47 protein-coding genes and 8 pseudogenes (2 of these 55 running past the window's edge) are annotated in these 57,671 nt (G+C 45.3%); 22 read left to right on the top strand and 33 right to left on the bottom strand.

Features of this window, described 5'->3' with window-relative positions; translation table 11 throughout:
* Positions 1 to 464, bottom strand: a pseudogene (locus tag DXE31_RS02310) (glutathione S-transferase N-terminal domain-containing protein) (it extends 81 nt beyond the left edge of the window).
* A 94-nt stretch (positions 465 to 558) separates the two neighbouring features.
* On the opposite strand from DXE31_RS02310, the gene purB reads away from it, so the two are divergent.
* Both purB and DXE31_RS02300 read left to right on the top strand, forming a co-directional pair.
* On the top strand, positions 559 to 1,938 hold the full coding sequence (gene purB, locus DXE31_RS02305; RefSeq protein WP_114697674.1) for an adenylosuccinate lyase: 1,380 nt from the start codon (positions 559 to 561) through the stop codon (positions 1,936 to 1,938).
* Positions 1,935 to 3,296 carry a 3-deoxy-D-manno-octulosonic acid transferase gene (locus DXE31_RS02300; protein ID WP_114697673.1) on the top strand — a complete coding sequence of 454 codons (1,362 nt, stop codon included), beginning with the start codon at positions 1,935 to 1,937 and terminating at the stop codon, positions 3,294 to 3,296. Before purB ends, DXE31_RS02300 begins: the two co-directional genes overlap by 4 nt.
* On the opposite strand, the gene secF is transcribed toward DXE31_RS02300, so the two are convergent.
* From secF to queA, 5 genes are all read right to left on the bottom strand, one after another.
* Entirely contained in the window at positions 3,293 to 4,267 is a 975-nt protein-coding gene (secF, locus tag DXE31_RS02295) for a protein translocase subunit SecF (RefSeq protein ID WP_114697672.1), read from the bottom strand. The two genes, DXE31_RS02300 and secF, sit on opposite strands and share 4 nt — an antisense overlap.
* Positions 4,268 to 4,270: 3 nt before the next feature.
* The gene (gene secD / locus DXE31_RS02290; protein WP_114697671.1) at positions 4,271 to 6,130 is read right to left on the bottom strand and encodes a protein translocase subunit SecD; all 1,860 of its coding nucleotides are present in this window, start codon (positions 6,128 to 6,130) and stop codon (positions 4,271 to 4,273) included.
* Between the two features lie 25 nt (positions 6,131 to 6,155).
* Positions 6,156 to 6,482 carry a preprotein translocase subunit YajC gene (gene yajC / locus DXE31_RS02285; protein ID WP_114697670.1) on the bottom strand — a complete coding sequence of 109 codons (327 nt, stop codon included), beginning with the start codon at positions 6,480 to 6,482 and terminating at the stop codon, positions 6,156 to 6,158.
* 135 nt (positions 6,483 to 6,617) lie between these two features.
* Complete coding sequence (gene tgt, locus DXE31_RS02280; protein WP_114697669.1) at positions 6,618 to 7,775, bottom strand: tRNA guanosine(34) transglycosylase Tgt; 1,158 nt, start codon at positions 7,773 to 7,775, stop codon at positions 6,618 to 6,620.
* Positions 7,772 to 8,818 carry a tRNA preQ1(34) S-adenosylmethionine ribosyltransferase-isomerase QueA gene (gene queA / locus DXE31_RS02275; protein ID WP_114698624.1) on the bottom strand — a complete coding sequence of 349 codons (1,047 nt, stop codon included), beginning with the start codon at positions 8,816 to 8,818 and terminating at the stop codon, positions 7,772 to 7,774. The genes tgt and queA overlap by 4 nt, the downstream gene beginning before the upstream one ends.
* Positions 8,819 to 8,848: 30 nt before the next feature.
* Here queA and recG point away from each other — a divergent pair, with 30 nt between their 5' ends.
* Both recG and ubiA read left to right on the top strand, forming a co-directional pair.
* Positions 8,849 to 10,939 carry an ATP-dependent DNA helicase RecG gene (recG, locus tag DXE31_RS02270; RefSeq protein WP_114697668.1) on the top strand — a complete coding sequence of 697 codons (2,091 nt, stop codon included), beginning with the start codon at positions 8,849 to 8,851 and terminating at the stop codon, positions 10,937 to 10,939.
* Positions 10,940 to 10,949: 10 nt separating this feature from the next.
* Positions 10,950 to 11,813, top strand: a complete 864-nt coding sequence (ubiA, locus tag DXE31_RS02265) for a 4-hydroxybenzoate octaprenyltransferase (RefSeq protein WP_114697667.1) — start codon at positions 10,950 to 10,952, stop codon at positions 11,811 to 11,813.
* Here ubiA and proC read toward each other — a convergent pair.
* The 4 genes and pseudogenes from proC to DXE31_RS02245 all read right to left on the bottom strand — a co-directional run bounded on the left by proC (position 11,810) and on the right by DXE31_RS02245 (position 16,256).
* Positions 11,810 to 12,679 carry a pyrroline-5-carboxylate reductase gene (proC, locus tag DXE31_RS02260; RefSeq protein ID WP_114697666.1) on the bottom strand — a complete coding sequence of 290 codons (870 nt, stop codon included), beginning with the start codon at positions 12,677 to 12,679 and terminating at the stop codon, positions 11,810 to 11,812. The genes ubiA and proC overlap by 4 nt on opposite strands.
* The gene (locus DXE31_RS02255) at positions 12,676 to 13,401 is read right to left on the bottom strand and encodes a YggS family pyridoxal phosphate-dependent enzyme (protein ID WP_114697665.1); all 726 of its coding nucleotides are present in this window, start codon (positions 13,399 to 13,401) and stop codon (positions 12,676 to 12,678) included. Before DXE31_RS02255 ends, proC begins: the two co-directional genes overlap by 4 nt.
* A pseudogene (glcF, locus tag DXE31_RS02250) lies at positions 13,398 to 14,677 on the bottom strand (glycolate oxidase subunit GlcF). The gene DXE31_RS02255 and the pseudogene glcF overlap by 4 nt, the downstream one beginning before the upstream one ends.
* Positions 14,678 to 14,815: 138 nt before the next feature.
* A pseudogene (locus DXE31_RS02245) lies at positions 14,816 to 16,256 on the bottom strand (FAD-linked oxidase C-terminal domain-containing protein).
* Positions 16,257 to 16,323: 67 nt separating this feature from the next.
* Between DXE31_RS02245 and DXE31_RS02240 the strand changes: the two are divergent.
* Positions 16,324 to 16,910: pseudogene (locus DXE31_RS02240) on the top strand (cob(I)yrinic acid a,c-diamide adenosyltransferase).
* A 24-nt stretch (positions 16,911 to 16,934) separates the two neighbouring features.
* Here DXE31_RS02240 and DXE31_RS02235 read toward each other — a convergent pair.
* The 4 genes and pseudogenes from DXE31_RS02235 to DXE31_RS02220 form a co-directional block, all read right to left on the bottom strand.
* A complete protein-coding gene (locus DXE31_RS02235) occupies positions 16,935 to 18,059 on the bottom strand; it encodes a 3-deoxy-7-phosphoheptulonate synthase (RefSeq protein WP_114697664.1) in 1,125 nt (374 codons plus the stop codon).
* A gap of 30 nt (positions 18,060 to 18,089) precedes the next feature.
* On the bottom strand, positions 18,090 to 19,580 hold the full coding sequence (gene tldD, locus DXE31_RS02230) for a metalloprotease TldD (protein WP_114697663.1): 1,491 nt from the start codon (positions 19,578 to 19,580) through the stop codon (positions 18,090 to 18,092).
* A gap of 20 nt (positions 19,581 to 19,600) precedes the next feature.
* A pseudogene (locus tag DXE31_RS02225) lies at positions 19,601 to 20,438 on the bottom strand (carbon-nitrogen hydrolase family protein).
* 6 nt (positions 20,439 to 20,444) lie between these two features.
* Positions 20,445 to 24,614 carry a YhdP family protein gene (locus DXE31_RS02220; RefSeq protein ID WP_174222255.1) on the bottom strand — a complete coding sequence of 1,390 codons (4,170 nt, stop codon included), beginning with the start codon at positions 24,612 to 24,614 and terminating at the stop codon, positions 20,445 to 20,447.
* A 79-nt stretch (positions 24,615 to 24,693) separates the two neighbouring features.
* On the opposite strand from DXE31_RS02220, the gene glnE reads away from it, so the two are divergent.
* Positions 24,694 to 27,507, top strand: a complete 2,814-nt coding sequence (gene glnE / locus DXE31_RS02215) for a bifunctional [glutamate--ammonia ligase]-adenylyl-L-tyrosine phosphorylase/[glutamate--ammonia-ligase] adenylyltransferase (RefSeq protein ID WP_114697662.1) — start codon at positions 24,694 to 24,696, stop codon at positions 27,505 to 27,507.
* Here the strand turns inward: glnE and recN are convergent.
* Positions 27,482 to 29,218, bottom strand: coding sequence for a DNA repair protein RecN (gene recN / locus DXE31_RS02210; RefSeq protein ID WP_114697661.1), 1,737 nt, complete (start codon positions 29,216 to 29,218; stop codon positions 27,482 to 27,484). The genes glnE and recN overlap by 26 nt on opposite strands.
* 26 nt (positions 29,219 to 29,244) lie before the next feature.
* Entirely contained in the window at positions 29,245 to 30,150 is a 906-nt protein-coding gene (locus DXE31_RS02205) for an NAD kinase (RefSeq protein WP_231969295.1), read from the bottom strand.
* Between the two features lie 37 nt (positions 30,151 to 30,187).
* Between DXE31_RS02205 and hrcA the strand changes: the two are divergent.
* The 5 genes and pseudogenes from hrcA to dnaJ all read left to right on the top strand — a co-directional run bounded on the left by hrcA (position 30,188) and on the right by dnaJ (position 36,253).
* A pseudogene (gene hrcA, locus DXE31_RS02200) lies at positions 30,188 to 31,175 on the top strand (heat-inducible transcriptional repressor HrcA).
* A 64-nt stretch (positions 31,176 to 31,239) separates the two neighbouring features.
* On the top strand, positions 31,240 to 32,334 hold the full coding sequence (gene hemH / locus DXE31_RS02195) for a ferrochelatase (RefSeq protein ID WP_114697659.1): 1,095 nt from the start codon (positions 31,240 to 31,242) through the stop codon (positions 32,332 to 32,334).
* 66 nt (positions 32,335 to 32,400) lie between these two features.
* Positions 32,401 to 32,958 carry a nucleotide exchange factor GrpE gene (gene grpE / locus DXE31_RS02190; protein WP_114697658.1) on the top strand — a complete coding sequence of 186 codons (558 nt, stop codon included), beginning with the start codon at positions 32,401 to 32,403 and terminating at the stop codon, positions 32,956 to 32,958.
* A gap of 162 nt (positions 32,959 to 33,120) precedes the next feature.
* The gene (dnaK, locus tag DXE31_RS02185; protein WP_114697657.1) at positions 33,121 to 35,031 is read left to right on the top strand and encodes a molecular chaperone DnaK; all 1,911 of its coding nucleotides are present in this window, start codon (positions 33,121 to 33,123) and stop codon (positions 35,029 to 35,031) included.
* Between the two features lie 100 nt (positions 35,032 to 35,131).
* Positions 35,132 to 36,253 (top strand): molecular chaperone DnaJ, encoded by a 1,122-nt coding sequence (dnaJ, locus tag DXE31_RS02180; protein ID WP_114697656.1) that lies wholly within the window; start codon positions 35,132 to 35,134, stop codon positions 36,251 to 36,253.
* 26 nt (positions 36,254 to 36,279) lie between these two features.
* Here dnaJ and panB read toward each other — a convergent pair.
* From panB to DXE31_RS11940, 7 genes and pseudogenes are all read right to left on the bottom strand, one after another.
* A pseudogene (gene panB / locus DXE31_RS02175) lies at positions 36,280 to 37,095 on the bottom strand (3-methyl-2-oxobutanoate hydroxymethyltransferase).
* A 117-nt stretch (positions 37,096 to 37,212) separates the two neighbouring features.
* Positions 37,213 to 37,641 carry a 2-amino-4-hydroxy-6-hydroxymethyldihydropteridine diphosphokinase gene (gene folK, locus DXE31_RS02170; RefSeq protein ID WP_197712103.1) on the bottom strand — a complete coding sequence of 143 codons (429 nt, stop codon included), beginning with the start codon at positions 37,639 to 37,641 and terminating at the stop codon, positions 37,213 to 37,215.
* 53 nt (positions 37,642 to 37,694) lie between these two features.
* Positions 37,695 to 39,098, bottom strand: a complete 1,404-nt coding sequence (gene pcnB / locus DXE31_RS02165) for a polynucleotide adenylyltransferase PcnB (protein WP_114697655.1) — start codon at positions 39,096 to 39,098, stop codon at positions 37,695 to 37,697.
* Positions 39,095 to 39,775 (bottom strand): histidinol-phosphatase, encoded by a 681-nt coding sequence (locus tag DXE31_RS02160; protein WP_114697654.1) that lies wholly within the window; start codon positions 39,773 to 39,775, stop codon positions 39,095 to 39,097. The genes pcnB and DXE31_RS02160 overlap by 4 nt, the downstream gene beginning before the upstream one ends.
* Before the next feature lie 18 nt (positions 39,776 to 39,793).
* Entirely contained in the window at positions 39,794 to 40,549 is a 756-nt protein-coding gene (locus DXE31_RS02155; RefSeq protein WP_114697653.1) for an HdaA/DnaA family protein, read from the bottom strand.
* Positions 40,550 to 40,560: 11 nt separating this feature from the next.
* Complete coding sequence (locus tag DXE31_RS11945) at positions 40,561 to 41,070, bottom strand: AI-2E family transporter (protein ID WP_269460568.1); 510 nt, start codon at positions 41,068 to 41,070, stop codon at positions 40,561 to 40,563.
* Positions 41,071 to 41,083: 13 nt separating this feature from the next.
* Positions 41,084 to 41,551 carry an AI-2E family transporter gene (locus tag DXE31_RS11940; protein ID WP_269460567.1) on the bottom strand — a complete coding sequence of 156 codons (468 nt, stop codon included), beginning with the start codon at positions 41,549 to 41,551 and terminating at the stop codon, positions 41,084 to 41,086.
* A gap of 83 nt (positions 41,552 to 41,634) precedes the next feature.
* On the opposite strand from DXE31_RS11940, the gene purM reads away from it, so the two are divergent.
* The gene (purM, locus tag DXE31_RS02145; protein ID WP_114697652.1) at positions 41,635 to 42,687 is read left to right on the top strand and encodes a phosphoribosylformylglycinamidine cyclo-ligase; all 1,053 of its coding nucleotides are present in this window, start codon (positions 41,635 to 41,637) and stop codon (positions 42,685 to 42,687) included.
* Positions 42,688 to 42,714: 27 nt separating this feature from the next.
* On the opposite strand, the gene miaA is transcribed toward purM, so the two are convergent.
* Positions 42,715 to 43,719, bottom strand: coding sequence for a tRNA (adenosine(37)-N6)-dimethylallyltransferase MiaA (miaA, locus tag DXE31_RS02140; protein ID WP_114697651.1), 1,005 nt, complete (start codon positions 43,717 to 43,719; stop codon positions 42,715 to 42,717).
* A 58-nt stretch (positions 43,720 to 43,777) separates the two neighbouring features.
* Between miaA and DXE31_RS02135 the strand changes: the two genes are divergently transcribed.
* The gene (locus DXE31_RS02135) at positions 43,778 to 44,422 is read left to right on the top strand and encodes a VTT domain-containing protein (RefSeq protein WP_114697650.1); all 645 of its coding nucleotides are present in this window, start codon (positions 43,778 to 43,780) and stop codon (positions 44,420 to 44,422) included.
* A gap of 39 nt (positions 44,423 to 44,461) precedes the next feature.
* On the opposite strand, the pseudogene DXE31_RS02130 reads toward DXE31_RS02135, so the two are convergent.
* Positions 44,462 to 45,307: pseudogene (locus DXE31_RS02130) on the bottom strand (SirB1 family protein).
* 5 nt (positions 45,308 to 45,312) lie between these two features.
* Positions 45,313 to 46,866 (bottom strand): murein biosynthesis integral membrane protein MurJ, encoded by a 1,554-nt coding sequence (murJ, locus tag DXE31_RS02125; protein WP_114697649.1) that lies wholly within the window; start codon positions 46,864 to 46,866, stop codon positions 45,313 to 45,315.
* A 151-nt stretch (positions 46,867 to 47,017) separates the two neighbouring features.
* Between murJ and rpsT the strand changes: the two genes are divergently transcribed.
* Positions 47,018 to 47,284: a 30S ribosomal protein S20 gene (rpsT, locus tag DXE31_RS02120; RefSeq protein ID WP_114697648.1), complete on the top strand. Its 267-nt coding sequence runs from the start codon at positions 47,018 to 47,020 to the stop codon at positions 47,282 to 47,284.
* 73 nt (positions 47,285 to 47,357) lie between these two features.
* On the opposite strand, the gene DXE31_RS02115 is transcribed toward rpsT, so the two are convergent.
* Entirely contained in the window at positions 47,358 to 47,672 is a 315-nt protein-coding gene (locus DXE31_RS02115; protein ID WP_114697647.1) for a DUF3579 domain-containing protein, read from the bottom strand.
* A 152-nt stretch (positions 47,673 to 47,824) separates the two neighbouring features.
* On the opposite strand from DXE31_RS02115, the gene argF reads away from it, so the two are divergent.
* From argF to DXE31_RS09700, 5 genes are all read left to right on the top strand, one after another.
* Complete coding sequence (gene argF / locus DXE31_RS02110; RefSeq protein ID WP_174222264.1) at positions 47,825 to 48,772, top strand: ornithine carbamoyltransferase; 948 nt, start codon at positions 47,825 to 47,827, stop codon at positions 48,770 to 48,772.
* 62 nt (positions 48,773 to 48,834) lie between these two features.
* On the top strand, positions 48,835 to 50,064 hold the full coding sequence (locus DXE31_RS02105) for an argininosuccinate synthase (protein ID WP_114697645.1): 1,230 nt from the start codon (positions 48,835 to 48,837) through the stop codon (positions 50,062 to 50,064).
* Between the two features lie 120 nt (positions 50,065 to 50,184).
* Positions 50,185 to 50,412 (top strand): pyrimidine/purine nucleoside phosphorylase, encoded by a 228-nt coding sequence (locus DXE31_RS02100; protein WP_231969293.1) that lies wholly within the window; start codon positions 50,185 to 50,187, stop codon positions 50,410 to 50,412.
* Positions 50,413 to 50,573: 161 nt separating this feature from the next.
* Positions 50,574 to 50,810: a hypothetical protein gene (locus DXE31_RS02095; RefSeq protein WP_114697644.1), complete on the top strand. Its 237-nt coding sequence runs from the start codon at positions 50,574 to 50,576 to the stop codon at positions 50,808 to 50,810.
* Positions 50,811 to 50,828: 18 nt separating this feature from the next.
* On the top strand, positions 50,829 to 50,996 hold the full coding sequence (locus DXE31_RS09700) for a hypothetical protein (RefSeq protein WP_162785522.1): 168 nt from the start codon (positions 50,829 to 50,831) through the stop codon (positions 50,994 to 50,996).
* Positions 50,997 to 51,177: 181 nt separating this feature from the next.
* Here the strand turns inward: DXE31_RS09700 and DXE31_RS02090 are convergent, their stop codons facing one another.
* Positions 51,178 to 51,699 (bottom strand): DUF192 domain-containing protein, encoded by a 522-nt coding sequence (locus DXE31_RS02090; RefSeq protein ID WP_114697643.1) that lies wholly within the window; start codon positions 51,697 to 51,699, stop codon positions 51,178 to 51,180.
* An 84-nt stretch (positions 51,700 to 51,783) separates the two neighbouring features.
* Positions 51,784 to 51,987: a cold-shock protein gene (locus DXE31_RS02085; RefSeq protein WP_114697642.1), complete on the bottom strand. Its 204-nt coding sequence runs from the start codon at positions 51,985 to 51,987 to the stop codon at positions 51,784 to 51,786.
* Positions 51,988 to 52,262: 275 nt separating this feature from the next.
* Here DXE31_RS02085 and clpS point away from each other — a divergent pair, with 275 nt between their 5' ends.
* From clpS to DXE31_RS02070, 3 genes are read left to right on the top strand one after another with little or no spacing between them, the layout of a single operon-like run.
* Positions 52,263 to 52,619, top strand: a complete 357-nt coding sequence (gene clpS / locus DXE31_RS02080) for an ATP-dependent Clp protease adapter ClpS (protein ID WP_114697641.1) — start codon at positions 52,263 to 52,265, stop codon at positions 52,617 to 52,619.
* Positions 52,616 to 54,922 (top strand): ATP-dependent Clp protease ATP-binding subunit ClpA, encoded by a 2,307-nt coding sequence (gene clpA, locus DXE31_RS02075; RefSeq protein WP_114697640.1) that lies wholly within the window; start codon positions 52,616 to 52,618, stop codon positions 54,920 to 54,922. The genes clpS and clpA overlap by 4 nt, the downstream gene beginning before the upstream one ends.
* A gap of 42 nt (positions 54,923 to 54,964) precedes the next feature.
* Complete coding sequence (locus tag DXE31_RS02070; protein WP_114697639.1) at positions 54,965 to 55,354, top strand: hypothetical protein; 390 nt, start codon at positions 54,965 to 54,967, stop codon at positions 55,352 to 55,354.
* On the opposite strand, the gene dut is transcribed toward DXE31_RS02070, so the two are convergent.
* The 4 genes in view from dut to ileS are tightly spaced (at most 47 nt apart) and all read right to left on the bottom strand, a layout consistent with a single transcriptional unit that may run on beyond the window.
* On the bottom strand, positions 55,270 to 55,719 hold the full coding sequence (gene dut, locus DXE31_RS02065; protein WP_114697638.1) for a dUTP diphosphatase: 450 nt from the start codon (positions 55,717 to 55,719) through the stop codon (positions 55,270 to 55,272). The genes DXE31_RS02070 and dut overlap by 85 nt on opposite strands.
* 47 nt (positions 55,720 to 55,766) lie before the next feature.
* Complete coding sequence (gene coaBC / locus DXE31_RS02060) at positions 55,767 to 56,978, bottom strand: bifunctional phosphopantothenoylcysteine decarboxylase/phosphopantothenate--cysteine ligase CoaBC (protein WP_114697637.1); 1,212 nt, start codon at positions 56,976 to 56,978, stop codon at positions 55,767 to 55,769.
* Between the two features lie 9 nt (positions 56,979 to 56,987).
* The gene (gene lspA / locus DXE31_RS02055; RefSeq protein ID WP_114697636.1) at positions 56,988 to 57,479 is read right to left on the bottom strand and encodes a signal peptidase II; all 492 of its coding nucleotides are present in this window, start codon (positions 57,477 to 57,479) and stop codon (positions 56,988 to 56,990) included.
* Between the two features lie 11 nt (positions 57,480 to 57,490).
* On the bottom strand, positions 57,491 to 57,671 hold the 3' portion of the coding sequence (gene ileS, locus DXE31_RS02050) for an isoleucine--tRNA ligase (protein WP_415078056.1). The gene runs 2,699 nt beyond the window's last position; the window shows 181 of its 2,880 coding nt (coding positions 2,700–2,880); the start codon falls outside the window, past its right edge; it ends in the stop codon at positions 57,491 to 57,493.

The following is a 57,671-nucleotide window of genomic DNA, read 5'->3' as shown; positions in this document are numbered from 1 at the left end:
GGTTTGCCATTTCACTTCTGGAAAGTGAAATAATAAATATCTAATTGCACACCTCACTGCGATATCTGCTAGGGTCATTTGATTACCTTGATACCAAGCGTTTTCTCCCAGCTGCTCTGCAGGGCGTAAAGTGCGCTCTAAACGGGCCAAAATACCTGTGTCCATAATTCCATCGGCTAGGGCTTCCCAGGTTTTTACAGCCGCACGCTCCCGATTGTCTGTGGGGAGAAGCTTGCTGACTGGGTTCAGGCCGTCTGCATATTCAGCAATCACGCGGGAATCATAGATAGGCTCGCCATCTTCAGCAATGAGGCAAGACACCTTCCCTAAGGGGTTGCTAGCACTCATTTTGGTGTCTGCAGACCAGACATTCTCTAATTCAAGGTCAACATCAACCTTTTTTCGTAAAAAACAACGCGTACCCTACGTACATAGGGGCTAGTGAGGGATCCGAGTAGTTTCATAGGATAAGGATAGCTAGCCTATTTAGGCTTTGCTGGAACGTGGAACGCATTAAAATTAGTCTTTATTGACATATTCAATGCAAAGGCAATATTCGTGAGTCAGCCGCTTTCAACCCTTAATGCTCTTTCACCCCTCGATGGCCGTTATGCCGGAAAGCTGGATGCTTTGCGTCCTTGGCTTTCAGAGGCTGCTTTTATGCGACAACGGGTTTTTATCGAGATCCATTGGCTTTTGGCTTTAGCTTCTGCTGGTCTTCCCGACGTCCCAAAGATTAATGCAGCAGACGAGGCATTCTTGTTATCTTTACCAGACACTTTCTCCGATGTAGACGCGCAGCGGATTAAAGATATCGAGGCGGTAACCAATCATGATGTCAAGGCAGTTGAATATTTCTTAAAAGAAAAAGTTGCGGGTCGCCCAGATTTATTAAAGGCAAGTGAATTTATTCACTTTGCTTGCACCTCAGAGGATATCAATAATACCTCGCACGGTTTGATGTTGCGTGGCGCTCGTGATGAAGTGCTCATACCTCAACTCTATATAGTGCTCTCGGTGCTGACGGATCTTGCCATTGAGCACGCTAACGTACCCTTACTTTCCCGTACCCATGGTCAGCCAGCATCACCAAGTACTCTTGGTAAAGAGATTGCGAATATTGCTAGGCGCTTAGAGCGTGCAATTGATGTCATAGCCGCAGTCCCATTGCTTGGCAAGATGAATGGCGCCGTGGGTAATTACAACGCACATTTATCTGCGTATCCTGATTTTGATTGGGAGAATTTCTCTAGGAGCGTAGTCGAGAAGCGTTTGGGTCTGACCTTTAATCCTTATACGATTCAGATCGAGCCCCATGACGGTATGGCACAGCTCTTTGATGCAATTGCACGCGCTAATACGATTTTGTTGGATATGGATCGCGACTTCTGGGCGTACATCTCTGTTGGATATTTCAAGCAACGCACTAAAGCAGGTGAAATAGGTTCTTCCACCATGCCGCATAAAGTGAACCCCATTGATTTTGAAAACTCCGAAGGCAACTTAGGAGTGGCCAATGCTTTATTGCGTCATCTAGCAGAAAAATTACCAATTTCTCGTTGGCAGCGTGACCTGACGGATTCGACCGTCTTACGTAACTTAGGCCCAGCACTTGGACACAGTGTTTTGGCGTATGACAGTGCTCTATGTGGTCTGGGTAAATTAGAGGTGAATCATGCAGCGATTGCCGCTGATTTAGATGCTTGCTGGGAAGTATTAGCAGAGCCGGTCCAGACTGTAATGCGTCGTTATGGCATCGAGAATCCCTATGAGCAACTTAAGGAATTGACCCGTGGCACGGGGATCAATCAGGCGGACCTTCAGGCCTTTATCCGAAGTTTAGAAATTCCAGAGGATGCTAAAGCTCGACTTTTGGAGATGACTCCGTCTTCGTATTTGGGTAAGGCGGTCGAGCTGACCGAACGTCTCAAAAAGTGAGTTTGAAGACTAATTCAGAATATGGGGCGCGTCCCCGCATCTGGTTTGCTTTTTATCAACTGCTCTGGCATCTTCTATTGCCATTGGCAATTATACGCTTAGCTTGGTGCGCACGTCATGCTTTCTCTTACTTACACCACATTCCAGAGCGTTTAGGTTTTGGTTATAAAAAACCGATTTATCAGGGATCCATTTGGATTCATGCTGTATCTGTTGGCGAAACCAGGGCTGCCCAACCTTTGATCGAGGCCTATTTAGCAAGGGGCGAATCGATTCTCTTAACGCATATGACGCTAAATGGGCGCCGCACTGGAAAACAATTATTTGCTCAGGCAATCGCTAATGGGCAAATTCGACAAGTCTACTTACCATATGACCTCTGCTGGCCTGTGGAGAATTTCTTAAATACGTTCAAACCTCAGTTTGGCCTATTTATGGAAACGGAGGCCTGGCCAACGGCGGTCTTCCGTGGCAAAGAGATCAGATTGCCTTTATTTTTGGTGAATGCTCGCCTATCTGAACGAAGTGCTCGTCGCGTAAATCAATTTGGTAAGGCAGGGCGTGCCTTATTCCAAGCCTTTGCTGGTGTATTAGCACAAACTGAGTTTGACGCTCAGCGTTATCGTAGTTTGGGCGTAGAAAATATTCAGATAGTTGGCAATATAAAATTTGATGTTCCTCTCGATCCTGATTTAGTTGCTCAGGGGAAAATGTGGCGACAAGATTTGCAGGTCAATAAACGATTAATGGTCTGTGCTTCTAGTACTCGCGATGGTGAAGAGGCCATCATCCTCAAGGCCTGGAATGATCTACTCATGAGCAATGCTTTTGAAAATCCTCCATTGCTTTGTGTGGTGCCTCGTCATCCTGAGCGATTTGCTGAAGTGGCAGAACAAATTAGTAGCATTGGTCTGAAGTTTCGTCGCCGTAGTGAATGGACAAGCACTCCAAGTGATTGCATCAATTTAGAGGTAGTTTTGGGTGACTCTATGGGTGAGATGCCAATGTACTACAGCGCTTCTGACTTAGTGTTGATGGGTGGAAGTCTATTGCCCTTTGGCGGCCAGAATCTCATTGAGGCCTGTGCAGCAGGCTGCCCCGTTTTATTGGGAGAACATACTTATAACTTCCAGCAAGCAGCTTTAGATGCTCTGCAAGCAGGTGCTGCTCAGCGTATTCATGGCGATGTAATTCTAGGTGAACCGATTGTCCTGATGGAGGTATTAAAAGAATTACTTTCTAATGCCTCTGAGCTAGCAAAGATGAGTGTAGCTGCTAAAACTTACTCAGTTGAACATCAAGGTGCCACTGAGAGAATCTTAATTGCACTTGATCAACAGATTAAATCATGGGCTTAAACTCGCGCCCCATAATTCGGGTCATCATTACGGGCGTTGTCATCTGGTTTTTTATATCCCTTGATTAAGTCTTCGCGAGTAACTCCGAGCCACATTGCTAAGGCTGCTGCCACGAAGACTGAGGAATAGATACCAAACAAAATACCAATGGTGAGTGCTAAGGCAAAGTAGAAAAGTGTAGGACCGCCGAAGATTAGCATCGCTAAAACCATCATCTCAGTACTGCCATGAGTAATGACTGTGCGGCTGATAGTACTCGTAATTGCGTTGTCGATAACTTCACGGGTATTCATCTTGCGATATTTACGGAAGTTCTCGCGAATTCGGTCAAAGATCACGACGGATTCATTCACTGAATAGCCCAAAACTGCTAATACTGCTGCCAAAACTGAGAGGGAGAACTCCCACTGGAAGAAAGCAAAGAAGCCCAAGATGATCACAATGTCATGTAAGTTAGCAATGATGCCAGCGACTGCAAATTTCCACTCAAAGCGGAAGGATAAATACACCACGATGCCAATAATCACAAAGATCAAGGCTTTGAGGCCATCGAAAGCGAGCTCTTGTCCTACTTGAGGGCCAACAAATTCGACGTACTGTAGTTTTACCCCAGTATTTGCAGGATCAAGAACTTGCATGACTGCATTACTTTGATCGGCTGAAGAAATGGGCCTACCATCAGCATCTTTTTGCAAGGGCAGGCGAATCATGACATCTCGTGAGCTACCAAAATTCTGAATCTGGGTATCGGCGTAGCCGAGCTTTGCAACTTTAGCTCGAATAGTGTCGAGTGGCGCTGTTTGTGGATAGCTAACTTCCATGACGGTACCACCGGTAAATTCGATAGAGAGATGTAGACCGTTGTGCCAGAGGAAAAATACTGCCGCTAAGAAAGTGATTAAAGAAATCGCATTGAGTACCAATGCGTGACGCATGAAGGGAATATCTTTTTTGATGCGGAAAAATTCCACGGCTTATTTCTCCTGTGGGCGCCAAACTTGGCCAATAGCGAGTTTTTTAACCTTCTTGTGTCTGCCATAGCAAAGGTTGACAAGACCGCGCGAGAAGAAGACAGCCGAGAACATTGAAGTCAGAATGCCCAAACAGTGAACCATTGCGAAACCCTTAATAGGGCTGGATCCAAACGCCAGCAATGCCAAGCCAGCAATTAATGTGGTTACATTGGAGTCCAAAATGGTTGCCCATGCTTTATCGAAGCCAATGGCAATCGCAGTTTGTGGCGATGCTCCATTGCGCAGCTCTTCACGAATACGCTCATTAATCAACACGTTGGAGTCAATTGCCATACCGAGAGCCAGAGCCATCGCGGCAATGCCAGGCAGGGTCAGTGTAGCTTGCAACATCGAAAGTACGGATATGAGTAAAAGCAAATTTACAGCTAACGCAACAACTGAGAAAGTGCCAAATAATAGGTAGTAAGAGATCATGAAGATGGAAATAGCACCAAAGCCAATCAAGAGAGACTTGAAGCCTTTCTCAATATTCTCAGCACCCAAGCTTGGTCCAATAGTGCGTTCTTCAATAATTTCCATTGGAGTGGCTAAAGAGCCGGCACGCAATAAGAGAGCTAAGTCATTTGCACTCTCAGTAGTTGGCTGTCCAGTAATTTGGAACTTAGAACCAAATTTACTTTGAATAGTGGCTATCGTCAGAACCTCGCCTTTACCTTTTTCAAATAGGATCATGCCCATTGGATTGCCAATGTTTTCACGAGTAACTTCTTGCATAACACGGCCGCCAGCAGCATCTAAGGAGATGTTTACAGCAGGGCGTTGGTTTTGATCAAAGCCAGCACTTGCATCGGTAATCCGATCACCACTAAAAATGACGGATTTTTTAAATACACCCAGACGATTTTCACCAAAACGGAAGGTATCCATTCCGGAGGGTGGTGTCTCGCCAACAGCAATCGTTGAAACCAGTGGGTCTGCTAAGCGGGACTCAAGTGTTGCAGTACGACCAATAATATCCTTAGCACGAGCTGTATCTTGTACGCCTGGTAGCTGCACCACAATACGCTCAGCACCTTGTTGTTGAATCACTGGTTCTTTAACAGCTAACTCATTGACGCGTTTATTAAGAGTAACGATATTTTGCTTAACAGCACTATCTTGAATTTCTTTTAATGCAGTCGGCTTGAATTCACCAACTACTTTGGGTGAGAGGCCGGTAGGTTTCACTATCCACATGAGTTCAGGCTGGCTAGTGGTCAGTAATGCACGTGCTGCTTCAGCATCAGCTGTGCTACCAAAGTGAATGGAGATAGAGTCAGCACCACGCTCAATACCCTGATGATGAAAACTCTTATCGCGTAATTGGCTACGGATATCGGTTGCCAAAGAGGTAACCTTTTTCTGGACTGCGCCCTTCATATCCACTTGGAGAAGAAAGTAAACGCCGCCGCGTAAGTCTAGTCCTAATGGCACAGGTAGTGCATTAATTGCGCTGAGCCAGCCCGGCGTATTGGAGAGCAAATTTAATGCAACCGTGTAATTAGGTTCATTTTGGTCTACGTTCAATTTTTGCTGCAAAAGATCGCGCGCACGAAGTTGAATATCAGTGTTATTAAAACGAACTTTGATTGAGCCAACATTACCCGCAACTTCAAAGAAAATGCTAGTGTTATTGATGTCGGCCTCAGACAGAATTGTTTCTACACGAGCCTGCGTTGCCAAATCAACCTTGATGGTTGGTTTGGCAGACGAGACTTGAACCGCTGGAGCCTCACCGTAGAAATTAGGTAATGAATATAGTGTGCCGATCAGAAGTGCAACGGCGATCACTAGATATTTCCAGAGAGGATAACGATTCATATAAAGATATTTTTAAGCACACAAATTAAGCAGACTTCAGAGTGCCTTTTGGCAATACTGTCGTAATAGCGCCTTTTTGCATTTGCACTTCTGTGCCTGCAGAAATTTCAACAGTAACAACTTGGTCTTTTAATGCTGTTACTTTGCCCATGATGCCGCCAACAGTAACCACCTCATCGCCAACTCCCAGAGATGCGAGCATTGCTTTAGTTTCTTTTTGACGCTTCATTTGTGGGCGAATCATGATGAAGTAGAGAACCGCAAACATCAAGATCAAAGGGAGGAAGCTCATTAAGCCACCGGAATCCGCGCCCGCTGCTGGAGCTTGGGCAAAAGCGTTACTAATCCACATACAAAACCTCCGTTAATTACCAATTAAAAATTGCTTAGATTTTTCGACCTATTAACTGAAGGTCGTCACCCGTAATTCTAAACTGTGTGCGGTTTTGGAGGTGATTTGCAGGGGGTTTTGGCTCCCTTGAGCTGATTAGTCCTGTGCTGGCTCAACACCACGCTGGCGATTGCTATGAAATTCTTCGCGATAAGCGCTAAAGCGGTCTTTACTGAGGGATGCTCGAACCTCAGACATAAGCTGGAGGTAATAAGAGAGGTTATGAATGGTGTTCAGCTGGGGGCCCAGGATTTCATTCGCCTTTTGGAGGTGATTTAAGTAGGATCTCGTGAAGTTTTGGCAGGTGTAGCATGCGCAGGTAGGATCCACTGGGCGATCGTCGTCCTTGTATCCAGAATTACGAAGCTTAAGGTCGCCAAAACGAGTAAATAAGCAGCCATTACGAGCATTACGTGTGGGCATCACACAATCGAACATATCAATGCCTAGGCTAACGCCCAAAATAAGATCCTCTGGTGTGCCGACACCCATCAAATAGTGGGGCATATGTTCTGGCAATTTTGGGGCTGTGAAATTGAGAATCCGCTCAAACTCTGGCTTTGGCTCGCCAACCGATAAACCCCCAATCGCAATACCATCAAATCCTTGTTGACTGACGGCATCCAGAGAAAACTCTCGAAGATTTTCGAACATACCGCCTTGAACAATACCAAAGAGTCCATTACCAGTATTAAGCTCGCGAAAACGTATAAGCGAGCGATCTCCCCAACGCAGAGACATTTCAAGGGAGGCGCGTGCAGTTTTTTCAGAGGTTGGTTGACCTTTGATTTCATAGGGGGTGCATTCGTCAAACTGCATAGCGATATCACTATTAAGCACTGCCTGTATTTCCATTGATACTTCTGGGGACATAAATAGTTTGTCCCCATTAATCGGTGATGCAAAAGTCACACCTTCCTCGGAAATCTTACGAAGTGCACCCAAACTAAATACCTGAAAGCCCCCTGAGTCTGTGAGGATAGGTTTATCCCATCCCATAAAACGATGTAGGCCACCATGTTTTTTGATGACATCCAAACCTGGCCTTAACCAAAGATGGAAGGTATTACCTAAAATAATTTGTGCCTTTGCTTCGTATAAGTCACGTGGGGTCATGGCTTTAACCGTGCCATAAGTACCCACTGGCATAAAGATGGGGGTTTGTACGCTGCCATGAGGGAGATCAAGCTGACCTAGGCGAGCAGGACTCTGTGAGTCACGCGCCAGGATATTAAAGTGAACAGGTTTTGTCATAACTTTGCATTCTCGAGTCGGCAAAGAAACATAGCATCTCCATAACTAAAGAAGCGATATTTCTGTTGAATAGCATGTTGATAAGCAGTGCGAATATTATCCATTCCTGCGAATGCGCTCACTAACATTAAAAGAGTAGATTTTGGTAGATGAAAATTTGTTAACAAACAATCCACAATTTTAAATTCGTAGCCAGGGGTAATAAAGAGGTTGGTTTCGTCGCTACTTTTTGCACTGGCAGCATAACTCTCTAGCGCGCGTAAACTGGTTGTGCCTATTGCGATGACTCTCCCACCATTTTGCTTGGTTGTTACAATCGCATCTAATGTCTCTTGTGGAATTGAGTACCACTCATAGTGCATTTGATGTTTAGAAAGATCCTCTTCACGTACTGGTGTAAATGTGCCAGCGCCTACGTGAAGAGTAGCGTTAGCCTGATTGACTCCCAAATCTTTTAGGTTTTGCAAAATAATTTCATCAAAATGTAATCCTGCAGTAGGGGCTGCAACCGCGCCAGGATTTTTTGCAACCACTGTTTGGTAGTGGTGCGCATCATCGCTATTGGGTTGATGGTCAATGTAGGGCGGCAAAGGTAATTCGCCAAAGCGCTCTAGCAAGACAAAGACATTTTCCGGAAAGCGTACCTCATAGAAGCGGCCGTCATCTCCAATCATCTCCACAGGAAATGATTCCCCCCTGGGGTTATGAATATGCACGATGCTGCCAATTTTTGGCACCTTAGAAGCTCTGATTTGTACCCAGGCCTGCTTCTCGCCACTAATTCGCTCAATAAGAAGCTCGACATTACCTCCGGTCTCCTTTTGACCATGCAGACGTGCTGGTATAACCTTGGTGTCATTAAAGATGATTAAGTCCCCGGCCTGAATAAGGTTCAGAATGTCCTTAAACTGTCGGTCTGCTAATTGAGCACGACCGGACTCATCAACCTTAAGCTCCAGGAGGCGACTGTCGGTCCTATTCGCCAAAGGATGTTGGGCGATTAGTTCGGGCGGGAGTTCGTAATTGAAGTCAGAGAGTTGCATAGCATTACCATCAGACATTAGATTTTAACGATGACTACCAAACAAGCGCCAAGCACACTCCAAAAGATGGGTTTAGATAGCCCTATGGCCCTTGCTTTGCACCTGCCAGCACGCTACGAAGACGAGACCGAGCTGCTCACTATTGAGGGGGCCATCCAGCAGGGTCGATTTTCCACAGTCCAAACCCAAGGGATAGTCATACGTAATCAGGTCTTATTTCGGCCTAGAAGACAGATGGTGGTCACCATTGAGGACAAGACCGAAACCTTGAACTTGCGTTTTCTCAATTTTTATCCAAGTCAGCAAAAGCAGATGGCGGTGGGGGTCAATATTCGCGTACGAGGTGATGTACGTGAGGGGTTTCAGGGTCCAGAAATGGTGCATCCAACCGTACGAGCAGTTACGCCAGACGCTCCGTTGCCGAGCAGTTTGACACCGGTCTATCCAGCTAGTGCTGGGGTCTCTCAAGCGGTCATTCGTAAAGCAGTTTTTCAAGCCTTAAGAGATCCTAGTTTGCAGGAGAGCTTGGTAGAATTTTTGCCAAATAAACTATTCGCCGAGTTATTGCCAAGTCATGATTGGCCAAATTTGCAAGCAGCAATTACTTATTTACATCAGCCACCTGCTGACGCTAATACACAATCTTTGTTTGAGCGAACTCATCCGGCTTGGAGACGAGTACAGTTTGAGGAATTACTTGCCCAACAGATTTCGTTAAAGCGCGCACTCGCTATCCGCCGCGAGCGTCATGCACCGAGCATCATAAAAGATAAAGGCAGAAGTCGGGATAAGAAAAGGCAGGAAGAAAGTTTTGAGGAGGGCTTACTTAAAGCCTTGCCGTTCAAGTTAACCAAAGCACAAGAGCGTGTTTGCTTAGAAATTAGCAATGATCTCTCAAAATCTTTTCCCATGAACCGACTGCTTCAAGGTGATGTGGGGAGCGGAAAAACGGTTATAGCAGCGCTTGCGGCAGCAAGGGTTATGGATCATGGCTATCAAGCGGCTATCATGGCTCCTACGGAGATTTTGGCTGAACAACACTACCTCAAAATGAAGGAATGGTTTGAGCCATTAGGAGTTCAGATTGCATGGTTGTCTGGCAGCTTAAAAGCGAAAAATAAAAAACTTGCACAGGAAGTCATCGAAAGTGGCCAAGCTCAACTGATTGTAGGTACCCATGCTCTTATTCAGGAGAATGTCAGTTTTGCAAAACTTGGATTGGCAGTGATTGATGAGCAGCATCGCTTTGGCGTCAGGCAGCGTTTAGAAATGCAGCAGCGGGTTGGCTCAGAATTGTTTTACTGTCATCAACTCATGATGACAGCAACCCCGATTCCACGCACCTTAGCAATGACTTACTACGCTGATCTCGAGGTTTCCATTATTGATGCATTGCCTCCGGGCCGAAAACCAATTTCTACTAAAGTGGTTAAAGCAAGTCGTCGTGAGGAAGTTATCAGTGGTTTGCAAAGTTGGCTCTCGAGGGGGCTGCAAGCATACTGGGTTTGTCCTCTTATTGAAGAGTCGGAAGCTATCCAATTACAGACTGCCGTGGACAGTTTCGAGCAACTGAGGCAAGCTTTGCCTGAATTTAAGATGGGCTTGGTCCATGGTAGATTAAAAGCAGATGAGAAAGCGGCTGTAATGGCTGCCTTCAAGGCAAACGAGATCCAACTCTTAGTGGCTACTACTGTGATTGAGGTGGGTGTAGATGTGCCTAATGCTACATTGATGGTGATTGAGCATGCTGAGCGCTTTGGTTATGCTCAGATCCATCAACTTCGTGGTCGTGTGGGTCGAGGCTCTGCAGATTCCGTCTGTATCTTGATGTATGCTGAACCTCTCTCTGTGGCTGCCAAGGAACGTTTACAAACCTTACGTGAGACATCAGATGGCTTTGTCATTGCGGAACGAGATTTATCCCTTCGAGGCCCTGGCGAGCTTTTGGGTGCAAAGCAATCAGGTGATGCAATGTTGCGCTTTGTGGATTTGCAACGGGATGCTTGGTTAATTGAATTGGCACAACAGGCGGCTGAACGCTTACTAAAAGATCATACTGCTTTGGTGGAAAGACATCTTGAGCGCTGGTTAGGATCTCGCGCAGAATTTCTAAAGGCTTGATAATTACCGCATGAATCTCAGAGAGCGTTTCATCTCATACAGTGACCTCATTAGGTTGGATAAGCCTATTGGTACGCTCTTATTGCTATGGCCTACACTCTGGGCGATTTGGCTTGCAAGTAGTGGTGTCCCCGATTTATCAATATTGTTGATCTTTACCATAGGAACATTTTTGATGCGTAGTGCAGGTTGCGCTATCAACGACTATGCAGACCGTGACTTTGACCGTCATGTGCAGCGAACTCAAAGTCGTCCAGTCACGAGTGGGAAGATTTCCGGGATGGAAGCTGTGGCAGTAGTTGGTGTATTAGCTGTATTGGCTTTTCTTTTAATTCAACCTCTGAACATATTTACTAAGCAGCTGTCGGTGTTAGCCCTTCTAGTTGCGTGTATATATCCTTTTACCAAGCGCTTTTTTGCTATGCCTCAAGCGGTATTGGGCATGGCATTTGGTTTTGGAATTCCAATGGCATATGCGGCGATTTTAGATTTCATTCCCATAGAGGCATGGATCTTATTCGTAGGAAATATCTTTTGGGCAATTGCCTATGACACTGCCTATGCAATGGTAGATCGAGAGGACGACATACGTTTAGGTCTGAGAACTTCTGCAATTACTTTTGGTCAGTACGATGTCATCGCCATTGCAATGAGCTATGGAGTATTGTTTATAAGTCAAATATGGGTTGCCCAATTGGCTAGCTTGAGTAACTACTATCTGGTGGGCTGGTTTGCGGCATTAGCTTGTGCAATGTATCACTTGAAGCTTGTATCCACTCGCAAAAGAGAAGACTGCTTCAAGACATTTCGCCACAACAATTGGTTAGGTGGATTTTTATTTCTAGGAATAGTGCTAGGTCTAAGCCTCAACTAACTCTGACCCAGTTCATCTCCCATTGCTTTGCTACGCTGACTGGCGGCATTAATCGCTTTTTCTAGAATTTCGTGCCAGCCTTTTTGTTTCATGACGTCGAGGGCTGCCGCAGTAGTGCCACCTTTCGAGGTGGCTCTCTCACGCAAAATACCGGCATGCTCTTCAGAATGATGGGCTAGTTGAGTTGCACCCTCAAGGGTGGCATAAGCGAGTTTTCGTGCAGTCTGGGTATCTAAACTCAGCTTCTCTCCAGCAGATTGCATGGCCTCTAAGAATGCAAAAACATAGGCAGGACCACTACCAGAAACGGCTGTTACAGCATCCATAAGCTTTTCTTCAGTCACCCATACTGCTTGCCCCACCGCATTACAAATCGTTTCAGCTAGGGCGCGGTCAGATTCATTGACTGCGGCATCGGCAAATAATCCAGTAATACCTTTACCTATGAGAGCAGGAGTATTTGGCATAGCCCGAACGCAACGAGTGTGATCTAACCAGCGACTCATATCCTTCAAACGAATTCCAGCAGCAATGCTGAAAATTAATGGACCTGGTCCACTAGCATGCTTTAACTTAGAGGCCAGTCCTTTTGCCACCACGTTAAAGTCTTGTGGTTTGATAGCCATCACAACTACATTATTTTTGGAGAAATCGAAAGCGATTTGCTCTAATGCACCAATACCCTGTACTCCAAAATCTTCATATAGTTTTAAGGCAGTAATAGCATTCGCCTCAATTACGGAGATTTGATGCGGTTCAAACCCGTTGGCTAATAAGCCACTAATAAGAGCACGCCCCATATTGCCACCACCAATAAAAGTAATGTGGGCGTTGCTATTGTTTTGTGCGTTTTTGTTTATGCTCATTTGTTAATCTTATCGCGCTTCCCAAAAATAGCAGTACCTATGCGAACCATAGTGCTACCCTCAGCAATAGCTGCTTCCAAATCGTCCGACATTCCCATAGAGAGAGTGTCAAAGGATTGATATCCTAAGTCATGAGAGTGGTTTGCTTGGATTTGCCTAAAACAGTCATGTACAGCCGCGAATGCCTTTCGTTGAGTATTTGGATCTGGATTGGGTGCCGGAATAGCCATTAAACCTCTGAGAACTAACTTTGGCAAAGAAGTAATAGTATTGCAAAGCTCTTCAACTTCAACAAAGGAAACACCACTTTTTGTATCCTCTTCACTAACATTAATTTGTACGCAAACTTGTAATGGTGCTAGGTCTGGAAATTCACCACGTTGAGCCGATAGGCGTTGGGCAATTTTGAGACGATCCACGCTATGAACCCAATCAAAATACTCTGCAACCTCACGAGTTTTATTACTTTGTAGAGGTCCGATAAAGTGCCATCCTAACCAAGGACGAAGCTTTGTCAGTTGAATAATTTTTTCAACTGCCTCTTGAACATAGTTTTCACCAAAAGCCGATTGGCCTGCATGCATCGCCTTCTCGATTGCTGAAGCTGGAAATGTTTTACTAACTGCTAAAAGCTCAATGTCTTCGGGCTCGCGATTTGCTGCTAGAGCTGCAGGCTGAATTCGTTGCCTGACTTGCGCTAAATTAACAACTATTGAATTCATGCGACTTGAGAGGATTTGCTGATCGATTGATCCACGATCTTAATCCAGTAAACAACAGGTTTGTTGTCTTGCTGAAGATGAGAAATACAACCAAGATTTCCAGAAACGATCACCTCAGCACCAGATTCTTCGCATGCAGCATTGAGATGGGTTAATTTATGTTTTCGAAGTTGTTCTGATAGCTCGGGCTGGGTAACGGAATAGGTACCAGCCGATCCGCAGCATAGATGACTATCTGCACACATAAGCGCACCCCAATACGAATGCTGGAGAGCAGTCCTTCAACCTTACCTCGTATTTGCTGACCATGTTGTAGGGTGTAAGGCGGGTGATACAGCACGCCCGGCTTTGGGTCCGTGCCAAGAACCTGTACAAGTTCATTTTGTAAGGATGGCAGGCTTTCTGAGAGGTCTTTCGTTACCTCAGAGATTTTCTTGGCTTTGGCGGCGTCAGCTGGGTCATTTGCAAATAAATGACCATAATCTTTTACCATCACACCACAGCCACTGGCTGTTATCACAATGGCCTCAATATCGCTCTCGACTAAGGGCAACCAAGCATCAATATTTTGCTTGGCATTTTCGAGTCCGCCAGCCTGATCATTGAGGTAGTAGCGAAGAGCTCCACAACATGTTGCGCTTGCGGTGCTAATGAGTTGAATTTTTAAGGCATGGAGTACGCGCGCTGTTGCTGAATTAATATTCGGCAACATGCCGGGTTGTACGCAACCCTCAAGTAAGACCATCTTACGTTTGTGGCTGGTAGTAGGTCTTGCATGAGGATCCATAGAGCTTGCGAGAACCTTATTTATTATCAAAGGGATTTTCCGCTGAGTCCCACTCGGCATTAATGGGCGGACTAAGCGACCCAATGTCATTGCAGTATTAAACAATGCAGGGTTGGTTAAACCTTCTTTTAATGCCCAGCGGGTTCGTCTTTGAGAAAGCGGACGCTCTGGAGTCTTTTCTTCAGCCCACTTACGACCAATATCGACTAAGTTACCGTACTGTACACCGCTAGGGCAGGTGCTTTCGCAGTTACGACAGGTTAAGCAGCGGTCTAAATGAAGACGAGTTTTTCTTGTTGGTGCCTGGTCTTCAGCAATTTGTTTGATGAGATAGATGCGCCCACGTGGACCATCTAATTCATCACCTAGCAGTTGATAGGTGGGGCAGGTGGCAGTACAAAAACCACAGTGAACACATTTGCCCAGAATGCGGGTGGCCTCGATACCTTCCGGTCTGTTGGCAAATTGAGGGGCGAGTTGAGTTTGCATAGAAAACTTATGGAAGACGTTTAGTGGCAAATACGCCAAGCGGGATCAAAGGCGGATCTTAGCTGCTCTTGAACTGCCTCAAGGGCTTTTCAGAATTTTTTCACGGAAGTTTGCTGATTTGTAAATCGGAATGGCTCATTAGAAGCGTTTCAATTCTGGGTGAGGCAATTGACCGCCGCTAATTCGCATGCGACCGTATTCGGCGCAGCGATTCAAAGTGGGAATTGCTTTGTTTGGATTCAGTCATTTCTCTGGATCAAAGGCGCTCTTTACACCCCAGAAGGATTCACGTTCACCCTCACCAAATTGAACGCACATAGAGTTAATTTTTTCGATACCAACACCATGTTCGCCTGTGATGGTGCCACCAAGCACTACACAGTAGCCTCTAAAATTTTAGCACCGAACTCTTCAGCGCGATGCCACTCATCTTGATCGGCGCCATTAAACAAAATTAGGGGATGCATATTGCCATCATCTGCATGAAATACATTTAAGCATCCGAGACCATACTTCTTTTCCATGCCTGGGATGCGCTTCAATAACGTAGCAATATGTAGTGCGGAGGAATAGTGCCATCCATGCAGTAGTAATAAGCCGCTAATCGCCCAGCAACAGGACAGGCATTCTTACGTCCGCTCCAAAACTTTAGGCGTTCGTCTTCATCTTTCGATATCCGCATGCCACTTGCACCAGCATCTTCTAGGACTTGAGTCATTCGCTCTATCTCTTCTGCAACTTCTTCTGGTGTGCCATCAGATTCGCAAAGCAAAATAGCCTCCGCCTCTAAGTTACAGCCTGCGTGAACAAATTCTTCCACGGCACGAGTAGTCGCTTTATCCATCCTCTCTAAGCCGGCGGGAATAATTCCGGCGGCAATGATGGCAGCAACTGCATTTCCACCTTTTTCAATGTCATTAAAGTTCGCCATGATGACGCGCGCAAGCTTTGGTTTGGCCGCTCTAACTTGACAGTGACTTCCGTGACCACGGCCAACATGCCTTCGCTGCCCATCATGACGGCAATTAAATCTAGGCCAGGGGCATCATCTGGCGCTAAACCACCAAATTCTACGATCTCACCATTCATGAGTATTGCTCGTACTCGAAGAACGTTATGTAAGGTGAGACCATATTTACGGCAATGTACGCCCCCAGAATATTTGGGAGGATAGATCTGGTGCGTAGTACAGACCAATATAAGCAACTGCTTCTGATATTGTAAGATTGCGAACGCCAGGTTGTACAACTGCAGTACGAGTAAATGGATCAATGCTGATAATTTTCTTCAACTTAGCCAAGGACAACACTAGACCTTGTGCAAAAGGAGCATGGCTCCACCGGATAATCCAGTTCCTGAGCCACGGGGTACTACTAGAATTTGCATCGCATAACAAATTTTTAAAATTTGGGCGACTTGTTTTTTAGTCTCGGGAAGGGCAACAGCCAACGGCATCCTTCTATACGCCGCCAGGGCCATTACATTCATAGGGAATAGTGTCTTCAGGTTCCCATAAAGGAGCGTATTCAGGGAGTATTGGGCGTAATGCCGCTACCAATTTGGATTGAAGGGCGTTAATCGCGGCTAAATCGGGGGGTCACCATATTCATGGTAATCATTTTAGCCATTTACCTATAATGAAGCTCATGGGAAATCGATTATCAAAAATCGCCACTAGAACTGGTGATGCAGGCATGACTGGCTTAGGTGACGGAACTCGCGTAGCGAAGAATCACCTGCGGATTTGCGCCATGGGTGATGTGGATGAGCTGAACTCTGAAATCGGGGTTTTAATGACTGAGGAGATCCCAGAGAGTATTTCCATTGAATTGCACGAGCTTTTTTGCAAGTGCAGCATGATTTATTTGACTTAGGGGGCGAACTTTGCATCCCGACTTACAAGTTACTTAATCCAGAGCACGTTACACAGCTCGATGTTTGGCTCGAGACATATAACCAGCAGCTACCCCCTTTGACAGAGTTCATTTTGCCGGGTGGAACTCGGGCTGCAGCTCAAGCGCATGTCTGTCGAACTGTCTGTAGAAGAGCGGAGCGTTCGATTGTGCGTTTGGGTTGGGAAGAGCCTTTATATGATTCACCACGCCACTATGTAAATCGTTTGTCAGACCTTCTTTTTGCACTTGCGCGCATTCTCAATCGTGCAGCTGGTGGCTCTGACGTGTTGTGGAAGCACGAAAAAAAGAGACCAAATAATTTAGTCTCTTTAAGCTAAGTTGCTATTTACATTACTGCCACATTATTTCTTTTTTGCTCTACGTTTTTTCACAGCAGTTGAGAGTCGTTCTAATACTTGCGCTGAGTCATCCCAGTTAATACATGCATCAGTAATACTGCGACCGTATTCTAATTTGCTTGGATCATCTTTTCCGGGTGTGAATTTTTGAGCGCCGTCATTCAGATGACTTTCAATCATCACACCAAAAATTTGACGTGAACCAGATTCAATTTGTTGTGCCACATCATCTGCTACAACAATCTGACGCTCGTGTTTTTTGCTGGAGTTTGCATGAGATAGATCTACCATCAAACCAGCTGGAAGCTGGGCTGCTTCGAGTTCTGAGCAGGCTGCCTGTACAAATTTTGCCTCGTAATTAGGTTCTTTACCGCCACGCAAAATGACGTGACAATCCTTATTACCTTTGGTTTCCACGACAGATACTTGACCATTCTTATGTACAGATAAGAAGTGGTGTGGTCGACCTGCTGCTTGAATTGCAGCGGTAGCAATTTTGATATTGCCATCAGTTCCATTTTTGAATCCGATTGGAGCCGAAAGACCAGATGCAAGTTCGCGGTGAACTTGACTCTCGGTTGTGCGGGCGCCAATAGCACCCCAAGAAATCAGATCGGCAATATATTGTGGAGAAATCACATCCAAGAATTCACTACCAGCAGGCATACCTAGTCGATTGATTTCCATTAGCACTTGGCGGGCTAGGCGCAGGCCTTCTTCGATACGATAGCTTTCATCTAAGTAAGGGTCATTGATCAAACCCTTCCAACCAACAGTAGTGCGTGGCTTTTCAAAATAAACACGCATCACGATTTCTAATTCGCCAGTAAAACGCTCGCGTTCACCCATGAGGCGTTGGCAATATTCCAATGCTGCTCTTGGATCATGAATCGAGCAAGGGCCGATGATGACTAGCAAGCGATCATCTTTGCCATGAATAATGTCACGGATTTTTTTACGTGTTTTACTGATTAGCGCTTCGGTTGGAGTTCCAGAGATTGGAAAAAAGTGAATCAAATGCTTTGGTGATGGCAGAACAGAGATATTGTCTATGCGTTGATCGTCAGCATCCGAAGTCTTGTCAACTGCGGAGTACCAATTTGCGGGATTCGAATTTTGTTGGCTCATACAGCTATTTTAAGCCGTAATTGGGCAAATTTAGGCGGTGCCACCCACAGTGAGGCTATCAATCCTAAGGGTAGGCTGCCCAACCCCGACCGGAACGCTTTGTCCCTCTTTGCCACAAACCCCTACGCCCCCATCTAGTTTGAGGTCATTCCCGATCATGGAAACCTGTTTTAAGGATTCTGGTCCGCTACCGATAATCGTGGCGCCTTTAACGGGATACTGGATTTTGCCGTTTTCTACCCAGAAGGCTTCAGATGCAGAAAAGACAAATTTTCCGCTAGTAATGTCGACTTGGCCGCCGCCAAAATTCACTGCATATAGACCACATTTAATGCTAGCAACAATTTCTTGAGGATCATCCTTTCCAGCAAGCATGTAGGTATTAGTCATGCGTGGCATTGGCAGCGATGCAAAACTCTCGCGACGACCATTGCCAGTAAGAGGCATATTCATGAGACGTGCATTGAGACTATCTTGAATGTAGCCTTTTAAGATTCCATCTTCAATTAGCGTCGTGCATTGAGTTGGCGTCCCTTCATCATCAATGTTTAAAGAGCCTCTGCGTCCAGATAAGGTGCCATCGTCAACTACAGTTACTCCTTTGGCTGCTACACGTTGACCAATCCGCCCAGCAAATGCGGAGGAATCTTTGCGGTTAAAGTCACCTTCTAGACCATGCCCAATTGCTTCATGAAGTAATACACCTGGCCATCCTGGTCCCATGACAACTGTCATTGGACCAGCTGGTGCAGGACGAGAGTCAAGATTTACTAAAGCGCCATCAACCGCCTCATCAATATAGTGATTAATCAACTCTTCACTGAAGTAAAGGTAGTCATGCCGCGCTCCGCCTCCTGATGAGCCTGATTCGCGCCGACCATTCTGCTCAGCAATCACATGCACTGAAAGTCGAACTAGTGGACGAATATCGGCAGCCAATAGGCCATCCGCACGAAGAATTAAAACGACATCAAACTCGCCCGAGAGGCTTGCCATGACCTGGGTGATGCGCGGATCTCGAGCCTTGGCATAATGCTCGATTCTCTCGAGAAGTGCAATTTTATCTTTGGGTTGTAGCGAATCTAATGGGTTGATATCTGAGTAAAGCTTATTCGAAACAGGATGAAATAATTTACTTGCAACAGCCTGTTTACCACCCTCTGGGCCAATCACTCTTGTTGCTTTAGTGGCTTTATTTAAGGCTTCTAAATTAATTTCATCTGAATAAGCAAAGGCAGTTTTATCGCCATAGATGGCGCGGACGCCAACGCCTTGGTCAATGTTAAAGCTACCTGATTTGACAATACCTTCCTCTAGGCTCCAGCTTTCACTGCGGGTATGCTGGAAATAAAAATCTGCATCGTCTAGGCGATGAGTAAAGAGATTGCCAAAAGTATGGTGCAAATCTTGTTCTGTTAAGCCTGTTGGCTCTAGCAAGATGGATTTAGCTAATTTGATAAGGTCTGCTTGCTTTTTGGCTTTGGTCCAATTGGCAGGAAATAGTGCTTCGGGGGCATTCATGTGAATCTGCGGATCTTTCTTTAAAGCTTGCGATGTGCAAGCGCTGGTAACTTAAGAGCGTACCTCGTTTAATTTATCTTTGCACAAAGTTCCGAAAATAAATCCTTCACCCTCTGGTATCTTATCTAGGATAGCGCCCCATGGATCAATCAGCATGCTGTTTCCTCAAGTTCGGCGTAGATTTTGATGTTTACCACCCTGCGCTGATGCTAATACATAGCATTGGTTTTCAATCGCCCGTGCGCGCAGCAGAATTTCCCAATGATCTTTACTGGTTGTGTAAGTAAATGCTGCCGGGATGATATGGCAATCAACCTGACCAATGGCTCGGTATAACTCAGGAAACCGCAGGTCATAATAAATACTTAAACCAAATATCCAATCGATATCATTTAAGGAGATTTTCAGTAGCCCTGGCTCCTCGCCCGATTCAATTGTTTCAGATTCTTTGTAACGCTCGGTTGCTGTTTGAAAGCCAAATAAGCGCATTTTGTCGTAACGAGAAATTGACTGTCCGGAAGGGTCAAAGACGAGGGTGATGTTGAGAACCTTATTGGGATCTTTTGCCTCTAGAGGAATGGTGTCTGCTACTAAGAACAGATTATTGGCTTTTGCAATATCCGAGAGTTGTTCTTGAATAGGGTCATTACCAAATGTTTCTCGGGCACGAACTTTGTCGGTATCCTTTAGTAGGCCTATTAAGCAAAAATATTCTGGCAGTACGACCAACTTTACACTCTCTGCAGCTGCTGCAGTAATGAGTCTGCTAGCTGTGGAAAGGTTTTCTCGTAAATCAGGAGTGGATACCATCTGAATCGAGGTAAGCTTAAGGTCAACTGGATTGACTGTCGCGCTCATGATGATTTAGTTTGAGGTTTTATTGGGTGTGCTGGAGTTGCTTGGATTGTTTTGCGTACCCGAGCTCGGAATTGTTGGCTTGCTCTGCTCTTTAAGCAAATCTTTGCTGCGAATCGTTTCTAAAGTTTTAGCGTCAATCGGCTGACCCTTTTGATCGAGAGGAATCACCTCTGGATTGTCCCAGGAACCTTGAACTAAATAGTCAGACTGAAGGTTGCGATTAATCTGACTCGTAATAAGGTACTGTCCTATTAATGCGCCAAGGCCCACGATGGGGTTTATCGCAAATGCAGCAAGAGAACCAGCGGTAGCATCAATGGTAGGAAAGATCGTGATGCGTAAATCTTGAGTTTGCTTAGGAATATTAATTTGTCCAGTCATTGCTACTCGTGCTTGATCTAGTTCCATGGTGAATAGCTTTGTCTGTGCCTCACCTAAGTTGAGATCAAATGATGCATCAATAGAATTGAAAGGAGTACCTTTAGTCACAATATTGCCAAGACTACCTTGAAGATCAAGCGTGGCAAATCTAAAAAGGCTTTGTAAGCTCAAGACATCGAGTAGTTTTGCTCCGCTAGTATTGACTTCTAATAGACGCCCTTTTTCAAGATTAAGACTTGCCTTACCTGTCAGAGTCTCATATTTTGGTCCAAAAGGTGTGCCGCCCCATTCTACTGAACTAGTCAATTTACCTTTGCCACCTTCTGCAGATTTTTGGCCTGTCCAATGACTAATAATTTTGCCGGCATCTTTAATGTCTAATGAGAAATTGAGGTTTGTATGTGCTGACTGGTTTTTGGTGCCTCCTATCCAACTCCCTTCTAAGATCGAGCTTCCTTGAGGATTATTAAATTGGATTGAATCTATTGTGAGCGTGTTGCCAATGGTTCTGGATTTAACTTTTACTTGTCCTAATTGGACTTTATCCCAGCTAAAGTCATCAATGATGAGATCGATACTGGGTATTAAATTTGGTTCAAGCTTGCTTTTGACCAATGGCGTTTTTGCAGCGGTCTTAGTGGGTATTGCAGCAATCTTTACTGCTTCGGGCACTTTAAGGCGAGCTAACCTGCCACTGATTTGACCATTAGGCGGAGACTGACTGGCTGATTCATACTGAATATTGCCGGTGATTTGAGGGGATCCCCTTAAGCGAAATTGCCATGCAGAATTTTTATTATTTCCGCTGAGATTGAAGTCTTGCCAAATGCGGTCAAATAAAGTGAGCTGTTTTACCTGCGCTGAAATCTGAATGCTATTAGAACTCAAAGAATTAGAGCTTGATGCAGAGCTAGGTGCAGGTTTCTTTTTATTTTGGCTATTTAGAAAATCTTGCCAACTATCGAGATCTAATTCATTCCTTGCAAGATTGAGTTGAAGACCCTGTTGCGGCAGGGTGGTTGGGGTACCAATACCTATAGCATGACGTAGAGTGTCATCTCCTGCCAATTCTCCTTGAATATAGTAGTTATCCCCAATCTTTCCATTCCAGGAGAAGCGATTGAGATTCCCTTTATTTTTGGCAAAGGTTTTTAAGGTGAGCATTCCTGACAGAGGAGTGCCCATTTGTTTTGCTAGGGGTGCTGGGGCATTGCTTGCCCAATCTTTCATGTTAATTTTTAACTTGGTTTCGCTGTTGCCATTATTGAAGTGAATGGCTCCTTCATATTTTGCTGCGCCACTCATCGCTTGCAATATCGGGAGCGTCTGGACTGCAGGATCATTTGCAAAGTAATCCTTAATAAAACTAGCAGAGATATCGCCTGAAATATTAAAGGCATGGCTGCTCTGTTTAGGTGTGGCACTGGTAATCTGGATCGCACCTCCTAAAAAGTTGGCTGTCACGTCCTCAAATTCTGGATTGACATCAGTAATGCGAATTTTGCCTTTGAGGTTTTCAAAAGGGGGTAATTCGGCCCACTGAAGTTTATTACCAGGAAAGCTTAATTTGAGATCAGTTTCGGTATCCCCATTCCCGGTGAGAGGAATCTTGAGATTTAGACCAAGGTCGGTTGGACCAGTAATTTTTAAGTTTCGCTCCAGAGCAATGTGTTTTTTGCCAACTGGTGATGCAAATAAATAGTCTAGAAATTGTGGAGCATCACCTTGAGCATTTCCATTGACTGAGAGGATGAGTTGCTTTGCGCTAACGCTAGGAATTTCTGCATGAACCTTACTTAAATTCACTCGCTTATAGCTTGCCTGATCAATATCAACAGTAAGTTTGGCGTTTTGCATATTAATTACGCCAGTAACCATATTGAATGGAGACCAGACGCCTTGCGAAGAAGATGGCGTCGGTGCTGGGCTGAAAGTTGCCCCTGAGATCGGAAGATTAAGTGAAAACTCTCCTGTGCCAGTCTTTGGAAAAGGCACCTCATTAGGATCGCCTTTGATATGAAGGTTACCTTTCTTGATAACCCCCCCATCAAAAGCTTTACTTAAATAGATTTTAGCATCGGCTCCCATGCCAACGGGTAGATAGCGATAGGCAGTTTTGAGGTTGGCCTGAGAACAATCCATATCCAGACTCATATAGTCTGGATTTTTACCCTCACCAATGATGTAATTGAGACTGAGGGTTGTCGTAATTTCAGGATTCATCATTGCTAATTTCTTAGCATTGATAACCCAATTTCCCTTTGGTTTAGACCACGAAATTTGTCCGCTAGCCTGATTCAAATGAATTTTAGGATCTACCAATAAATCATTCACTTCGACTTGGAGATCCTTAGACTGAATCGAGAAGCTACCTTTATTTTGATCGGCTGTAATAAACCCAGAGAGCTTGGAAACCGAAGGCATTGATTTATTGATACCCACAAAACTCAAGTCAATCAATTTGGCACTTACCGTAAAGGCTAATTTGTTTGATTTAAACCATCCGCCAGGAATATTTAAGGCAGATAATGGCGATTTACACTCAAACCAGTTGATATCTAAATCTTGTAATTCACCATCTGCTTGCGATGCTTGAATCCATTGATGCACTTTTTTAGAGAGCGGTAAAGTGAGAGCAAACAATGCGACATCTTGTACCAAAATTTTAGGAGAAGAAAATCCAAATTCCTTAATTTCCCCATCATCTGCTGGTGGTCTCCAGCGGAAAGTCATTGGACTTAAATTTTCTAAAGGGGTGGACTTTGAACTTTCTGTATCGCGCCAGGCAAAGGTCTTAGTGGTTACGGATATCATTCCACCATCTGTCTCAAGCGCAAGCTTGGTTTCCAATCTACCTAAGGCGATTGCATCTTCATTCTTGGAGAGTTGAATGGTTAAATTATCGACTGCAAGATCAACTTCTTCGCCATCAGGCTTGCCATTATCTAATCTTAATTTTCCATGTGAGCTCAACACCCCCTCTAATGTATTCAGGGGAATGTCAAACGCAGTGGCGATCTGGCTGAGTTGAAGCTCATTGAGTGTCCATGTAATCGTTCCAATCCAGTCTCGCCAATTTCCTGCTTGGCCACCTAAATGGTGAGCTAAATTAATTTCTACAGAGAGCGGTCCCTTAGTCCATGGAGTGGTGGCGCCGATTGATCCTGTATGACTGCGAATGCCGTTATTCAAAGATAAGCTTTGAATATCTACAGAGGTAATTGCTTTCTTTTTGAGTTGATCATCCCAAAATAATTTTACGTTGTTAATGCGAATTTCATTTTGCGCAAAAAGCCAATTCTCAGCAGAAAAGTCATTTGATTTGCCATCTATCAATAATCCTGCAATGGTGACGACTCCATTATTATTTCTTTGGGCATGAATCTCGGCGCCTTCAATGTTCAGCTCGTGGAAATAAGGCGATAGATGATAAAAAGAAGACCAACTTAATTGCCCATTAATTTTTTGAATACTTAAAAGCGAATTTGTCTTTTCGGGGCTATTGAAGCGTAATCCTTCAATTTCAAAATTGGGTCTGATGCCAGTCCATGAAACGTGTAGAGAGTCCATGGAAACTTCGACACCAATACGGGCGCTCAATAAGCTCTCAACAGAGGCTTTAGACTTCTCGATTTGTGGCCATAGAATAAAACGGACAGCGATGTGCCCCAAGACAAACAGAGCAAAAACCACCCCAGCCAAAATGAGCGCGCACTTCCGCCAGGCTCCGCCTGAGCCCTGAAGTCGTTTAGTAAACACACTCTTGAGACGAGGCGGGGTGATATTCTGCAGCATGACCCCTATTATCCGTCACCCTTGAGTTGATCGCCAAGAATCTAGGCCGAGGTTTCCGGGGTCGGATTAAAATGAAAGGATGGATCAATTTTCCCAGCAAATTGATTTTTTAGAGCGCAATTCCACTTATGCACGGCGTTGGCTTGGGGCACAGCCAGAATGGCTGGTTTGGCTGCGTACTCACGGACCTAAAGGCATTGATCTGCAGGGTATTCGAAATTTATTGGAAGAGTGTGAAGTTGGTCGGCATGATGGCGATCAGGACGAAGCCCCATGGATGGCAAAGTTACGCTTGGCAAGACAACGATTAATGTTGTGGGTTGCCTTTCGAGATTTAAATGGAATGGCAGACCTAAAAGAGGTAACCCACGCTCTAAGCTATTTTGCTGAATTGGCGGTTTCTGCTTCTATTGCTTATGTGAGGGAGGATCTCAACAACCGTTTTGGTTTACCCTGGAGTCAGACTACCCAGTCAGAAATGCCGCTGATGGTTGTCGGCATGGGCAAGTTGGGTGGTCTAGAACTCAATCTCTCATCTGATATCGATTTAATCTTTTTGTATGAGCATGAGGGTGAAACTGCTGGCGGTCCAAAGAGCCTCTCGAATCATGAGTGGTTTACTAGGATGGGTAAGCGTGTCATTAAACTACTGGCTGAGCATGATGCAAATGGCTTTGTATTTCGAGTAGATATGCGCTTGCGTCCCAATGGGGATTCTGGTCCGCTGGTGTGTAGTCTGGATATGCTCGAAGAGTACTTACTCATTCAAGGTAGAGAGTGGGAGCGCTACGCTTGGATTAAAGGTAGATTGATTGCGCCTTTACCAGATACACCCGACTTTGTGCATTGTCAAAAAGAGCTTGGGCAACTGATCCGTCCATTTGTATTTCGTCGACATTTAGATTATGGAGTCATCGCCTCTATTCGAGAGTTGCACGCACAAATACAAACAGCAGCAGAAAAAAGATCTTCGGGTCATCACAGTCGTTCACGTGATGTGAAGTTAGGACGCGGCGGGATTCGAGAAATTGAATTCTTGGCGCAAATGTTCCAGTTGATGAGGGGTGGTACTGATTCGCGATTCAGAGTCCGTCCTACCTTAGAGGTATTGGAGTTAATTAAAGATTTTGGAATTCTGCCCGCAGACGAGGTGGGCTCATTGCAAGCCGCTTATGTTTATTTAAGACGTCTTGAGCATCGTCTACAAGTTTGGGATGACCAGCAAACACATTACCTGCCTGATGATGAAGAAACGCGTTTGCGCTTGGCAAAAACAATGCAAGATAAAGATGCCGCAACGGCTTCATTTATGGCTGAGTTAGATCGCCATCAAAATCAAGTTGCCCAACTTTTTGATACAGCATTTTTATTGGATGATAGTAAGCGACTTGAAATTGCTCCATTGGCATCTGATTGGTCTCCCGACCAATCCTTTTTCCCCACTTCTCATACTCGGTGGCAGGCTTGGATAGATGGCCCAAAACAAAAACTACTACCTGAAAAAAGCCGTTTAATTTTTGATAATTTAATGTGTAAAGCGGCAGCGCGTTTACACAGCGATGGATCTACCTCTGAGCATGCGGATCAAACATTGTTGCGTTTCTTCGATCTACTCGAGGCAATAGCGAGGCGTAGCGCTTATCTCTCTATCCTAGTTGAGTACCCTAGAGCCTTGTCTAATGTCCTAGAGTTACTTAAAGCATCTCAATGGGGAGCTCAGTATTTAACGCGTCATCCTCATTTGCTGGATTATTTATTAAATTCTCAAACTGAAAGGGCATTAATTGAGGATCCAGATCAATATTGGTCTGAAGTTCGATGTACTCTTAATATGCGGTTAGATGATGTGATGGCAGAGGACGATGGCTCCGAGCAAGCAATGGATATTTTACGAGTCACTCATCAAAATGAAACTTTTATTACACTGCTCACTGATCTTGGGATTGGTGTTCAACAAGCGCTACCAGTAGAGCGGGTGAGTGATCATTTATCCGCCTTGGCCGATTTAATTTTGCAGATCACTTTTGAACGTATCTGGCCTAATGTTGCACAAAAGTTCGACTTTCCAGTTAGCGAAATTCCTCGATTTGCTGTCATTGCTTATGGCAAGTTAGGCGGGAAAGAATTAGGTTACGCCTCAGATCTGGATATTATCTTTTTATATCAGGCATCAGAGACTGATTACGCCGCTCAAGAGGTATATGCATTGCTTGCTAAGCGCATGATTCACTGGCTTACTGCATTTACCTCAACTGGAAGTTTATTTGAAATAGATACGCGTCTACGTCCTAATGGTTCAGCTGGTTTCTTGGTGACTAATGTGGATGCTTTTAAAAAATACCAACTTCGCGAGGGTGACAATGCTGCTTGGGTTTGGGAGTACCAAGCTCTTACCCGCGCACGCTTCTCCGCTGGCAATCCAAATGTTGGGGCCTTTTTTGATGGGGTGCGTTCTGAAGTGTTGAGTCAGCAGCGCAATATTGATCAGCTTCGGGCGGAAATCTTGGAGATGCGCCGCAAGGTGCATACAGGACATCCCAATGGCAATATGGAGTTTGACCTGAAATACAATGCTGGCGGCATGGTAGATATTGAATTCATTGTCCAGTTTTTGGTTTTAGCTTACGCACATCAATTTCCTGGACTCATTGGAAACCTCGGCAATATTGCGCTTCTTCATATTGCTAGCGAGATGAGTCTCATTACAAAGGAGGCGGCCCAATCTGTAGGTGATGCCTATCGATTGCTCAGATCACGTCAACACCGCTTGCGTTTGGATGGTGCCGAAAAGACTCGTATTCTTTTAGACAGTGAGCCTGATTTGATTGCTGCAAGGAAAGCTGTACAAACACTCTGGTTGGAGATATTTAAGGCGCCTTCTGACGCTGATTGACACTTATCTCAGTGTTGGCTTTACTTATTACAGAAAGTATTGAATTTTGCTCTAATAATTCTCGTGCATGACGACGAGTGGTTTCCGTAATTGTAGTGCCACCAAGCATGCGAGCAACTTCCTCAACCCGTTCAGTGTGACCTAAAATTTGAACCTGTGACACTGTCTTCTTATCATTTTGAGATTTGTTAACTTTGAAGTGTTGGTTTCCTTGGGCCGCTACTTGTGGCAGATGGGTCACGCATAAGATTTGATGGGATAGTCCTAATTGATGCAATAGTTTGCCAACTGTTTCAGCAACTGCACCACCAATGCCGGCGTCTACTTCGTCAAAAATGAGTGTTGGCGTCAATGATGCTTTGCTAGTAATGACGCTAATGGCCAAGCTAATTCGGGCTAATTCCCCGCCTGAGGCTACTTTAGCGAGCGAGCGGGGAGTGCTTCCAGCATGACCTGCAACCAAAAATTCGATTTGTTCTAGACCATATGATGCGCCTTCGTTGAGTGGCACGAGAGCAATCTCAAGGCAGCCACCAGCCATAGATAGTTCTTGCATCGCTTTAGTTACTAAGTGACTAAGTTCCATCGCAGCTTTGCTCCGCTTTTGCGAGAGTTGTTTTGCGAGCTTTAAATAGATCGATTCTTCTTGCTGTACTTGTTGTCTGAGAGCCTCAATATTCTGAGAGGCCGTCAGAGCATCTAAGCGTGCAGATGTCTCTTGAAGAAGCTGCACTAATGCTTCAGGCTCGGTGCGGTATTTGCGAGCTACGGTGTGAATAGCTTGCATACGCTCTTCGACTTGGGCAAGGCGAGTGGGATCTAAATCAAGCTTTTGTAAATAACGATTGAGTCCATGAATAGCTTCATCGAGCTGAATAGTTGCGGATTCGAATGATTGACTCACATCGCTAAGACTTGGATCAAGCTCTGCTAATGATCTGATATTGCTAGATATTTTAGATAATGTAGATTCTAGGGAATTATCGGCCTTACTCAATATCTCGATAGATTCTTGACATCCGCCAATCAGTTTTGCCCCATTTGCTAAACGTGCATGTTCGCTTTGAAGGTTGATCCACTCGCCTTCCTGTGGAGAAAGTTCATTCAATTCTTCTAGCTGCCATTTAAGATGTTCTCGCTCACGTTCAATATCTTGCCCAGCATTTTCTGCCTGTTGAAGCCGACGACGTGAATTTACTAGGGACTTGAATGCTTGAGCAACTTCAGTCGCCAACGGTAATAGGCCCGCATGACGATCAAGTAGCTCCCGTTGAGCGCCACCTTTCAGCAAAAGCTGATGTGCGTGTTGACCATGAATATCGACTAGTTGATCGCCTGCTTCACGTAATTGGGTCAATGTAGCAATGCGTCCATTGATAAATGCGCGGCTGCGTCCATTGGTCTCGACTGTTCTTTTCAGAAGCAGACTCTGACCATCATCCTCAAGTGGAAACCCTTGTTCATCAAGCCATTGGCTTAAGGATTTAGCCTGCTCTGATTCGATGCGGAAGAGGGCTGATATTTCGGCGCGATTCGAGCCTTCGCGAATTTGACTGCTATCTGCCCGCTCACCAAGAACAAGGCTGAGCGCGTCCAAGAGGATGGATTTGCCTGCACCAGTTTCTCCGGTCAGCACAGTGAAGCCGCTTGAGAAATCTAACTCAAGCTGATCAACAATGACAAAATCACGAAGTAAGATGGTTTGAAGCATGTATTAGCGTAGCAAAAAATTCGATATCAGAATGTCGATGGATACTCATTCCAGTGCAGTTTCTCGCGTAAGGTTTTGTAGTCGCTATGACTGCGAGGATGCAATAGGGTGATCGTTTTTTGGGATTGACGTACTTCAATCCTGTCACCCGTTTGTAAGTCGGTTTGGGATTGCATATCAAAATTGATGATGACCTCTCGTCCATCTACAACCTCAATAATCGTTAATGAGTCTTCGGGCAAAACAATTGGACGATTAGAAAGAGAGTGCGGCGCAATTGGAGCAAGCAAGATTCCAGCAACGCGTGGATGCAGAATCGGGCCGCCAGCTGAAAGAGCATAAGCAGTCGAGCCAGTGGGGGTCGATACGATTAATCCATCTGAGCGCTGGTTGTACATGAACGAGCCATTGACGTGCACTGCTAATTCAACCATCCCAGAAATTCCTGAGCGATTCACCACAACATCATTGAGTGCCAAGGCGTGATTAATTTCTACGCCATTGCGAATGACCACCGCATCCAATAAGGTGCGAGTGTCCGCTTCATATTCTCCAGCAAGAATTTTAGGAAGAATGACCTGAACAGACTGAATCGGAATGTCAGTCATGTAGCCTAGACGCCCCATATTGATACCCACTAGGGGTACATCATTACCAGCAAGTTGACGACCAATTCCTAGTATTGTGCCGTCGCCACCAAGAACCACCACCAAATCAATGGCACCCGCAAAATCATCCGCAGTTTTAATGGAAAACTCTTGTAACCCTAAATGTTGGGCGGTAGCAGCCTCTAAAAACACCTCACAGCCCAGACCCCTTAAGAGCTTTGAAAGATCATTTAGGCGCTTTTCGATACCAGCCGCCTGGTATTTGCCGACAAGTGCAACCCGGCTAAATGCCTTTTTGCTGGAATTTGGGGAGGGGCTTAACACATAACGATTAAACCATAGGCATAAAATCCCTTCCACCATGGAAGAACGTTCCCGCGCCCTTTTAAAAACCCTCATCGAGCGCTATATCGAGGAGGGCCAGCCTATTGGCTCGCGTACCCTGTCTCGATATTCTGGTTGAGACCTCTCGGCAGCCACCATTCGGAATGTGATGACTGATCTCGAGGATATAGGTTTAGTAACTAGCCCGCATACCTCCGCTGGCCGTATTCCTACGCCACGGGGCTATCGTTTATTCGTAGATACCATGGTGACTGTCCGCCCCTTGGAGAAAATAGCCGCTAGAGAAGTTGAAAAAGGCCTTTTGCCTGACTCTCCCCAGCGAGTATTGACCTTGGCAGCTCAGATTTTGTCTAACTTGACCCATTTTGCTGGGGTGGTGATGACGCCAAAGCGTGCTCAAGTTTTTAAACATATTGAATTCCTGCGTTTGGGTGAAGGCAAGATTTTGCTCATCATGGTGGCTCCAGAGGGCAATATGCAGAATCGAATCCTGCCTACTACGCAAGACTGCTCACCAAGCCAACTCATTGAGGTGGGTAATTTTATTAAGACCCATTTCGCAGGTACAAGTTTTGATCAAGTGCGGTCGCATCGCAAATCTGATATAGACAACTTACGCGCAGATATCTCTGGATTAATGGCCCTGGCTCTGCAAAGCGGTCTTTCTGATTACGCTATGGGTAGAGGCGATATGATTTTGTCTGGAGAGCGTCGCTTACTAAATGTTGGTGATTTAAGCTCTAACTTGGATAAGTTGCGCAAAATGTTTGACATGCTGGAGCAAAAATCAGTTTTGATGCAGTTACTCGATGTTTCAAGTCATGCAGATGGAGTACAGATTTTCATTGGGGGTGAAAGTGATTTGCTGCCTTATGAGGATCTTGCTGTAATTAGCGCTCCTACAAGTGTTGGCGGTCAGATTGTCGGAACACTGGGCGTCATAGACGCCCACACGTATGGACGATGATCGGGTGATTCCCATTGTCGACATTACCTCTAAATGACTTTCCGGCGCCTTGAGCTCATCAGAGCCCACCTATTTATTTCAATTATTAGAGACAATCCATCTTGAATCAGAACCCACACTTACGCGCCTCCAAAACCGCAGTTTTATTGCTGAACTTAGGCACGCCATCAGCACCAAGACCAAAAGCGGTACGTGCTTACTTAAAAGATTTTCTCTCTGATCCGCGTGTGGTTGAAATTCCTCGTTTCATCTGGTGGTTTATTTTGAACGGCATTATTTTGCCCATTCGTAGTAGTGCTTCTGCTAAAAAATATGCCATTATTTGGCTGCCAAAGTTAGGCTCTCCATTGATGCATTACTCACGCTTACAAGCTAAAGATCTTGGTGAGAAATTCGCCAATGAAGGTCATACGGTCTTGGTTGATTTGGCTATGCGTTATGGAGATCCATCTACGCAATCTGTTCTTGAGGGCCTGAAGGCTCAAGGTATGGAGCGTTTGCTGTTACTACCTTTGTACCCCCAGTACTCTGCAACAACCACTGCCTCTAGTTTTGACGAAGTATTCAGGGTTTTGAAAAGTTGGCGCGATCAACCTGAGTTGCGCTTGGTAAAGCACTATCACGATAATTCTGCTTATATTGCAGCGCTACGTGATCAGGTTCTTGCTAGCTGGGATAGTGAGAGCCGACCTGATTTTGCCAAGGGTGATCGCTTTGTGATGGCTTTTCATGGCTTGCCTAAGCGTAATCTGATGAAGGGCGATCCCTATCATTGTGAGTGTTTGAAGACAGGACGCTTATTAGGTGAGTCATTAGGTTTAGAGCCAGGGCAATATCTTGTGACTTTTCAGTCGCGCTTTGGTAAAACCGAGTGGTTGAAGCCATATACCGCATCCACGATTGAAAAGTTGGCTAAAGAAGGTTGTCAACGCATCGACATTTTTTGTCCTGGTTTCCCCGCTGACTGTCTAGAGACCTTAGAAGAAATCGCAATGGAGGCCCGCGAAATTTTTTTGGAGCATGGTGGAAAAGATTATCGGTACATCCTCTGCTTGAATAGTAATCCCAAGTGGATCGATGCCCTGAGTGCTATTGCCCATCATCATTTACAAGGCTGGGCTTTGGGTGTGGAATCTGAGCCTGAATTAGCAAAGCGTCATGAGAGGGCCCAGTTAGCTGAGAGGAATCAGGGTTGAAATAGAATGAATTGGTTCCATATTGCAAAGTAATAATGATCTTCATAGAAAAGTAAGAGAGCACCCATGACACAAGAAAATCAAAATCCATCCTCGGAGCAGGAGGACCTATCCATCGATCCAGGCGCTACGGATGCGGCTGCAACAAATTCAGAGTCCGCAGCTAAAACTCCGGAGCAAGAGATTGCCGAACTCAATCAAAGGATTGGTGAGTTACAAGATAATTTTTTACGCGCTAAGGCTGAGGGAGAAAATATTCGACGTCGTGCAGTTGAAGATGTCGCCAAAGCCCATAAATTCGCGATTGAAAGCTTTGCAGAGCACTTAGTTCCGGTAACCGATAGTCTTTACGCTGCATTGAGTACGGATGCTGGCGATGCCAAGGCCTTCAAAGAGGGCTTGGAAATTACCCTCAAGCAATTGTTATCTGCTTTTGAAAAGGGTCGCATGACAGAAATTCACCCAGCTGTGGGCGATAAATTTGACCCCCATCACCACCAAGCTATTGCTTCTGTGCCTGCCGAGCAAGAGCCCAATACCGTGGTTTCAGTTTTGCAAAAGGGGTACACCGTTGCGGATCGGGTTTTGAGACCTGCTTTGGTTACGGTCAGTGCCCCTAAATAAGTTCGCTATCTGGGTGTAGAACCCCAAAAAAGCCATTAAAAGGCATAAAAAAGGCAGAAATCTGCCTTTTTTGCCCTTGAAATCCTATTTGTAGACCCCATTTAATGGGTATCGAAATATGCATCAACGTACAAAACAGCAACTTAATTTTTTGGAGTAATTATGGGAAAGATTATCGGTATCGACTTAGGAACCACGAATTCATGCGTTTCAGTCGTTGAAAACAATGCGCCTAAAGTTGTCGAGAATGCTGAAGGCGCTCGCACAACTCCTTCCATCATCGCCTACGTCGAAGATGGCGAAGTGTTAGTTGGCGCACCTGCAAAGCGTCAATCAGTAACTAATCCTAAAAACACAATTTACGCAGTGAAACGTTTGATGGGTCGCAAGTTTGAAGATCCAGAAGTGCAAAAGGATATCTCTTTGATGCCTTATGTAATTATTAAAGCGGATAATGGTGACGCTTGGGTTGAAGCACGCGATAAGAAAATGGCACCACAGCAAGTGTCTGCGGAAATTCTGCGCAAAATGAAGAAAACTGCTGAAGACTACCTTGGCGAAGAAGTGACAGAGGCAGTCATTACTGTGCCTGCTTACTTTAACGATAGCCAACGTCAAGCAACTAAAGATGCCGGTCGTATTGCCGGTTTAGATGTGAAGCGCATCATCAACGAGCCAACTGCTGCTGCATTAGCGTTTGGCTTAGACAAGCAAGACAAGGTCGATCGTAAGATTGCCGTCTATGACTTAGGCGGCGGTACATTTGATGTCTCTATCATTGAGATAGCTAACGTTGATGGTGAAAAGCAGTTTGAAGTGCTTTCTACTAACGGTGATACCTTCTTGGGTGGTGAAGACTTTGACCAACGCATCATTGATTGGATCATTGCCGAGTTTAAGAAAGAGCAAGGCGTTGACTTGAGTAAAGATGTCTTGGCATTGCAGCGTCTTAAAGATGCTGCAGAAAAAGCCAAGATTGAGTTGTCATCTGCCCAACAAACGGAAATCAACTTGCCTTATGTGACCGCTGACGCTAGTGGTCCTAAGCATTTAAACTTAAAGTTAACTCGTGCCAAATTAGAGTCTTTAGTTGAAGAGTTGATTAACCGCACTGCCGGTCCTTGCTTAACTGCAATTAAAGATGCAGGTGTCAATGTGGCTGATATCGACGACGTAATTTTGGTCGGTGGCCAAACCCGCATGCCTGCAGTTCAGGACAAAGTAAAAGAAATCTTTGGTAAAGAGCCTCGTAAGGACGTTAACCCTGATGAGGCTGTGGCTGTTGGTGCTGCAATTCAAGGCTCTGTCTTGTCTGGCGATCGTAAAGACGTGTTGCTTTTAGACGTTACCCCGTTGTCATTGGGGATCGAGACTCTTGGCGGCGTGATGACCAAGATGATTCCAAAGAACACCACGATTCCTACGAAGCACTCACAGGTTTATTCCACTGCGGAAGATAATCAGCCTGCGGTAACGATTAAATGCTATCAAGGTGAGCGAGAGATGGCTGCTGCAAATAAACTGCTTGGTGAATTTAACCTCGAAGGTATTGCCCCAGCGCAGCGTGGTATGCCACAAATTGAAGTGACTTTTGATATCGATGCCAACGGCATTTTGCATGTAACAGCAAAAGATAAAACCACTGGTAAAGAGAACAAGATCACCATAAAGGCAAATTCTGGTTTGACAGAAGAAGAAATTCAGCGCATGGTAAAGGATGCTGAAGCAAATGCTGCCGAGGATAAGAAAGCACTTGAGTTGGTGACTGCACGCAATACTGCAGACGCCTTGGCCCACTCCACTAAGAAAGCCTTGGAGGAGCATGGTGCCAACTTAGAAGTTTCTGAAAAAGAGGCGATTGAGGCTGCCCTCAAAGGGTTGGATGAAGCAATCAAAGGCAGTGACAAAGCGGCCATTGAAGCCAAGACAGAAGCATTAGGTAAAGCTAGTCAGAAGCTAGGCGAAAAAGTTATGGCTGCTGAGCAAGCTAAAGCAGGTGGCTCACCTAGTGGGGCTGCTCCTGATGCGGATGTGGTCGATGCTGACTTTAAAGAAGTGGATGATAAGAAGTAATTCTGAAATCAGACATTCAGTAACACAGTTTTGATGTATTTAAATAACAAGTCGGCCTCGTGCTGACTTGTGTCATTCAGGTAGTTGAGAGGAATAGGCTGTGCCTAAAAGTAAACGCGATTTTTATAAAGTGCTTGGTGTATCAAAAGGAGCCAGCGAGGCAGAGCTAAAAAAAGCCTATCGTAAGTTGGCAATGAAGTACCACCCTGATCGCAATCCCGATAGCAAAACGGCTGAAGCCCAATTTAAAGAGGCCAAAGAGGCTTATGAAACACTGACTGATCCCAATAAACGAGCTGCTTATGATCAGTATGGTCACGCTGGTGTAGATCCAGCGATGGGTGGCGGTTTTGGTGCTGGCGGATTTGCCGACGCCTTTGGCGATATCTTTGGCGATATCTTCGGTCAAGGCGGCGGCCGGCATTCAGGTCCGCAAGTCTATAAAGGCGCTGATTTGCGCTATAACATGGAGATCACCTTAGAGCAAGCCGCTGAAGATTATACAACTCAGATTCGCGTCCCTAGTTGGAGTAATTGCAAGCCATGCCATGGAACTGGTGCAGAGCCAGGAACTAAAGCAGAAACATGTACCACTTGTAGTGGACATGGTCAGGTACGTGTTCAACAAGGCTTCTTTTCTATGCAGCAGACTTGTCCAAAGTGCCGTGGTACTGGTGAGTACATTCCGAAGCCATGTAAAAGCTGTCATGGTACCGGTAAGCATAAAGAGCAAAAAATCCTTGAGATTAAGATACCAGCAGGTATTGACGATGGTATGCGCGTACGTTCAGTCGGCAATGGGGAGCCTGGAATTAACGGCGGACCATCAGGCGATCTTTATGTTGAAGTACGAGTGAAGCCACACAAAGTATTTGAGCGCGACGGTAGTGATTTGCATGTGCAAATGCCAATCTCTTTTGCAACTGCAACCATCGGTGGTGATATTGAGGTGCCCACCCTTCAAGGTCGGGTTGAATTTCCTATTCCCGAGGGAACTCAGACTGGTAAGACTTTCCGTTTGCGCAATAAGGGCATTAAGGGTTTGCGTTCTGCTTTGGTGGGAGATCTCTTTGTGCATGTGCTCGTTGAGACTCCTGTGAAGCTCACTGATGAGCAAAAGAATCTACTTCAAACATTTGATGATAGTTTGAAGTCTGGGAGCGACAAACATAGCCCTCAGCAAAAAGGTTGGTTTGACGGCGTAAAGAGTTTCTTTAGTTAAAAAGAAAATGGGGAGCAGGCTTTTCATTAGCCTGCAAACCCGTGCTCTGGTCCGGGGAATTTTCCGGACTTCACTGCGCGCACATAAGCCTTAGTAGGCGCTTCAATCGAATGAAGCGCCATCCATACAGTTTTTAACAAACTTAGGTGCCTTGTCTGGACTTATTCCCAGCATATCCTGTCAAACCAATGCCAGTCCTGAACAATCTGGGACGGCACCAATTCTAATGGTTGGAATATGAAGCTCGGCAGTAATTTTTTCACCGAGCAGATAGGGAATTGCTTCGAGCACCACCATCTGAGCGCCAGCTGCTTGACAAGCGAGAGCTTGCTCGAGCATGACGCTTGCAGCATCCTTGGATTTCCTTTGGACTTTATATACCCACCCAACACATGAACCGATTGGGGCAATAGGCCCAAGTGTGCGCAGACAGGAACACTACGTTCTACTAGATATTGAATGACATCAACCTGCCAGTCGCCACCGCCTGACCATATCAGCCTCTGCACGCATCAGCAATACGGAAGATTCCAGGGCTTGCACTGGATCGCCATAACTTGCGAATGAAAGGTCTGCGATAACAAACGCATGAGTATTGGCACGAGCAACGCATTCGGTGTGTGATATGTCATCTGCTCAATGGTGACTGGTGTTGTGCTGGAATGCCCTTGAATCACATTTCCTAGTGAGTCACCAATCAAAATGGTCTCAACACCACAGTGATTTAGAAGTGCTGACATAGTGGAGTCATATACGGTCAGCATACAAATCTTTTCACCCTCAGCATGTATTGCGAGGAGCTTGGTAATCGTGATTGGCTTATCGCCCTGTAAGTAACCCATGGCGAGAGTTTAATGAATTAATGAGCCGATTGGCTATAAGTGGCTTTCCCCCGCAATTACAGTTCCTGCAGGCGAGCTTTTCGATTCTTTGGTGGGCAACGTTAGGTAAATAAGTCTTTAATTCGCCCCGGTTAGGTAGGAGGATGTCGGGGGCGAGTTCCAGTAGTGGTAGTAGCACAAATGAACGCTCGATAATCTTGGGGAGGGAGGGAGCATCAGTTCAGTCTCGTTTTGAGTCACTCCCTCGAAGGAGAAGATATCAAGATCAAGAGTTATTGGTGCATTTGTATAGGACCGCTCACATCCACATTCTTTCTCAATCGCCTGGCAAACATGAAGAAGGCCGTCAGGGCTCAGTTCGGTCTCTATTTCAATCACAGCGTTGATATAGTTTCCACCAGCGGCATCGATGGGTGCGCTTTGATGCAAATAGCTTTTAGCCAGAATTTGCAGTTCAGAGCGAAGTGCTAAACAAACAATGGCATCAGTAATAAGCTGACGCGTATCGCCAATGTTGCCGCCAAATCCAATATATGCCTGTACCATAGGTTTCCAAACTAGAGATTGAAACTACTTTCCTGAAATTTCTCTAAGTCTGCTTAACCTGCTTCACTTTCTGGGGGAAAGGTGGATTTAGGTTTTCTGCGGCGCTGTCTTTTTGCTGGACTCGGGCTATTGTCGGATTCATTTTTAGCACTAGCCATGAGCTCGTTTTGCCCTGCTGGATCAGCTGCAATGAAATTCGTCCACCATTGACCGATAGCAGGGTTTAGTTCACCCGTAGTAGTGCAGCGTAGCAGCATAAAGTCATAGCCTGCTCTAAAGCGAGGAGATTCGATAAGGCGATAGGGATAACGACCCACACGTCTTTCAAAGCGGGGTTGCATGGACCATATCTCACGCATATCACTTTCAAAGCGTCGTTGAATTGTCATGCCACTACTTTGTGTGGCAATCGTGTCGTCCATCGCGTCCTGAAGTGCTGGAATATTAGCCATACCTTTGCTAGAGTTGGCCTTCCAATTCTTTAATAAATCAGGCCAAAGCAAGGTGGCAAATAAAAATCCAGCTGAGACACTTTTGCCAGATTGAATACGATCATCGATATGAGCCAAAGCAAGTTTTACAAAATTGTTAGCGCCTTTAGAGTCTTCTCCTCCATCCACAATATGATCGAGTAACGGCAGTAGGCCATGATGGAGCCCAGCTTTCTGTAAAGCTTGAATAGCGGCCCAAGAGTATCCTGACATTAATAACTTCAGAAGTTCATCAAAAAGTCTGGCTGGTGGAACATCGTTTAGAAGGGTTCCCAATTTTGCGATAGGCTCTCGTGTGGCAGGGTCTAATTCGAAGCCAGTTTTGGCTGAGAAACGCACCGCTCTTAGCATGCGAACAGGGTCTTCACGATAGCGTTTGGCCGGATCATCAATCATGCGCAAAGTTTTCTTTTGCATATCTGCCATGCCGCCGTGATAGTCTAAGACGGTTTCTGAGGAAGGGTCGTAATACATGGCGTTGATAGTGAAATCACGTCTAGCCGCATCTTCACCCTGTGAGCCCCAGACGTTATCTCGCAAAATTCGGCCACTCTCAGCAACGTGATCACCTGCGTTCTCTAATAAACCCCTGAAAGTAGATACTTCAATGATTTCAGGGTGACCTTTGCCAAAAAAGGTCACATGCACAATCTGAAAGCGACGCCCAATAAGTCGCGCCTTACGAAATAGTCTTTGAACTTGATCGGGTGTGGCATTAGTCGCAACATCAAAATCTTTTGGACTTATGCCAAGAGCAAGGTCTCTGACCGCACCTCCAACAATAAAGGCCTCATAACCAGCTTGTTGCAAAGTATGGGTTACTTTGACTGCGTTCTTAGAGAGTAAGTTTGGGTCAATACGATGCGATTTTTTTGGAATCCGTTTTGGAGCCCCAGTGTGGTTGGCCTGCGTATGCTTGATCATGGGGTCGCGCCGCAAAATACGCTTGATAAATTTGGTGATCATGCAAACAATTCAAGAATGGGCCAGTTACGCCGCAGAGTTTCGTTGCGCAGACGATCATCCGGATTGGTAGCGACAGGATGACTGACTTTTTCAAGCAAAGGCAGATCGTTCATTGAGTCAGAGTAAAAATAGCTGTAGGGTAAGGCATCAAATGATAGGTTTTGAGATGCTAACCAGTTATGTAGATTTTGAATCTTGCCTTCCCTGAAGTTGGGAATGCCTTTGACTTCACCGGTATAGTTGGCCAAGTGTTGGTTATCGATAGTGGCTGGCTCGGTGGCAATCAAATGTTCTATGCCAAAACTCTCAACGATCGGGCGTGTTACAAAGCTATTGGTAGCTGTAATAACGCAGCACAGATCCCCAGCATCCTGATGACGTTTTACTAGATCCAAAGCTTCTTGTCGCAGTTGTCCATGAATCACTTCTTTCATAAAAGCGTCATGCCATTCTTTCAGTTGCGCTCGGGAATGTTCAGAAAGTGGTTTTAAGGCGAAGCGTAAAAACTCATGAATATCTAACTTACCATCTTTATAGTCTTGATAGAAACGTTCATTTTTTCTTGCGTAGTAATCGCCATCAACAAGGCCAATGCGAGCCAAAAATTGGCCCCATTCGTAGTCGCTATCGCAGGGCAAAAGGGTATTGTCTAAATCGAAAAGAGCTAACTGGGTCACAAGTAGGTATTGAATAAATTATTTATGCTGCAAAAGCTGACGTACAAGAGGCAAGGTTACAGCACGTTTGGTTTCTAAAGAGTAAGCATCTAATGCGTCAATCAATCCCATTAGGCTGGGCATATCTCGATAAAAGTGGGAAAACAACCAAGATAATATATCTGGCGATAAAACGAGTCCTCGGGCTTTAGCTGCCTGTTCTAGTGCCTGTATTTTCTCATCATCATCCAAAAGCTGCGTCTGAAACACCAAGCCCCAGCCCAAGCGGGTGCGAAGGTCCTCGCGAAGCTGCAGAGAGGCTGGAGCAGTATTACCGGCCATAAAAATATAGATTGCTTTACTGGCTTGCACTACATTGAGGATGCGAAATAAAGAGCCGACAAGGCGCTCATCTAATTGATCGACGTCGTCTACGGTAATAACAAAAGGAATCGGGCTCCCTACCTTGGATCCTAATTTTTCCTCTAAACGTACCCAGGAGGTAGGGTCTGTAGGATTGAGGATTGCCTGTTCGAGCCGAATAAGATCAGCAGCATTTTGCATGGCATTGAGTAAGTGGCTGCGTCCAGAGCCTGCAGGCCCCCACCAATAAATCCAACGCTGATTTAAGGGGTTGGTAGTTTTTTGATTCTGGGATGTGTTCCAAGAGCACTCAATTTCTTGCAAGGTGGAAACTAAGGCAAGATCTTTTCCGGGGAGATAGTTTTCTAGACTAGCTTTGGGTGAATGGCTGATATCGAGCGCAAATTGTTTTGGAAATGGTGATGTATTCATTACTACTAAATTTATTTTTGATACCAAGAGCTTTGCGTATAGATAGACCATAAGTATTGCAGCAGCACTAAGCTCGCTGCGCTGATTGGTAAGGCTAGAAATACGCCAAAAAAGCCAAATAATTTACCAAACAGAAGTAAGACAAACAAAACCGCTATGGGGTGCAAACCAATCCGCTCGCCTACTAGACGAGGCGTCAGAAGGAAACTTTCCAGAAATTGACCAATGCCAAATAAGATAAGCGCTCCAATAATTTCAGAGTCTGGACCAAACTGCAGGAGCGCTGATAATCCTGCAAGTGTGAACCCGAGAGCAATTCCGATATAAGGAATGACAATCATTAGGGCAGTAAAAACACCCAGTGCTGCCGCGCCTTTGATGCCAATAAAACTTAAACCCGCGCTGTAGTAAACCGCCATGATAGAAATCACAATTAACATGCCCCGCAAGTATTGTGAGAGAATGCTGTCGGTATGTATTGCCAAGTGATGAACTGTTTCTTGAGCTCGTAAAGGAACCATTTTTTTAACGAGACTAAAAAAAATGATCCCAATCCATTAACAAATAAAACATCACAAAAATAATTAGAACCGCATTAACAAAACCAGCAATCACTGAGCTTCCTGATATCAGGACAGTGCTGATGGTTGAAGACATTACACTATCGGCGTTGTCGTTTATGTGTTCGGTAATTGTCTGTGTGGCACTTGTTTTGAGTGTGTTCCAGTCAAGATTGATATGAAATTCGCTGAGTTTTGGGCTTAACCAGGCTTGGGTATTAGTAATCCAATTAGGTAGTTGAGCCTTAATGAGGGGTATTTCATATTTTAGGAGGCTGATCAGGAGACTCAAAATGAAAAAAACCAAGCTAAGACCGATAAGCATTCCCAGGGCTGCAGCGAGTGCGCGAGGCACTCGATGGTTCTCCAGCCACACGCAAACAGGGCGTAGGGCATATGCCAGAATGAATGCGGTAAGAAAAGGGGTAACAATTTCGGTCATCTTTCTTCAATCCTCTAGAATTCAATGATTCTACTGACGAAGTAGAATTTAGTAGTATTTTTTACTAATATTCCGAATCTAATATGATTTCATCCACTAATTCTTCCTCAAAAGGCCTTTCCTACCGTGACGCTGGTGTTGATATTGACGCCGGAGATGACTTGGTTGATCGCATTAAGCCGCTTGCGAAGAAAACGATGCGTGAGGGCGTTTTAGCTGGAATTGGAGGCTTTGGAGCCTTATTTGAGGTACCAAAACGTTATAAAGAGCCAGTATTGGTTTCTGGGACAGATGGCGTAGGTACTAAGCTCAGACTCGCTTTTGAGTGGAATCGCCATGAAACCATTGGCCAAGACTTGGTGGCCATGAGTGTCAATGACATTTTGGTGCAGGGTGCAGAACCCCTATTTTTCTTGGATTACTTCGCTTGTGGCAAGTTAGCGGTAGATACGGCGGCCACAGTTGTTGGTGGAATTGCTAAGGGCTGTGAGCTGTCTGGTTGCGCATTGATTGGTGGTGAGACAGCGGAAATGCCAGGCATGTATCCCCCAGGTGAATATGATTTGGCAGGGTTTGCAGTTGGCGCAGTTGAAAAATCAAAGATCATTACCGGGGCAACCATTGTTCCTGGAGATGTGGTGTTGGCAATTGGCTCTAGTGGGGTTCATTCCAATGGTTACTCATTGGTGCGCAAAATTATTGAGCATGCGGGTGCAAAGCCGACTGATGATTTAGGTGGGCGCTTTTTGGCCGATCTTGTAATGGCTCCCACAGAAATTTATGTGAAGCCACTGTTCAAATTGATTTCTGAGGTTAATGTGAAGGGCATGGCCCACATTACAGGGGGTGGTTTAGTCGATAACGTGCCACGCGTATTGCCACAAAATACTCAAGCAGTTTTACATCGTGATAGCTGGCAAATGCCAGAACTCTTTCGTTGGTTGCAAATGAAGGGTGGCGTAGCTGATGCAGAGATGGTGCGTGTATTCAACTGCGGAATTGGTATGGTGGTAATTGTTTCGCCTGACCAAGCGAAGACAGCAATCAAGTCATTGGCTGAGCAAGGTTTGAAAGCTTGGACAGTGGGTGAAGTGGTCGAACGTCCAAAGGATGCACCGCAAACCATCTTGATTTAAGCAGTTATCGACTGTGTGCACTATTATTTAATTGCTTAAGACTTCCTTACAGGAATCTAAGGCCGTCTTCATCTGTTCGGGATTGAAGGGATCAAATGTTTTTCTTCCCTCGATTGCACGCAGCCAAGTAAGTTGTCGTTTCCCAAGCTGCCTAGTTGCGGCTAATGCTTTATAGCGCATTCGTTCGGCATCAATTTCACCCTCGAGGAATTCCCAGGTTTGCCGATAACCAACCGAACGAATGGCAGGCAGGTCTGCATGCAAGCTCGCATTAGTGCGTAGTGCTTTCACTTCGTCTAAAAAGCCAGCAGCCAGCATCTCGTCAAAGCGTTTCTCTAAGTTGAGATGCAAGCGTTTGCGATCATTTGGCTCAAGAGAAATTAAATGAATCCAAGGCGGAATAGTAGACCCTACTCTACCATCTTCGCTGGGTGAGTCTGCCAAAAGTAATGACATCGGTTTACCAGTAATTGCATAAACTTCCAGGGCGCGTTGAACTCGTTGTGCATCGTTCGGCTCAAGGCGAGCCGCTGTTTCAGGATCAACCTTAGCAAGCTGGTTATGCATGGCTGGCCAGCTCATTGATTTACCCTCTTTATCTAGTCTAGCTCGAATTTCTGGATTGGCAGGCGGTAGAGAGGAGAGGCCATATGCCCATGCCCGCCAATACAACATCGTTCCGCCAACAACGACGGGAGTATTGCCACGCTCCCGAATTTCGGCGCATAAACGTTTTGCGTCATTAGCAAAGCGCGCAGCAGAATAGACTTCAGTTGGCTCAATGATGTCGATGAGGTGATGATTAACAGCTTCTTGTGCAGCTTTTGTCGGTTTTGCACTACCAATATCTAAGCCACGATAAACGAGAGCAGAATCCATGCTGATAATTTCGATAGTGATACCAATTGACTTGGTATACTCGGCCAAAGACATGGCGAGATGGGTTTTGCCTGCACCAGTGGGCCCAACGATACAAAGCGTGGCGACATCATTAGGAGCATGCGTAGGCTGAATGTAGGGTTCAGTAGGCATCCCTCATTATAAGAGCCTGTTAATATCCGCTACAACGCGTAATTTAAAGAGTGAGTTGATGGATACCTTTTTGCAAATCAGCGATTTATTGCTGCATATCGATAAACATCTAGATGTAGTAATTCAGCAATATGGCCCTTGGGCATATGGCTTATTGTTTGTCATTGTTTTTGTTGAGACAGGATTGGTGATTGCACCCTTTTTGCCAGGCGATTCACTTTTGTTCATTGCAGGCGCCTATTGCGCCACTGAGCATTTTAATATTTGGACTCTTTGTAGTGGTTTATTAATCGCGGCGATTGCAGGTAATACCGTGAATTATTTCATTGGTCGCTGGATTGGAAAAAGGGTCTTTAGTAGTCAATCCCGTTGGATTGATCAAGGCGCTCTATTGAAGACGCATGCTTTTTACGAAAAGCATGGTGGAAAAACCATCATCTTGGCACGCTTTTTGCCTATTATTCGAACATTTGCCCCTTTTATTGCCGGTGTATCTGAGATGAATCTCTCACGCTTTCAATTCTTCAACATCACTGGGGCTGCACTTTGGGTCTTTAGCTTGGTGATTGCAGGATATTTTTTTGGCAATATTCCTGTGATTCGTCAGAATCTTAATGTCATCGTGTTGATTGGGGTTGGCGCTGCTGTTATACCAGTGGTGATGGCAGCTCTCTGTAAAATCTTCCAGCGCAAGCAAAACTAAAGAAGTTAATTAAAGCACTAAAGCCTAAACCATTTGGCTTTAGTGCAGCTTTGCCTGACTCTCTAGGGTCGCCATATGCTCGCGAATATCTCTTGCATCTTCAGCTTCCGGAGCTTCGCTGAGGTAGCGAAGCATATCTTCTAATGCCGGCCGCAAATACTCGAGGTGCGCGAAGATTAATCCCTGAGCACGAATTTCTTCGATGGAATCTGGAAGAAGAATGACCAAGCGCTCCTGAATTCCAAGTAAGCGCTCTCAGCGCTCATGTGCTGAGTAGATCATCTGTAGATTTCTTAGGAAGTGCGACAGAATCTCGCGTAGTCTAGAGACCCGCAGGAAAAGATTTAGGGGCAGGCTAAGTTCGCCTCGATACCCTTTGGCATCGAGATCAAGCTCTAGCATTTCTTGGCGCTGGATTTTTGATAGCGACTCACCAGTTAAGGGATCTATCATCACATCACCTTGTTGCAAGGTGATGCGCATCATGAAGTGATTTGGAAGAGATACGCCACGAATCTTTAAGCCAATTTGATTACCTAATTTCATCATCAGGATAGCTAAGGAAATTGGAATACCTCTGTGCTTCTCAAGCACGTAATGTAAGGATGAATTTTCGGGAGCATAAAAATCATTTGGGTTTGGACCAAAACCCAATTCGGTATAAAAGAAATGCTTCAGAATTTGTAAGCGTTGAATTGGTGTGAGGTATCAGGAGTTACGCGCGACTTTAATTTGTTGCCTAATTGATTGAGCTTATCTAGGATACCTTTAACCTCTAAGTCAGGATAGGCATGTTGTGCGACTGCAATTGCCTGCCTCGGTAAGTGGCAGGTGATCGTCTTCAGCAACTAAGGAGGTGAAATGGTCGAATTGTTGTGTTGGCATATCATCTATTTTGCATGACGCAAGAATTTTTGCCAGCGAATTCCTACTAAACTTAAGGCTGCAAAATAAACAATGGCTGCTAGTCCAAGCCACATTGCTACCAGTCCAATCCGTAGCCAAGGCTCAGCCTGAAGGGCAATCCAATTACGTGCACCCGCAGCATAAAAAAGTATTGCCGAGAAAGGAATCAGAGCTAAGAGTAATTGGCCAAGGTACTTAATCCAGGCTGAACTGGGTAAGGCGCCTCGGCGGTGTAAGTTTGCCCATAGTAAAGCGGCATTAAGGCAGGCCCCTGTTCCAACTGATAAAGCTAGACCAGCATGACCGAACCAAGGAACAAATACCAGATTAGCTAGTTGAGTAACGACTAACACTATCAAACCAATTTTCACTGGAGTACGGATATCTTGTCGTGAATAAAATCCAGGCGCCAAAATTTTTACCAGAATAAGGCCAATGAGACCAACGCCATAAGCGGCTAACGCTCGTTGCGTCATGAGCACATCAAGAGCATTAAATTTGCCATAGTGATATAAGACTGCAGCGAGTGGTTCGCCAAAAATAAAGAGAGCAAGTGCGCAGGGTGCAGCGAGTAGAAATGTGAGTTGCAATCCCCAAAGCAGTAGCTCACCAGCGTGTGCCAAATCGTTTTTTGCATTCGCCTTACTAAGGCTTGGCAAAAGAACAGTGCCCAAGGCAACGCCCAACAATGCTGTTGGAAACTCCATCAACCGGTCCGCATAAGATAGCCAAGACACGCTACCTGGTTGCAAACGTGAAGCAATATTCGTGTTGATGATGAGAGATATTTGCGCAACGGATACGGCAAATACTGCGGGGCCCATCAGTTTGAGTACGCGTCTCGCGTCAGGATGAGAAACTGCTGACTTGATTGCACCGGGTAGTAACCCAATGCGGGGTAGTAGGCCAAGACGTGCAAGCGGGGGAATTTGAATTGCTAATTGCAAAACACCCCCAAAAAGAACGCCAATACTGAGCGCATAAATTGGTTGTTCTAGGTGAGGTGCTAAAAATAGGGCGCTACTGATCAGAGCTAAATTGAGTAAAATGGGGGTAAAGGCGGGAATGGCAAAACGTTGGAAAGTATTCAAAATCCCTGCCGATAGCGAAACAAGCGATATCAGTCCAATATAGGGAAACATGATGTGGGTCATTATCACGCTGGCATCGTAGGCAGGGCCATCCTTAAAGCCCGTAGCAATAGCCAAAATGAGTGCTGGGGCGCCGATCATCCCTGCCAATACAGTCAATAACAAAGCCCAAAATAAAAGGGTTGCGACTGCATTTACAAGGACCTGAGCTTGTTTTTGATCGCCATTACTGGAAATTTCGCCCAAAATGGGTACAAAAGCCTGAGAAAACACCCCTTCTGCGAACAGACGGCGTAATAAATTCGGCAGCCTAAAGGCGACATTAAAGGCATCGGTCCACTCGGAAGCCCCGAAGCTACGGGCAGTTAGCGTTTCTCGGAGCAGGCCCGTGATACGCGAAAGCATTGTGAAGGAGCTGACCTTAGCGACGGCAGCAAGCAGATTCATGAGCCGATTTTCACCTATTTATGGATAGACTGGGTTTTTTTGTGCCTTTAAGGTAAAATTTTGCATTTTGGTGAGCTTGCTTATGAATCGTGCAAGTCCGCAAGATTTTTAACTAGTCGTATTTTGCAATTTATAGAGGCAAGGTTTAAAGATGGCCAATACAGCACAAGCGCGTAAGCGTGCACGCCAAGCAGTAAAACAAAACGAACACAACTCCAGTTTGCGTTCCAAGTTGCGTACTTCCATTAAGGCAGTTCGCAAAGCAATCGAAACTGGTGATAAAGCTTCTGCTGCAAAAGTGTTTGCAGCAACTCAATCAACTATCGACAAGATTGCTGATAAAAAGATTGCGCATAAAAATGCTGCTGCACGTCAGAAGTCACGTTTGTCTGCAGCTATCAAGGCGATGGCAGCGTAATGCAGATTTAGTTTTAGGCTGGTCGAAGTAGTTTCGATCTAGGCCCGCTCCTCAAGAGAGCGGGTTTTTGTTTTTAAGGCTGGGCTGGGGCTGTTGGGTTGAACTCACATGCCTCTTCGATTGGTAGGCTATTGTCTTTAGCAAAATTCATGACAAAGTCTAGCGCTCTAGGATCTAGGTCCCCCAGTTTGGTATCAATAACAACGCATTTCACTTTTGAAATAAGCACTGGTCTGACATAGGGCGAATAAGTGAAGCGAGGGTCACCGGAATCACCGGGCGGGCGAAAAGCAGCCATCACCCCGCACAGACGCTCTGCCCAATCGCTAGGCCGAAATGGTTTGCCAGAAGTAGTAATGCCTTGAATGAAAAGCGTTTTGTGGTTCAAGGTCGCGTAATGATGATTGTGAGAAATAGCATGACTAAGCCCTCTAGCTTAACAGCCCGAGTTGGCCGTAATATGACTTTAGAAACTATTTTCGTGCAGCGAAATGTTTGAAGAAAAGAATGCAAGCTAACACTTTAGTCGAAAGCTCAACTATGACATCTCTGGCAAAGCCTCAAGTGCCCGGTCAGGTAAAGCACTATCTGCAGTTTTCCGACCTCAACCGTGAGGAATACGACTATTTGCTTAAGCGGTCAGCATGGCTCAAGGCTAAATTTAAAAGTTATGAAACCTGGCACCCTCTGCATGACCGCACTTTGGCAATGATTTTCGAAAAGCATTCCACTCGTACTCGTCTATCCTTCGAGGCGGGCATACATCAGCTTGGTGGCCACGCCGTGTACCTGAATACTCGTGATACGCAGTTAGGTCGTGGCGAGCCTGTAGAAGATGCTGCGCAGGTGATTTCACGGATGACTGACATCATCATGATTCGCACCTTTGGTCAGGAAGTGATTGAACGTTTTGCATCAAACTCACGCGTACCAGTGATTAATGGTTTGACAAATGAGTTTCATCCTTGTCAGGTCTTGGCTGATATTTTTACTTTTGTAGAGGCTCGCGGTCCGATACAGGGAAAGACAGTCACTTGGGTGGGTGATGCCAACAATATGGCCTATACCTGGTTACAAGCAGCTGAGTGTTTAAATTTTCAGTTGCGTTTCTCTGCTCCAGATGGATATCAATTGGATCCGGCGCGTTTGACGGCTAATGCTGTAAAGCATTTAACCATTTGTGTTGACCCTAAGGAAGCATGTGAAGGTGCGGATTTAGTTAGTACAGACGTTTGGACGAGCATGGGTTATGAAGCTGAAAATACCTCGCGTATGAATGCTTTCCAAGACTGGATGGTCGATGAAGAGCTGATGGCTTTAGCTAAGCCCGATGCGCTATTTATGCATTGCTTACCAGCACATCGTGGCGAAGAGGTTTCAGCTGGAGTCATTGATGGCCCACAGAGTATTGTCTGGGAAGAGGCAGAGAATCGTTTGCATGTTCAAAAGGCTTTGATGGAGTATTTACTCTGTGGCCGATTGGATTAACTAATTTTGTATTGATGAACGGTTGTTGGTTATTGAATAACTTTTTGATTGAATAAGAAAACATGTCCGATATTAAAAAAGCAGTTTTAGCGTATTCAGGTGGTCTAGATACGAGTGTGATCTTAAAATGGCTTCAAGACACTTATGGCTGTGAGATCGTGACCTTTACTGCAGATTTAGGTCAGGGCGAAGAGCTTGAGCCAGCGCGTGCTAAGGCTTTGCAATTTGGCATCAAACCAGAAAACATTTTTATTGATGATTTGCGCGAAGAGTTTGTGCGTGACTTTGTTTTTCCGATGTTCCGTGCCAACACTATTTATGAAGGTGAATACCTTTTGGGTACATCGATCGCACGCCCACTGATTGCTAAGCGTCAAATCGAAATAGCACGTTTAACTGGTGCCGATTCTGTCTCTCATGGTGCTACTGGTAAAGGTAACGATCAGGTTCGCTTTGAGTTAGGGTATTACGCACTGGAGCCAGGTATCAAAGTCATCGCTCCGTGGCGCGAATGGGACCTCCTTTCGCGAGAGAAGTTGATGGCTTATGCCGAAAAGCACGGCATTCCAGTTGAAATGAAGCATAAGCAAGGAGGGTCTCCTTATTCTATGGATGCTAACTTGCTTCACATCAGTTATGAGGGCCGTCATTTAGAAAACCCGAATGCTGAGGCAGAAGAGTCGATGTGGCGCTGGACAGTGTCTCCAGAAAAGGTGCCGGATGCCCCAAACATTATTGAGATTGAATTTAAGGCTGGCGATCCAGTTGCGATTAATGGTGAAACTTATAAGCCGCATGAGTTGCTGGCAGAGCTCAATCGCATCGGTGGAAAATGTGGCATTGGTCGCCTTGACCTCGTTGAAAACCGCTTTGTTGGTATGAAGAGTCGCGGTTGTTATGAAACTCCAGGCGGCACTATTCTGTTAAAGGCACATCGTGGTATTGAGAGTATTACCTTGGATCGTGAAGTAGCTCATTTAAAAGATGATTTGATGCCACGGTATGCACACTTAATTTATAACGGCTTGTGGTGGGCGCCAGAGAGACTTGCACTGCAAACCTTGATCGACCATACGCAACAAGCTGTTCATGGCGTAGTACGTTTGAAGCTCTACAAAGGGTCTGTTTCCGTAATATCGCGCGACTCGGCAAATACTTTGTTCGATCAGAATATTGCTACCTTTGACGATGACGGTGGCGCCTATAATCAAGCTGATGCAGGGGGCTTTATTAAGCTCAATGCCTTACGTATGCGTATTGCTGAAACAGCAAGGCGTAAGCGAACAAAGTAATGATGACAGCAAACTAGAACTCAACAGAACAGAAAGACGCGCAATGCAATTTGATCAAGCTTCCGTAGGTAAGCAAGCCAATGTTTTTGTGATGGTAAATGTGTTTCCCATAGCGTGACCATGCCGAATGGTGTTCGTAAATCGGTCGGTGTTGTGCTGTCGAGTACCCTGCGTTTTGACATCAGCACCAAAGAAATCATGGAGGTAGTTGATGGTACAGCCTTTGTCAGTATCAAAGGTGCCCCAGAGCAAGAGTGCAATGCTGGCCAAAGCTGGGAAGTGGAAAAGGGTGGTTATTTCATCATTCGCGCTGAGCAACCATTGCATTATGTTTGCCGCTTTGAGTAATTAAGATTCTTTTTAAGAAGGCCGCTTACGAGAGGCCTTATTTTTTGCCAGTAAGTTACATTAAGCTATGGCTATGAATATATTAAAAAATATTAGCAACTGGTTTTATTCTTGCACTTTTTACACACTCACTTTCGCATGCGAAATCAGAGAAAATCGATGTGTATGTATATACAGCTCGCTATTCAGACGGCGATGAGATTTCTTATGTTTTTGTGCCATCAATCACATCAGCACCAAAGTATGTGCTGATCATGATGCTGGGTGGGCATGGAACTATTGGACTAAAGAAAAATCCAGATGGAACACCATTTTTTTCAGGTACAGGAAAAAATTTCTTGGTTCGCACTAGGGGGATGTTTGCTGATAATGATGTGGCAGTAGTTGTAATTGATTGAGGTAGGAGTTTAGATCGTATGCGGGGAGTAGTTGCTGATTTAAAAACTAAATTTCCAGCAGCAAAAATTTATATCGCCGGTACCAGCATGGGTACAACCGAAAATATCTACATGTCGGAGAACATGGATGGTGAAGTCGCAGGCTTCATGCATACTTCTTCGGTAGCATGCAATTGGCGGCCTTGATACTAGAAATCGCAAAAGCAGAAAGTTGATCGTGACTCATAAAAATGATGGATGTCATCGCATCACGCCAACTAGTTCATCTATTGAGAATAGTCAGCGTTACGGTACACTGTTTTTCCTGATGGAGGGAGGGCGGCATTGATGAGGGCAATCCTTGCCAGTCCAGCTGGACATCACGGTTTTAGAGGAATTGAGCAGGAGGTTGTGGATAAGATAAAGGCCTGGATAAAGCAGATTTAGACCAGTAAACCTGCTTTTTGGGTAATCCACTAATCACTGAGCCCGGAACAATCACGCGGTCAGGGAACCATTGTTTATTCATCTCTAAAGCGAAACGAATAGCTGCTTTAGGGCAATGATTATTGGTTGTCTTTGCTTGCATCTCTTCTATATTCACAATCCTTCCATCGTCTGCGATGAATGCAATCGAAAGCGGGATCTTGGTGTTATGCATCCAAAAGCAATGGCCAGCCTTTTGTTCAAACACAAAAAGCATACCCGAGTTTGTCGGCATGCTTGTGCGATTCATTAGGCCTACCTCTCTTGCCTTGGGCGTATCCGCTAGTTCAGCCTGAATCCGATAAATACCCGCTTTGAGTTCAATGATTGGAAGTCCAATATTGACTTGCGCTAAAGCTAGAGCTGGGTAAATGAATAGGGCTAGTGCGAAAAGCTTCTGAGTCAGTTTTTGATTTGTGCGCATGAAAAAGATTTTAAATGGGCTAAATTACAGGCGAAAAAAACCCAGGAACGAATCCTGGGTTTTTAATAATGATCTAAGGACTATTTAAGCCACTTGGATATTGGTAGCTTGCTTGCCTTTAGGACCTTGGGTAATGTCAAACGTCACCTTTTGGTTTTCCTTAAGGGTTTTGAACCCAGGCATAGTAATTGCGCTGAAATGCGCGAACAACTCTTCTTCACCATCATCAGGTTTTATAAAGCCAAAACCTTTTGCATCATTGAACCACTTAACAATTCCGGTCGCCATGCGAACTCCATTACATAAACTTAAAACAACCGTGATGAGGGTAAATACTTTTTAATCAGTCTCAATCCACAACACGCCTAAATAGAACCTCTCTTGAAGCCTACCCCCTGATTGTTTGCCAATTTTGTAGGGGTGTCAAGGAATTATATACCCCTACCCCCTCGTAATTACCCCTTTTTTATAGAAAATTGCCCCAATATGGGTTTTAGAGGGTTTTTCGCGTGTTTTTCGCAACAAGACCCTAGTAAATTAAAGTTTCGATATCTGTGTTTAGAATGTTTCTCATGAGTCGCGTACCAAAAAATCCCACTACTAGCAACCCCGGCATTCCATATGCCGACGATACTGTTCTTTTTGAAAAACAGGCCGAGCAGGTAAAAGCGCCTTCGATGTATAAAGTTTTGTTACTGAATGACGATTACACGCCAATGGAATTTGTGGTGATGGTGATGCAGGAGTATTTTAATAAGGATCATGAAACAGCTACACGCATCATGTTGCAGGTACATTTCGTAGGCAAGGGCGTTTGCGGGATATTTACTCGCGATGTTGCTGCCACAAAAGTGCATCAAGTTATTGAACTATCCCGTGAAGCGGGTCACCCACTACAGTGCACTATGGAGGAAGCATGATTGCCCAAGAATTGGAAGTGAGTTTGCACATGGCGTTTGTAGACGCAAGGACATCGCGACATGAGTTCATTACGGCTGAACATTTGCTTGCTGCTCTGCTAGATAACGCAACTGCTGTAGAGGCTTTGAAGGCCTGTGCAGTCAATATCGCAGAGCTACGTGCGCAACTGAAGAATTTTATTAACGACAGTACTCGAGTTGTTCCTGGTACTGATGAGGTCGATACTCAGCCGACGCTTGGTTTTCAGCGCGTAATTCAGCGAGCTATCATGCATGTGCAGTCCACATCGAATGACAAGAAAGAGGTCACTGGTGCAAATGTTTTAGTAGCTATTTTTGGAGAAAAAGATTCACATGCGGTGTATTTCTTACAGCAGCAAGGAGTCACGCGTCTAGATGTAGTTAACTTTATTAGTCATGGAGTACGCAAAGATCAAACTGAGCAGGTCAAACCTGTTGAGTCTTCACAGGAGACTGAGGAGTTAGCCTCCTCTGGTAAAGAAAGTTCTTTAGAGCAATACACCCACAACTTGAATGCCATGGCTCGTCAGGGCAAGATTGATCCACTGATTGGTCGCGAAAACGAGGTGGAGCGAGTGATTCAGGTGCTATGCCGTCGCCGCAAGAACAACCCATTGTTGGTTGGTGAAGCCGGCGTGGGTAAGACAGCTATCGCTGAGGGTCTGGCTTGGAGAATTGTTAAAGGCGATGTCCCCGAAATTCTGGCTAATGCCACTGTGTATTCCTTAGATATGGGTGCTCTCTTGGCTGGCACTAAGTATCGTGGCGATTTTGAGCAGCGTTTGAAGAGCCTTCTTAAGTCACTGCAAGAACATGCGCATGGTGTTTTATTTATCGATGAGATTCATACACTCATTGGTGCGGGCGCAGCCTCTGGAGGCACACTTGATGCAAGTAATTTATTAAAGCCTGTATTATCGAATGGTCAACTGAAGTGTATTGGTGCAACTACCTTCACAGAGTATCGTGGCATCTTTGAAAAAGATGTAGTCTTATCTCGTCGCTTCCAAAAGGTCGATGTTGTGGAGCCAACAGTGGATCAGACAGTGCAAATTTTGTGTGGGTTAAAGCCTCGATTCGAAGAGCATCACAGCGTGAAGTATGCTGCTGGCGCCCTGGTTGCAGCTGCTGAGCTCTCTGCTCGCTACATTAATGATCGTCATTTGCCGGATAAGGCGATTGATGTGATTGACGAAGCTGGTGCTGCACAGCGAATCCTACCCAAGTCTAAGCAGAAGAAAACTATTGGACGTCCAGAGATTGAGAAGATCGTAGCTAAGATTGCGCGCATACCACCCCAATCTGTCACCATTGATGATCGTAGCAAGTTGCAGACCTTGGATCGCGATATTAAGAGTGTAGTTTTTGGTCAAGATCCAGCGATTGAGGCTTTAGCCAGTGCTATCAAGATGACACGAGCTGGTCTTGGCAAGATTGATAGGCCGATTGGTTCATTTTTATTCTCTGGGCCAACAGGGGTTGGTAAGACTGAAGTTGCAAAGCAGCTTGCCTACATCCTAGACATTGAACTGTTGCGTTTTGATATGTCTGAGTATATGGAGCGGCATGCGGTGAGTCGTTTGATCGGCGCACCTCCAGGTTATGTTGGCTTTGATCAAGGCGGTTTATTAACTGAAGCGGTGAATAAGAAGCCTCATTGCGTGCTTCTCTTGGACGAAATTGAAAAAGCGCATCCAGACATCTTTAATATTCTTTTGCAGGTGATGGATCACGGTACTTTGACAGATAACAATGGTCGCAAAACCGATTTCCGCAACGTTATTATTATTATGACCACCAATGCTGGTGCTGAGGCAATGCAGAAATCGACGATTGGTTTCACTAATGCGCGTGAGTCTGGCGATGAAATGGCAGATATCAAGAAATTCTTCACCCCTGAGTTCCGTAATCGCTTGGATGCCATTGTCTCCTTTCAGGCGCTTGATGCATCAATCATCATGCGTGTGGTTGATAAGTTCTTGATGCAACTTGAAGAGCAGCTACATGAGAAGAAAGTAGATGCAACCTTCAGTCCTGCTTTGCGTGTCCATTTAGTGAAACATGGCTTTGATCCATTGATGGGGGCTCGCCCAATGCAGCGGATTATTCAAGACACTGTGCGTAAGGCGCTTGCAGATGAGTTGCTGTTTGGCAAGTTAGCTCAAGGCGGTCATGTGGATGTTGATATCGATACTGATGGCAAAGTTCAGTTGAGTTTTGATGCTCCTGTATTAACTGGTACAAAGCCTAAAGTAGATGTGGCTCCAGCTGAAGAAATTTAATGAAAGTATTTATTTAAATAGATGTAAACAAAAAAGGGAACCATGTTGCATCACGATACATTACTAAAGGCTTTTGAAACGTACAAAGCTGAGAATGAAAAGTTTCAAGGTAAAGGTGTCAAGGCTTCTGCTGCTCGAGCACGCAAAGCGCTTCAAGAGATTGCTGGCTCGTGTAAAGAGCGCCGTAAAGAAATTACTGCAGAACAAGAATCTCGTGAGGGTGCTGGAGCCGGTATGTCACAAGATGCAGCCCGTAAAGCGCATATCCGTAAGTCAGTTATTTCCACTGAAATAAAAAGCCACCTGCGGGTGGCTTTTTATTTGATTGTAGAGTTCAAAGAAGCTCTTTATACCCTACCTGTACTTCCAAACCCACCTGCGCCGCGACTACTTTCTGTGAACTCCTCCACAACCTTAAGTTCCACCTGCTGAATAGGCAGGACTACCAATTGAGCAAGCCGTCCCATAGGTTCTAGCTTGAATGCAGTTGATCCCCGGTTCCAGGTGCTGACCATTAATTGACCTTGATAATCAGAGTCGATTAAGCCGACTAAGTTGCCAAGTACGATGCCGTGCTTATGGCCTAAACTAGAGCGCGGCAAAATAAATGCGGCGTAGCCTGGATCTTCAATATAAATGGCTAGGCCTGTTGGAATCAATACCGTTTGTCCAGGTGCAAACTCAATCTCTGCATCGATGCATGCCCGCAGGTCTAATCCAGCACTTCCAGGAGTGCTATAAGTAGGCAATTGATCGCGCATACGTTCATCGAGAATTTTGACTTGGAGTGATTGCATGAGATTTCCTAAAGCAGGTATTAAACAATAAAACTCAAAAAGAGAAATTAGATTTTTTTGGCAACGAGTTGAATTAGCTGGCGCGCCAACTGTAGCTTTTCAGCTGTAGCAATTTTTTTGCTACTGTTAGCATCAATTACGAGCAACTGATTGAGGTCGCTTCCAAAGGTTTCTGGACCAATATTTCCTACAATCATGGGAATATTTTTACGCTTACGCTTTTCATTGGCATGCTTCTCGAGATCCGTCGATTCGGCGGCAAAACCTACGCAGTAGGGATAAGGTTTGCCAGCTTTTGTTTTCACTGCCTTAGCAATATCTAGCAAAATATCTGGATTCGCTACAAATTCAATGTTGGGCGCTTGATTACCTTGGCGCTTGATTTTTTCTTTTGCTGGCTGGGCAATACCCCAATCTGCAACTGCTGCCGCTGCAAAAAAGATATCGCAGTCACTAACGCTGAGAGCAGTCGAATGCATTTCTTTAGCGCTGACTACATTTGTGCGTGTAATTTGCCCAGTAGCTAGCAAAGGTGTTTCAAGTTCACAGGGTCCAGCAATTAAATGGACTTGGGCGCCAGCTTCAACAGCGGCGCGTGCAATTGCAAAACCCATCTTGCCAGAGCTGTGATTAGTGATGCCGCGCATTGGATCGATTGCCTCAAATGTGGGGCCTGCTGTAATTACCACTTTTTTTCCGGCCAAGATTTTCTGCTGAAAAAATGCGATCACTTGTTCTGTGATTTCGGCGGGCTCTAGCATCCTGCCCATGCCCACTTCGCCACATGCCTGAAAGCCACTAGCGGGTCCCAGCAAAGCCACTCCATCCTCAGAAAGTCTCTTGGCGCTTCTTTGCGTGGCAGCATGCTCCCACATTTGCTTATTCATGGCTGGGGCTAACAAGAGAGGGCAGTCACGCGCGAGACAGAGGGTGCTTAGCAAATCGTCTGCTAGACCCAAAGAAAGCTTGGCCATGAGATCGGCGCTTGCAGGAGCAATCAAAATGGCGTCAGCAGAGCGTGATAACTCAATATGCGCCATATTGTTGGGAATCGTACTATCCCACTGACTCAAATAGACTGGGTTACCCGTCAGAGCCTGCATTGTCACTGCTGTACCAAACTGTTGTGCAGCTTCGGTCATCACTGCTTGGACTGACGCACCCTCTTGGATTAGTTGGCGCGCCAGTTCTGGAGCCTTGTAAGCTGCTATTCCTCCAGAGAGGCCGAGAACGATTTTCTTGTTTAAAAGTGATTGCATGGCACCCGCTTAATGGTGTTGGTCAGATTTGCAAAATGACTTGCGTAATTCTCCCCAGATAATAAGGGCAGCACCAATACAAATGGCGCTATCAGCGATATTAAAAGCAGGCCAATGCCAATTGCCGTAGTACAAGTCTATAAAGTCTACGACAGCGCCATACATAACGCGATCTAAGACGTTGCCTAGGGCGCCTCCCAAGATTAGACTAAGGACTATGCACAGTAGTCTGTCACTTTGGCTCTTGAAGAGAAGCCAAATAATGTAAACGGAGGCTGCAAGACCGATGACTGTAAAGAACCAGCGCTGCCAACCGGAACCTTGCGCCAAAAATGAAAATGCTGCACCTGGGTTAAAAAGGAGCAACCAATTCATACAAGGCAGTACTGGCTCAGGAACGCCCATTTTTAAATTACTTAAGGCCGACCATTTACTCAATTGATCTAGCAATAAGACAATGATTGCAATTGCAAGATAACGGAGCAGGGCGATACTTTTCATATCATTGACTATCAGGCAAAGAGACGGTGATCACCATCGCCAAAGAGATTGCTGATACAGCGACCACATAGTTCTGGGTGATCCGTATTGCTTCCAACGTCTTTGGTATGGTGCCAGCAGCGACCACATTTTTTGTACTGACTACCGCGAACCAATATCTCTAGACCTTGGTTGCTCAGTTCAATATTGGCG

The sequence above is a fragment of the Polynucleobacter necessarius genome, from assembly GCF_900095185.1.
Lineage (GTDB): Bacteria > Pseudomonadota > Gammaproteobacteria > Burkholderiales > Burkholderiaceae > Polynucleobacter.
Note: the sequence above shows the minus strand (reverse complement) of the source record. Positions and strands in the feature narration are given on the sequence as shown.

What these genes read in the sequence shown, in the direction of transcription:
- recG (WP_114697668.1), top strand. Translation starts at nt 8,849, where the DNA reads ATGACTACCAAACAAGCGCCAAGCACACTCCAAAAGATGGGTTTAGAT.
- argF (WP_174222264.1), top strand. Translation starts at nt 47,825, where the DNA reads ATGACATCTCTGGCAAAGCCTCAAGTGCCCGGTCAGGTAAAGCACTAT.
- glnE (WP_114697662.1), top strand. Translation starts at nt 24,694, where the DNA reads ATGGATCAATTTTCCCAGCAAATTGATTTTTTAGAGCGCAATTCCACT.
- clpA (WP_114697640.1), top strand. Translation starts at nt 52,616, where the DNA reads ATGATTGCCCAAGAATTGGAAGTGAGTTTGCACATGGCGTTTGTAGAC.
- ubiA (WP_114697667.1), top strand. Translation starts at nt 10,950, where the DNA reads ATGAATCTCAGAGAGCGTTTCATCTCATACAGTGACCTCATTAGGTTG.
- dut (WP_114697638.1), bottom strand. Translation starts at nt 55,719, where the DNA reads ATGCAATCACTCCAAGTCAAAATTCTCGATGAACGTATGCGCGATCAA.
- murJ (WP_114697649.1), bottom strand. Translation starts at nt 46,866, where the DNA reads ATGAATCTGCTTGCTGCCGTCGCTAAGGTCAGCTCCTTCACAATGCTT.
- DXE31_RS11945 (WP_269460568.1), bottom strand. Translation starts at nt 41,070, where the DNA reads ATGGTTCCTTTACGAGCTCAAGAAACAGTTCATCACTTGGCAATACAT.
- DXE31_RS02085 (WP_114697642.1), bottom strand. Translation starts at nt 51,987, where the DNA reads ATGGCGACCGGAATTGTTAAGTGGTTCAATGATGCAAAAGGTTTTGGC.
- recN (WP_114697661.1), bottom strand. Translation starts at nt 29,218, where the DNA reads ATGCTTCAAACCATCTTACTTCGTGATTTTGTCATTGTTGATCAGCTT.
- yajC (WP_114697670.1), bottom strand. Translation starts at nt 6,482, where the DNA reads ATGTGGATTAGTAACGCTTTTGCCCAAGCTCCAGCAGCGGGCGCGGAT.
- DXE31_RS02090 (WP_114697643.1), bottom strand. Translation starts at nt 51,699, where the DNA reads ATGCGCACAAATCAAAAACTGACTCAGAAGCTTTTCGCACTAGCCCTA.
- queA (WP_114698624.1), bottom strand. Translation starts at nt 8,818, where the DNA reads ATGCAACTCTCTGACTTCAATTACGAACTCCCGCCCGAACTAATCGCC.
- clpS (WP_114697641.1), top strand. Translation starts at nt 52,263, where the DNA reads ATGTTTCTCATGAGTCGCGTACCAAAAAATCCCACTACTAGCAACCCC.
- DXE31_RS02220 (WP_174222255.1), bottom strand. Translation starts at nt 24,614, where the DNA reads ATGCTGCAGAATATCACCCCGCCTCGTCTCAAGAGTGTGTTTACTAAA.
- pcnB (WP_114697655.1), bottom strand. Translation starts at nt 39,098, where the DNA reads ATGATCACCAAATTTATCAAGCGTATTTTGCGGCGCGACCCCATGATC.
- secD (WP_114697671.1), bottom strand. Translation starts at nt 6,130, where the DNA reads ATGAATCGTTATCCTCTCTGGAAATATCTAGTGATCGCCGTTGCACTT.
- folK (WP_197712103.1), bottom strand. Translation starts at nt 37,641, where the DNA reads ATGGTACAGGCATATATTGGATTTGGCGGCAACATTGGCGATACGCGT.
- miaA (WP_114697651.1), bottom strand. Translation starts at nt 43,719, where the DNA reads ATGCCTACTGAACCCTACATTCAGCCTACGCATGCTCCTAATGATGTC.
- purM (WP_114697652.1), top strand. Translation starts at nt 41,635, where the DNA reads ATGATTTCATCCACTAATTCTTCCTCAAAAGGCCTTTCCTACCGTGAC.
- coaBC (WP_114697637.1), bottom strand. Translation starts at nt 56,978, where the DNA reads ATGCAATCACTTTTAAACAAGAAAATCGTTCTCGGCCTCTCTGGAGGA.
- DXE31_RS02155 (WP_114697653.1), bottom strand. Translation starts at nt 40,549, where the DNA reads ATGAATACATCACCATTTCCAAAACAATTTGCGCTCGATATCAGCCAT.
- rpsT (WP_114697648.1), top strand. Translation starts at nt 47,018, where the DNA reads ATGGCCAATACAGCACAAGCGCGTAAGCGTGCACGCCAAGCAGTAAAA.
- grpE (WP_114697658.1), top strand. Translation starts at nt 32,401, where the DNA reads ATGACACAAGAAAATCAAAATCCATCCTCGGAGCAGGAGGACCTATCC.
- DXE31_RS11940 (WP_269460567.1), bottom strand. Translation starts at nt 41,551, where the DNA reads ATGACCGAAATTGTTACCCCTTTTCTTACCGCATTCATTCTGGCATAT.
- DXE31_RS09700 (WP_162785522.1), top strand. Translation starts at nt 50,829, where the DNA reads ATGCGGGGAGTAGTTGCTGATTTAAAAACTAAATTTCCAGCAGCAAAA.
- DXE31_RS02235 (WP_114697664.1), bottom strand. Translation starts at nt 18,059, where the DNA reads ATGAGCCAACAAAATTCGAATCCCGCAAATTGGTACTCCGCAGTTGAC.
- DXE31_RS02100 (WP_231969293.1), top strand. Translation starts at nt 50,185, where the DNA reads ATGCCGAATGGTGTTCGTAAATCGGTCGGTGTTGTGCTGTCGAGTACC.
- DXE31_RS02255 (WP_114697665.1), bottom strand. Translation starts at nt 13,401, where the DNA reads ATGAATTCAATAGTTGTTAATTTAGCGCAAGTCAGGCAACGAATTCAG.
- proC (WP_114697666.1), bottom strand. Translation starts at nt 12,679, where the DNA reads ATGAGCATAAACAAAAACGCACAAAACAATAGCAACGCCCACATTACT.
- tldD (WP_114697663.1), bottom strand. Translation starts at nt 19,580, where the DNA reads ATGAATGCCCCCGAAGCACTATTTCCTGCCAATTGGACCAAAGCCAAA.
- DXE31_RS02135 (WP_114697650.1), top strand. Translation starts at nt 43,778, where the DNA reads ATGGATACCTTTTTGCAAATCAGCGATTTATTGCTGCATATCGATAAA.
- tgt (WP_114697669.1), bottom strand. Translation starts at nt 7,775, where the DNA reads ATGACAAAACCTGTTCACTTTAATATCCTGGCGCGTGACTCACAGAGT.
- DXE31_RS02070 (WP_114697639.1), top strand. Translation starts at nt 54,965, where the DNA reads ATGTTGCATCACGATACATTACTAAAGGCTTTTGAAACGTACAAAGCT.
- dnaK (WP_114697657.1), top strand. Translation starts at nt 33,121, where the DNA reads ATGGGAAAGATTATCGGTATCGACTTAGGAACCACGAATTCATGCGTT.
- lspA (WP_114697636.1), bottom strand. Translation starts at nt 57,479, where the DNA reads ATGAAAAGTATCGCCCTGCTCCGTTATCTTGCAATTGCAATCATTGTC.
- DXE31_RS02105 (WP_114697645.1), top strand. Translation starts at nt 48,835, where the DNA reads ATGTCCGATATTAAAAAAGCAGTTTTAGCGTATTCAGGTGGTCTAGAT.